Origin of the sequence: Arsukibacterium indicum, from assembly GCF_019100565.1 — a bacterium.
GTDB classification, from domain to species: domain Bacteria; phylum Pseudomonadota; class Gammaproteobacteria; order Enterobacterales; family Alteromonadaceae; genus Alishewanella; species Alishewanella indicum.
In genome coordinates this window covers 1-57,671 of the sequence record NZ_JAHRID010000006.1, presented here as the reverse complement: position 1 = coordinate 57,671, position 57,671 = coordinate 1, and the positions used below count along the sequence as shown (strand labels likewise).

Sequence of the window (57,671 nt, the reverse complement as noted above, 5' to 3'; positions counted from 1 at the left end):
TACCAACCACCGCCTGGCGATATTTCCACCACGGTGCTTGTTGGTGTTACTTCAAAAAACTGCAGCGTTTGCACCGGATTGCGGTATTGATCCCGGCTTTTATTTTGCTCACTGCGGATATGGTGATCCGCTGCTTGCTGCAGGGCTTCGGTAGTGCTGTCTGCCAGGAGTGGCAGCGACAAGAGTATTGCTGATAACGTTATAACTTTGCTAAGTGTTTTCATCTTCAGGCTCTCTTTGTTAAAAGTGGCGCTAGTTTAGCAAAGCGGTTGCGGAATTGCAGTGTTTATCGGCAGGGTTTATCAGGCGCATTTAGATGGCCAGACTGCCAAATTTCAATCAACAATTGGCGGGGCCTATGTTAGAATGCCTGCCTTTTTCAGCAAGCTTTATCGGGTTATCGCTATGAACAGCAATGAGGGCAACACTGTGGCGAACGCTGCGCCATCGGCCTTGGACAATATCAGAGTGGTTTTAGTAGGTACTACCCATACCGGTAATATTGGTTCGGTTGCCCGGGCAATGAAAACCATGGGCTTGTCTAAATTGTGTCTGGTAGCACCAAAAACGGCGCCAGACGGCCAGGCTTACGCACTGGCTGCAGGGGCCAGCGAAATTCTGGCCGCTGCCACCACCTTTGATAATCTGGCTGAAGCCGTGGCAGATTGTGCCCTGGTTGTTGGCAGCAGTGCCCGCTCCCGCACCCTAAGCTGGCCTATGCTTGAACCACGACAGTGTGCTGAGCTGGCAATTGCACAAAATAATAAACCGGTAGCGGTGGTGTTTGGGCGTGAGTCAAGCGGTTTAAGTAATGAAGAGCTGCAGCTGTGCAACTATCATGTTTGTATTGCCGCCAACCCTGAGTACAGCTCGCTGAATCTGGCGATGGCTGTGCAAATCGTCTGCTATGAGTTGCGGATGGCGTTTCTTGCCGCGGCTCCGGTTGCAGCTGAACCCGAGCTTGAAAACTATCCAACTTCAGCGCAAATGGAAAACTTTTATCAGCATCTGGAAGCCGCCCTGCAACACACCGGTTTTATTATTAAACAGCACCCGGGTGTGGTAATGACAAAGTTAAAGCGCTTATTTAACCGCGCCCGGCCAGAGGAAGCTGAGTACAATATTTTGCGTGGCATTTTAACGTCAATGCAACGCCTGGAAAAAACTGATAGCAATACTCACAAGGAGTAAGGCGATGTTTGCCGGTATCAAAGAAGATATAAAAAGCGTATTTGAGCGCGACCCCGCGGCGCGAAGCACCTTTGAAGTGCTGACCAACTATCCTGGCCTGCATGCTATCTGGTGGCACCGGCTGAACCACAAATTATGGCGCGCTAATGTTAAATGGCTGGCCCGCTTTTTAAGCACTATTGCCCGTTGGCTTACCGGGGTTGAAATACATCCGGGTGCTAAAATTGGCCGCCGTTTTTTTATTGACCATGGCATGGGGGTGGTGATAGGTGAAACGGCCGAGATTGGCGATGACTGCACTCTGTATCATGGCGTTACCCTCGGCGGCACAAGCTGGAACCCGGGCAAACGCCATCCGACCCTCGCAAACGGTGTGGTTATCGGTGCCGGCGCCAAAGTACTGGGGCCGCTTCAGGTCGGTGAAAATGCCCGTATCGGCTCTAATGCTGTGGTTGTAAAGGATGTACCGGCAGGGGCCACGGTGGTAGGTATTCCCGGACGGGTAGTGGCTAAGGTTGCAGCGGAGGTAAGTGAACAGCGGCAGCATCTGGCAAAAAAATTTGGCTTTGATGCCTATGCAGTATCAGCTGACAACCCCGATCCGGTCGCCAGTGCCATTGGTACTTTGCTCGACCATATTCATCTGCTGGATAATAAAGTGGCCGAGTTATGCAGTAGCGTTAACAGTCTGGGGGGCAATGTTTGTGCTGAAATGCCCGAACTGGATTTACCGGAAGAAGACTTTAAGCGGGCCGAACAGCAGGCAGCAGACCAGCGACGCAAAGAAGTTGAAGCGTTTGACCCGGGTATCTGACCTGAAACAGCCGCTTAATACCTGACTAATGTACCGGGATAAATACTTGACTAAAACAGTCAGGATTGTACAATAGCCGGCATGAAGTCAGGGAGCCTGTTATGAGATTAACCTCGAAAGGTCGCTATGCTGTTACTGCCATGCTTGATGTGGCGCTGCACGCCGGGCAGGGTCCGGTGCCGCTGGCCGATATTTCTGAGCGGCAGGGTATTTCGTTATCTTATCTTGAACAATTATTTGCCCGCTTGCGTAAACAAGGATTAGTCAGCAGTGTGCGGGGCCCGGGTGGTGGTTACCAGCTTGGGCTGGCACCTGAAGCTATTTCAATTTCAGCGGTGATTGCTGCGGTTGACGAGTCGGTAGATGCCACACGCTGTCAGGGCAAATCAGATTGTCAGAGTGGCGCCAAGTGTCTTACTCACACACTGTGGCATGATCTAAGTGATCGGATAGAAGACTTTTTAACCAATATCAGCCTGGCGGCACTGGTCAGCCAGCAAGATGTGCAGAGTATTGCACAGCGGCAAAACAGCCGTAATGTTAAGAATCCTGCAACTGATATCAAAGTCAGTTGCCAGTTGTAAACGCGTTTTGGAGCCAACAATGAAGCTACCTATTTATCTGGATTATGCGGCTACCACCCCGGTTGACCCGCGTGTGGCCGAAAAAATGATGCAATATCTGACAATGGACGGCGAGTTTGGTAATCCTGCGTCCCGTTCGCACCGTTTCGGCTGGCAGGCGGAAGAATCTGTGGAAATTGCCCGCAGCCAGATAGCAGAACTGGTTAATGCTGATCCGCGGGAAATTGTGTTTACCTCTGGTGCTACCGAATCAAATAACCTGGCCATTAAAGGTGCGGCCCAGTTCTATAAGAAAAAGGGCAAGCATTTAATTACCGCCAAAACCGAACATAAAGCAGTACTGGACACCATGCGCCAGCTGGAGCGTGAGGGTTTTGAGGTAACTTACCTGGATGTAGAAAGTAATGGCCTGGTTGATCTGGCTAAGCTGGAAGCTGCAATGCGCCCTGACACATCAGTTGTCAGCATTATGTTTGTAAATAACGAGATTGGTGTTATTCAGGATATCGCGGCTATCGGTGAGTTGTGTCGCAGCAAAGGTATTGTGTTCCATGTCGACGCCGCGCAGGCCACCGGTAAAGTCGATATCGACCTGCAAAGCCTGAAGGTTGATTTAATGTCATTTTCCGGCCACAAAACCTATGGTCCGAAAGGCATTGGTGCGTTATATGTGCGTCGTAAACCACGTATTCGTTTAGAAGCCCAAACCCATGGTGGTGGCCATGAGCGCGGTATGCGTTCAGGTACGCTGGCGCCGCATCAGATTGCGGCAATGGGCGAAGCGTTTCGGCTGGCCAAAGAAGAAATGGCAGCTGAGCGCGAGCGGATCACCACTTTGCGTGACCGTTTATGGAACGGTATAAAAGATATTGAACAGGTTTATTTAAATGGTGGTGATGCGCCACGCGTGCCGGGCATTACCAACATCAGCTTTAATTTCGTGGAAGGCGAGTCGTTAATCATGGCATTAAAAGACATCGCCGTGTCTTCAGGTTCAGCCTGTACTTCAGCCAGCCTGGAACCATCCTATGTCCTGCGGGCGCTTGGTTTAAACGATGAGCTGGCACATAGTTCTATTCGTTTCAGTATCGGTCGTTTTACCACTGAAGCGCAAATTGACCACACGATTAAAATTGTCCATCAGGCGATTGATAAATTACGTGAAATGTCGCCGTTATGGGATATGTTCAAAGACGGTATTGATTTAAACACAGTGGCATGGGTTGCGCATTAAGCGCACTCCGGTCCAACGAGGTAACAGATCATGGCTTACAGCAATAAAGTAATCGATCATTATGAAAATCCACGTAACGTGGGTTCTTTCGCCAAAGATGACCCAAGCATTGCCACCGGTATGGTGGGTGCGCCGGCCTGTGGTGACGTGATGAAGCTGCAAATCAAAGTGAATGAGCAGGGCATCATTGAAGATGCTAAGTTTAAAACCTATGGTTGTGGCAGTGCTATCGCCTCCAGTTCACTGGTAACCGAGTGGGTTAAAGGCAAAAGTCTGGACGAAGCCCAGCAAATTAAAAATACCGACATCGCCCATGAGCTGGCGCTGCCTCCGGTGAAAATTCACTGCTCAATTCTGGCGGAAGATGCAATTAAAGCGGCAATAGCCGATTACAAGCAAAAACGCGGAGGTTAATGCGGTATGGCAATATCGATGACCACAGCGGCAGCTGAAAGAGTACGTAACTTTCTGCAGAATCGCGGCAAGGGCCTGGGCTTGCGGGTAGGTGTTAAAACTACCGGTTGTTCCGGCCTGGCCTATGTGCTGGAGTTTGTCGATGAGCTGAACGATGATGATCAGGTATTTGAAGAGCATGGTCTGAAACTGATCGTTGACGGCAAAAGCCTGGTGTATATCGACGGCACCCAGCTGGATTTTGTTAAAGAAGGCCTGAACGAAGGTTTTCAGTTTAAAAACCCCAACGTTAACGGCGAATGTGGCTGCGGCGAAAGCTTTACCGTTTAAATTATCCGATTGCTGTAAGGCCGATACCAGATGAATTATTTTCAGTTGTTTGATTTACCGGCATCCTTCGAGCTGGATTTAACTGAATTAGGCTCACGTTATCTGGCATTGCAACGCAAATTTCACCCCGACAATTATGCGGCCGCTTCAAATCGTGACCGCTTAATGTCGGTCCAGCAAACCGCAAACATTAACGATGCTTACCACAGTTTGAAGCAGCCGTTGCTGCGGGCCGAACATTTGCTGGCGCTGCGTGGTCTAAAAATCAGCCACGAACAGCGCAGCTTTACCGATCCGGTGTTTTTAATGCAGCAGATGGAGCTGCGTGAGCAGCTGGAAGAAATCAGTAGCAGTGATAACCCTGATGACGCAATTATGGCAGTCGAGCAACAATTGCAGCAACAACGCAAGGTATTGTTAAAACAACTGGCAGCAGCGCTTGAGGCCAATACGGCCGAGCAGAATCAGCAGGCTGCCGAACTGGTGCGTAAACTCAAATTTTTCTTTAAACTTCAGCACGAGCTGGAGTTAATTGAACAGCAAATACAAGACTAATTAAGCTATGGCGTTATTACAGATTGCAGAGCCGGGCCAGAGTGCTGCGCCCCATCATCATAAACTGGCAGCCGGTATCGATTTAGGTACTACTAACTCACTGGTTGCGGCCGTGCGCAGTGGCCAGGCCGGTACACTCTCTAATGCTGCCGGCGTTGATATGATCCCGTCAGTAGTGCGTTACGGTCCGGAAAGAACCGACGTTGGACAAGCTGCTGTCACTGCTGCAGCGGCAGACGCCAGCAATACCATATTTTCAATTAAGCGCCTGATGGGTAAAGGCTATGCTGAAACTCAGCCGTTAGCTGAGTTATTGCCATATCAGCTGGTTGATCAAGGCGGTCTGGCTGCTGTGGCAACCCGTGAGGGCGTGAAAAATCCGGTTGAGGTTTCTGCTGAAATACTTGCTACGCTGGCCGACACCGCCAGTCAGGTATTAGGCGGTGAGCTAAACGGTGTGGTGATTACCGTGCCGGCCTATTTTGATGATGCTCAGCGTCAGGCTACTAAAGACGCAGCTAAGCTGGCCGGACTAAATGTTCTGCGGTTATTAAATGAACCCACCGCGGCGGCACTGGCTTATGGCCTGGATTCTGGTCAGGAAGGGGTGATTGCCGTTTACGACTTAGGCGGCGGTACTTTTGATATCTCAATTTTACGGTTAAAACGCGGCGTGTTTGAAGTATTAGCCACCGGCGGTGACTCAGCACTGGGTGGTGATGATTTCGATCAGCTTATTGTTGGCTGGTTGCAGCAGCAAACAGGGCAGCAGAAGCTAAGCCATACTGGCCGGCGGCAGTATCTTACTGTAGCCCGCAAGCTTAAAGAACAACTAACAGACAACGAAAGTGCAGATTATGGTTTCACTGCGGATGAACAAGCACATAGCGGTAGCCTTACCCGTGCCGAGTTTGACAAATTGTGCTCAGCCCTGGTGAAAAAAACCATCCGCAGTTGCCGGCAGGTGCTTCGCGACGCCGATTTAACACCGGATGAGGTGGCAAAAGTAGTGATGGTTGGCGGCTCTACCCGGGTGCCGCTGGTGCGCCAGTTAGTTGGTGAGTTTTTTGCGACAGAGCCGTTAACATCAATTGATCCCGATAAAGTGGTGGCACTCGGGGCCGCTATTCAGGCCAATGTATTGGTGGGCAATAAAGCCGAGCATGAAACCCTGCTGCTTGATGTGATTCCATTGTCGCTGGGCCTGGAAACCATGGGCGGTCTGACTGAAAAAGTCATTCCGAGGAATACGGTTATTCCGGTGGCCCGTGCTCAGGAGTTTACTACTTTTAAAGACGGTCAGACCGCCATGGCTATTCATGTGCTGCAGGGCGAGCGCGAGCTGGTTGAAGACTGTCGCTCGCTGGCCCGTTTTGAGCTGCGCGGTATTCCGCCAATGCCCGCTGGCGGCGCTCATATCAAGGTGACATTTCAGGTCGACGCCGATGGTCTGCTTAGTGTCAGTGCGGAAGAAAAATCAACTGGTGTTGCTGCCGGCATTCAGGTTAAGCCATCCTATGGTTTAACTGACGATCAGGTGGCCGCAATGATCAGCGGCTCGATGCAGCATGCCCGCCAGGATATGCAACAACGTTTACTGCGTGAGCAGCAGGTGGAAGCGGATCGGGTGCTGGAAGCGGTTGGCGCAGCACTGACCCAGGACGGCGTGCTGCTGGAGCCAGATGAGCTTGCCGAAATAAAGTCAGCACTGACAACCTTAGCGCAAGTGCGCCAGCAAGAAGATACGGCAGCCATTAAGGCTGCCATTGAACATACCAATACTTTAACAGATGACTTTGCTGCCAGGCGCATGGATAAATCAATCCGGCAGGCTTTGCAGGGCCATAAAGTCGACGAGGTTTAGCCATGCCAAAGATAGTTTTTTTACCGCACGCAGAATTGTGCCCTGATGGTGCTGCTCTGGAAGCCAATACCGGTGAGACCGTGCTGGATGTGGCATTAAAAAATGGTATTGCGATTGAGCATGCCTGTGAAAAATCCTGTGCCTGCACTACCTGTCATGTCATCGTTCGCGAAGGCTTTTTCTCATTGAATGAAAGTGACGAGCTGGAAGACGACATGCTGGATAAAGCCTGGGGGCTGGAGCCGGAATCCCGTTTAGGTTGTCAGGCCCGGATAGCCGACGAAGATTTGGTGGTCGAGATCCCCAAATATACCGTCAATATGGTTAGCGAAGGTCACTAGTCTGGAATAACTGCCACTGTAGGTTTTTTCCGGCAATTAGCGTATAATTTGCCGCCTTAAAATTTTAACCCTTTAATGACAGGAGCCTGACATGGCCTTAGAACGTACTTTTTCAATCATTAAACCCGATGCAGTAGCAAAGAACCTGATCGGCGCTATTTACCACCGCTTCGAATCTGCTGGCCTTAAGATTGTAGCGTCTAAAATGCTACACTTAAGCCAGGAACAAGCTGAAGGTTTCTACGGCGAGCACAAAGAGCGTCCGTTCTTCAAAGCGCTGGTTAGCTTTATGACGTCTGGCCCGGTAATGGTTCAGGTATTAGAGGGTGAAGACGCAGTGCGTAAAAACCGCGAAATTATGGGTGCGACTAACCCGAAAGATGCCTTAGCTGGTACTTTGCGTGCAGATTATGCCGACAGCATTGATGAAAACGCAGTACACGGCTCTGATGCAGCAGCATCTGCAGCCCGTGAAATTGCATTTTTCTTTACTGAAGCTGAGCTTTGCAGCCGTACCCGTTAATTTCGGTTAAGGCTTTATAAAAGGGGCGTTAGCCCCTTTTCTGCCTTATGAAGAGACAGATTTAAATAGTAAAAGTGTGTTATTGATAGGTGTCAGCAGGAGTCATCAGGGTATGAACAAGCCGGTAAACCAGGTAAATTTGTTAGATTTTACCCGTGCTCAAATGCAGGAGTTTTTTGTCTCCCTGGGTGAAAAACCATTCCGGGCCGATCAGGTAATGAAGTGGATTTACCATTTCTGTGTCGATGACTTCGACAAAATGACCAATATCAATAAAACATTACGAGATAAGTTAAAAACGCTGGCGGTAATTGCTGCACCTGAAGTGGTAACAAGGCAGGACAGCAGTGATGGCACCATTAAATTTGTGATGGGCCTGGCTGGTGGTCAGGAAGTGGAAACGGTCTGGATCCCGGAGAAAGACCGCCGCACTTTGTGTGTATCATCGCAGGTTGGTTGCGCGCTGGACTGTACCTTCTGCTCGACTGCTCAGCAGGGCTTTAACCGCAATCTCAGTGTCAGTGAAATTATTGGTCAGGTATGGCGGGTAGCACAGATTATTGGCAGCTATGGTGATACCGGTGAAAAACCCGTAACTAATGTGGTGATGATGGGGATGGGTGAGCCGCTGTTAAACCTCAATAACGTAGTACCGGCAATGGAGCTGATGTTAGAGGATTACGGTTTTGGCTTATCGAAACGCCGGGTAACCCTGAGTACCTCAGGTGTGGTGCCGGCGCTCGATCTTTTACGCGAGCGGATTGATGTCGCTTTGGCCATCTCGTTACATGCGCCAAACAATGCTTTGCGGGATGAACTGGTACCTGTAAACAAAAAATACCCGATGGAGCAGTTTTTAGCTGCATCTCGTCGTTATGTTGAGAACTCAAAGGCCAATGACAAGGTCACAGTTGAGTATGTTATGCTCGATGGCATCAATGACAGCATGGAGCAGGCACATGAATTAGCGCAGGCATTGCAAGATACGCCGGCAAAGATTAATCTGATCCCCTTTAATCCGTATCCGGGTTCGCCTTATAAACGGTCCAGCAATTCGCGGATTGATCGTTTTAACAAGGTGTTACAACAGCATGGTTTTACTGTTATGGTACGGAAAACCCGGGGCGATGATATCGATGCCGCCTGCGGCCAGTTGGTAGGCGATGTGATTGATCGAACCAAGAGACTGATAAAGAAGCAGCAGAAAGGCCAGCCTATTCTGGTTAAAACGCTGCCGTAACCCAAGGGATGACCAGTGGTAATGCAGAAATTTTCGCTAGGGCTTGCACTGTGTGTGTCGTTAACCCTGACGGCATGCGTATCAGAAAGCAGTTATGTTGGCTCTGACCGTCAGGTTGGTGAACGCAGTCTTGATAACAGCGAGGCCGCCCGCACCCGAATTTCTCTGGGTTTAAATTATTTACGACGTGGCGATACCACTCAGGCTAAATATAATTTAGAGCGGGCAAAGGCTTTTGCCCCCGATTTACCCGAGGTTTATAACGCGCTGGCATTTTATTATCAGAGTGTTGGCGAGCATGCCCAGGCTGAAGCGGCATATCAGCAGGCGCTTGATAAAGACAGTAATAATGCCGATGCGTATAACAACTACGGCGCCTTCTTGTGTCAGATAGGTAAATATAACGAAGCTGAACAGCTGTTATTAAAAGCAATCTCCAGGCCGGGTTACATCCGCGTGGCAGAAAGTTATGAAAACCTTGCATTGTGTCAGTTGGACCAACAAGGGTTTAGCAAAGCAAAAACTTTTCTCGAATCTTCAGTATCACATAACGGTACCCGCATCAGTTCGCTGATTAATCTGGCCGCACTTAACTATGCAATGGGCGACAACGTTGAGGCGAAAACCGCACTACAACGGATCCAGCGCCTGGGCCGGGTTTCCGCCCGAAGCACTCTGCTGAACTATCTGGTTGCAGAAAAACAGGGCGATGTCAGCACGATGAAACATGCTGAACAGCTATTGCTAACATTATACATTGATACCCCGGAAGCCAGATTGCTGTTGCAACAGCGCTTGCTGGAAAGTGAATTTGAACAGTTACGAGAGCAATACAAATTAAGCCTGATGGCCAATATTGTGCTGCCTGAAGGCACGTTAACCGACGTGGTGCCAACCGGCCCGGTTGCTAATCCCAGATTAAAAGTCGTCAGACGCAAGAGCCCCGGTCAGTCAACGCTTGAAGACGACCCTGTTGAGCAGCCGGTAAAAACAGCTACAGAGACCGCGCGTACAACAACCGCTGCTAGCTCAGTTGCCAGTCAGGCTATTGCCGGAGTCCTGGTAACCAGTCCATTACCCGCAGCAGACGATGCTGTTGCAACCGCACAGACAGCACAGCAAATTGCGGATGAGCAAGCAGCGACTAATGCCAGCAAACTGGCGCAACAACAAGCTGCAGAGCAACAGGCCCTGGCCGAGGCAGAAACGGCCAGACAGCTCACAGCCCGGCAGTTAGCTGAGCAGCAGGCAACAGAAAAACTGGCAGCAGAAAAACTGGCAGCAGAAAAACTAGCCGCAGAAAAACAAGTTGCTGATCAACTCGCCGCCAGCCAACTGGCAGAGCAGCAAGCCGCTGAGCCAGTGGCTGCTGAAGAGCCAGTTGCAGATATGGCGTCACAGCCAGCAACCAGACAACAGGCTGCAGACACTGAACCGCCGCAAACGACTTTTGAACAGACCGCAGACACTGAATCAGCACAAACCAGTGGGCAACGGTCTGAGCAGAACAACGACAGTCAGCTGGTATTAGCTGCCACCCCACCGCTAAGTCTGCCGGTAGAAACGGTTTTAGCTGAATCGGCTATAGCCAGTGCAGAAGCAACGGTCGACTCGCCGGCTAACGTTGACAACACTGTGTCAGACGATGTTACAGATAGTATTGCGCAAGCGGAAACAGAAAGTGCACAGCCATCAGCTGTCAGTGCAGCAACCGAGCCGCCGGCTGAATTTCATATTGTGCAGGAAGGTGAATCACTGTATGCCATCTCTGTGGCACATAATATCAGGCTGGCCAGACTTATGGAGTGGAACCAGCTGACACCTGAATCAGTAATTAAAACCGGTCAGCGGATTTGGCTGGCAGAAGTAGGCGATGAGCAGTTGCAGCAACAGCAAACTGTCGCCAGACTGACTGAGTTTAATGAACCACTGGAGGCCACCGAGCCTTATCATCAGGTTGCTGCCGGGGAAACGATGTTTGGTATTTCATATCGTTACAATATCAGGTTGGAGCGTTTTATGGCCTGGAACGACTTAACTGAGCAAAGTAAGTTGCAGGTTGGTCAGCAGGTTCTGGTTATTGACCCGGCCCGCATTGAACCATGAGCACAACGACCAACTCAACTTCAGCCGAATTGACTGCCGGACAGTTATTACAGCAGGCCAGAGAGCAACGCAAACTCACCGTTGCTGATGTGGCATTGCAACTGAATTTACGGGTTAATCTGGTACAGCAAATTGAAACTGATGAGCTTGACAGTTCAATGCTGGTCACCTTTATCCGTGGTTACCTGCGGGCGTATGCCAGGTTGGTTAAATTACCTGAACAACAGGTTCTGCAAGCGTTTGAGCGACAAAATGGTTGTGTCGCCGGCCCGGCGAAGCCGATGCGGACTTTTTCAAACCGGACAGGGCATCAGGCAACCGAAAATCGTTTTATGTGGCTAACCTATGCCATCACTTTTATATTAGTACTGATGCTGGTGTTATGGTGGTGGCAAACCGCCAGCCCCAGCGCCGACAGTTTGCTGCAAAAACAACCTGCAGCTGATGCCACTGATCAGGCTTTAGTAGCTGAAGATTTGGATAACAATTCGCTCACGAATAATGTAGTAAATGTAAATGGGGCTGACAGCAGCACAATGCCAGGCAGCATGGCCGACCCGGTTAAAGCGGACGGTGCGCCGGCAATTGTCAGCGAGCCAGAGAACGTTATTGCTGAAACAATGCCTGAGCTGAAAAGCCAGCCGGTTGCAGAGCCAGTTGATTCAGACGTGCAGGACGTCATTATCATGAATTTTCAGGATAACTGCTGGATAGATGTGCTGGACGCCGAAGGTAACCGTATTGCTTATGGTACAAAGGATGCGGGATATCAGATGACGGTAACTGGTAAGGCCCCGTTTGTAGTAACCCTGGGTAATCCCAGTGTTGTGCGCATAACACTTAATAACCAACCTTTTGATATGTCATCACTGCCTGAAGGCAGAGTGGCGAAATTTACCCTTGCGGAACCCGACTAATCATGTTTGCTGATAATCCAATTACCCGGCGGCCGAGTACCCAAATTCACGTAGGTAGTGTTGCCATAGGTGGTGACGCGCCTATTGCTGTGCAATCCATGACTAATACCCTGACAACCGATGTTGCTGCTACCCTGGCACAAATAAAAGCGATAGCAGATGCCGGCGCTGATCTGGTGCGGGTATCAGTGCCTACCATGGAAGCAGCAGAAGCCTTTAAGCTGATAAAACAGCAGGCGACGATCCCGTTGGTTGCAGATATCCATTTTGATTACCGAATTGCCTTAAAAGTCGCAGAATATGGTGCCGATTGTTTGCGGATAAACCCGGGCAACATTGGCCGTGAGGATCGGATCCGGGCGGTGGTAGAAAGTGCCCGCGATCATAATATTCCGATCAGAATTGGGGTAAATGGTGGCTCACTGGAAGCTGATATTCAGGAAAAGTATACTGAGCCGACTCCGGAGGCGCTGGTAGAGTCGGCAATGCGGCATGTTGATATTCTGGACCGGCTGAACTTTGATCAGTTTAAAGTCAGTGTTAAAGCCTCAGATGTGTTTCTGGCCGTAGGCGCCTACCGGCTGCTGGCCAAACAAATTAAGCAACCACTGCATCTGGGTATTACAGAAGCAGGGGGAGCTCGGGCTGGTGCAGTTAAATCGGCTATCGGTTTAGGAATGCTGCTGGCAGAAGGCATTGGTGATACCTTGCGAATTTCACTGGCAGCCGATCCGGTAGAAGAAGTCAAAGTCGCCTTTGATATTTTAAAATCCCTGCGTATTCGTCAACGCGGTATAAACTTTATTGCTTGTCCCAGCTGCTCGCGGCAGGAGTTCGATGTCATAAAAACGATGAACGAGCTGGAGCAGCGGCTGGAAGATATTGTCGAGCCATTAACAGTGTCAGTTATTGGTTGTGTGGTGAATGGTCCGGGTGAAGCACTGATTTCCGATTTAGGTGTTGCGGGTGCTAACCGCAAAAGCGGCTTTTATCTAAATGGTCAGCGCCAGAAACTACGACTGGACAATAACAACATTGCCGAACAGTTAGAGCAGCAGGTACGTCAGTATCTGGTGGCACGTGAACAACTTATTGGTATAAAACAACTGGATTAGTACGGCGGCGGTTTGGTGTTTTTAAAGACACCTTTTATAATCGGCCGGTTTTTAGCATGGTAGTGAGAGTTTAATTTTGGCAAAAAATATACAGGCAATACGTGGCATGAACGATTGCCTGCCTCAGGATACGCCACTGTGGCAGCATCTTGAGCAGGTGTTGCGCAGTACGGTGGCCCGCTATGGCTACAGCGAAATTCGCTTTCCTATCGTTGAAATGACTGAGCTGTTTAAACGCTCAATCGGTGAAGTTACCGATATTGTTGAAAAAGAAATGTATACCTTTGCCGATCGTAATGGTGACAGTCTGACACTGAGGCCGGAGGGTACGGCCTGCTGCGTCAGGGCCGGCAATGAACATGGTTTGCTGTACAATCAGGAGCAGCGGCTGTGGTATATGGGGCCAATGTTTCGGCACGAGCGGCCGCAAAAGGGCCGTTATCGACAGTTTCATCAGTTTGGCTTAGAAGTATTTGGCATTGCCAGCAGTGATATTGATGCTGAAGTTATTATGCTTACCGCGAGCTTGTGGCAGCAACTGGGGTTGGCGCCTTATGTAAGTTTGCAACTAAACTCACTGGGTTCAAATGAAGCAAGAGCAATTTATCGGGACGCGTTAATTGCTTATCTGGAACAGCATAAATCACAGCTGGATGAAGACAGCCTGCGCCGTATGCACAGCAACCCTTTACGGGTGCTGGATAGTAAAAACCCGGCACTGGCAGAAGTGTTAGCCGGTGCGCCACAATTAACGGATTATCTGGATGCTGATTCAGCTGAGCATTTTAGCCAGTTAAAACGCCGGCTTGATGCAGCAGGTATTGCTTACACCGTTAACCCGACGCTGGTGCGAGGCCTTGATTACTACAATAAAACGGTATTTGAATGGGTTACCACTGAGCTGGGCGCGCAGGGAACGGTATGCGCCGGTGGTCGTTATGATGGTTTGGTAGAGCAACTTGGCGGTAAGGCAACACCGGCAGTGGGTTTTGCCCTTGGCATGGAGCGGCTGGTGTTATTGTTGCAAACCCTGCAACTGGTAACGCTGCCACAGGCAACGGCAGATATTTATCTGATGCCAATGGGGGAAGCGGCGGAACTTGCTGCTATTGCTATTGCCGAACAGCTGCGTAGCGAGTTAGCGTCAAAACGTGTTATCTTGCACTGCGGCGGTGGCAACCTGAAAAAACAAATGAAAAAGGCCGATAAATCAGGTGCAGAACTGGGGTTAATTCTCGGAGCAGATGAACTTGCGCGCGGCGAAATAACCCTGAAGTGGCTGCGACAGGAAAAACCTCAACAAACATTGACACTGGCGGCGTTAGCGCAGCAACTGGCTGCAGCGCTTTAGTAAAACTGAGTTTTAATAAAGTAAACAGTATTGGCATTGAAATGGCCAACCGGCCTTATTCGGCGGGTACTTACCAGATAAGCAGGATATTACGGAGTAGTAACATTGGAAATATACAGCAGCGAAGAGCAACAGGTTGAAGCCATTAAACGCTTTTGGAATAACTACGGAAAAGCAATTTTGGCAGGTGTAACCATTGGCCTGGCCGGCCTGTACGGCTGGCGTTATTTCCAGGCTGAGCAACGCGAGCAGGCTGAGCAGGTATCAGCTCAGTACAGTCAGTTGCTGGAACAACAAGCTGAAGGCAGCGACTGGTTAGCCAGTGCGCAGGGGTTTATCGATGCACAGAGTGATACCAGCTATGCAGTATTTGCAGCATTACTGGCGGCACGTGAGGCAATTGACAGCCAGCAGCTTGCAGTTGCGGCAGAGCACTTAAGCTGGGTTACGAATAACGCGAAAGAAGCGCCGGTGCAGGCTATTGCCCAGTTACGTCTGGCGCGGGTTCAACGTGAGCAGGGTAACTACGCAGACGCGCTGGCCACATTGCAAAAGCCGGTTCCGGCTAGTTTTGCAGGCCAGCAGGCTGAATTAAAAGGCGATGTTCTGCAGTTAACCGGTGAGTTAGCGAAGGCTAAAACGGCGTATCAGGAAGCGTTGGCCAGCAGTGAGCAAAGCCGGCCATTGTTACAGGTAAAACTGGATGAATTGGCTCACATTACAGCTGGTTAACAAGGGGTAGGCGTGAAATTATTTGCAAAGTTTACGGTAGCCCTGTTAGTGGCTCTGACCCTTAGTGCCTGTTCCAGTAAAGAAAAACTGGTTCTGCCTGATGTTCAAAACAGCATTAACCCTGAGAAAGTCTGGCAAAGCAAGGTTGGTAAAGGTGTTGCCCATTACGAGTCAGGTTTAACTCCTGCTATCGTCGGTGACAAAGTGTATGCTGCCAGCCGTGACGGTATAGTTGTTGCTAAAAACCTGAGCAATGGCCGGACAATCTGGAGTTTTGATTTACGCAGTGAGGGAAAATCTTCACTCCTGGCCCGTTTTAGTGGTGATACCGCCCGGATAGCCGGTGGTGTAACGTTTAACGATAATAAGTTGTACCTGGGAACAGAAGATGGCGACGTGTTTGCCCTCAATGCGGAAAATGGTCAGTTATTATGGCGGGTACCGGTAAAAGGTGAAGTTATTGCAAGTCCGGCAACTGGCGATGGTCTGGTCGTGGTAGTTACCACTGCTGGTACCGTGATTGCGCTTGACCCACAGAGCGGTGAGCAACGCTGGACTTTTGAAGATGAGCAGCCAGCATTGACTATTCGTGGTGTCAGCGAGCCGGTAATTGAAGCAGGTGGTGTCATTTACGGTAGTGGTACTGGCCGGGTTGGGGTACTGATTGCTGAGCGCGGTTATCAGGCCTGGGAAGAAGTGATTGCTACGCCGCAAGGCAGTACCGACTTATCCCGGCTGGTTGATGTTGATGCCAAACCTATTGTTGTTGCCGGCACCTTATATACCATTGCCTATAATGGCGAGTTGGTTGCTATGGAACTGCGCAGTGGCCGCCAGATCTGGAAACGTGATTATGCCAGCTTTCGCAATATGGCTATCGCCGGCAATGTACTGTACCTGGTTGACTCGACCGGTGGCATTTATGCGGTTGACCGTCGTAACGGCAGTGAGATCTGGGGTCAGCAAGGTTTACAGCGGCATTTTTTAACCGGGCCTACCGTTTATAAAGATTACCTGGTGGTAGGTGACAACAAAGGTAACCTGCACTGGCTTAACCGGGAAACCGGCGAATTTGTTGCCCGGCAGAGTTTGGACAGCTCTGGTTTTTATCGCCAGGCTGTGGCCAACGAAGACTATATATTAGTGACAAGCCGCAATGGTGAGCTAGTCTTATTACAAGTACCCTAACCGGTACTCCAGGCATATAACTGAAGGAACAGGCCTGATTGGGCCTGTTTTCTTATTTCTGAGGTTGACTGAATGTTACCTGTAGTAGCCCTGGTGGGGCGCGCCAATGTTGGCAAATCCACACTGTTTAATCGTTTAACCCGCACCCGGGATGCGCTGGTTGCAGACTTTCCTGGCTTAACCCGGGATCGCAAGTATGGCTCGGTTAATTTCGAAGGCCTGGAGTTTATTGTGGTTGATACAGGGGGTATTGACGGCAATGAGCAGGGTATTGAAGTGGAAATGGCTGAACAATCGTTAAAAGCCATTGATGAAGCCGATGTTGTCCTGTTTATGGTTGATGCCCGGGCGGGTGCAACCGTTGGCGACAGCGCCATTGCTGATCATATCCGCCGGGTTGAGAAACCGGTGTTTCTGGTTGCCAATAAAACCGATGGCCTCGACGCAGATACGGCTATCGCCGATTTCTACAGCCTGGGCGTAGGCGAGGTGTATCCAATCGCTGCAGCTCATGGCCGTGGCGTGTCATCATTACTTAACCACGCCTTATTGCCATTTCTGGCTGACAGTATCAAACAAGGCGATGCCAATGAAGCAGAGGCAGAAGCTGGCCCGGCGCTGGAAACCCTGACCGAAGAGCAGGCTGATGCAGAAGCGGCCCGCTTGCGCAGCGAGCACATAAAGCTGGCGATTGTTGGCCGGCCGAATGTTGGTAAATCTACCCTGACTAACCGTATTTTAGGGGAAGAGCGGGTAGTGGTTTTCGATATGCCTGGCACCACCCGTGACTCGGTATTTATTCCGATGCAGCGTAACGAGCGCAATTACACCTTAATTGATACAGCAGGGGTGCGGCGTCGCGGCAAGATTGATGACATGGTGGAAAAGTTCTCAGTTATTAAAACTTTGCAGGCTATTGAAGAAGCCAATGTGGTATTACTGGTGCTGGACGCGCGCCAGGGCATTTCCGATCAGGACTTAAGCATTCTGGGGTTTGCCTTAAATGCAGGTCGCTCGTTAGTTATTGCCGTTAATAAATGGGATGGCCTGAACGACAGCATTAAAGATGAAGTGAAGCGTGAACTGGACCGCCGTTTAGGTTTTATCGATTTTGCCCGCTTACATTTTATTTCGGCCCTGCATGGCTCGGGTGTGGGTAATTTGTTCGAGTCGGTAGAAGAAGCGTTCGACTCAGCCACCAAAAGGGTTAGTACCTCGCTGCTTACCCGCATTATGAAAATGGCGCAGGAAGATCACCAGCCCCCAATGGTGCACGGCCGGCGGGTAAAACTGAAGTATGCTCATGCCGGTGGATATAACCCGCCGATTATTGTTATTCATGGTAACCAGGTAAAAGATTTACCTGATTCCTACAAACGCTATTTAATGAATTACTATCGTAAAGCGCTGCAAATGATGGGCACGCCGGTGCGGGTTGAGTTCCGTGAAGGGGAGAACCCCTTTACCCCAACTAAAAAGAACACCGAAACTGCGCTGCAAAAATACAAGCGCGAGCGTTTAATGAAAGCCCGCCAGAAAGTGGCCAAAAAAGATTAACAGCAAGGACTGACTGATGAAATTTCGTTTTCCGGTAATTGTAATTGATGAAGATTTCCGTTCAGAAAATATTTCCGGCTCAGGTATTCGTGATTTAGCCCAGGCTATCGGCAGCCATGGCTTTGAAGTGGTGGGCTACACCAGTTATGTTGATTTAACAGCCTTTGCCCAACAGGCCAGTCGTGCATCGTGCTTTATTTTATCAATAGACGATGAAGAGTTTGGCAGTGGCAGCGATGCCGATGTTAATACTGCACTGACCGAGCTTCGGGCCTTTGTTAAAGAAGTGCGTAAGCGTAACGCCGATATACCAATATTTTTGTACGGTGAAACCCGCACCAGCCGCCATATTCCAAACGATGTACTGCGCGAGTTGCATGGTTTTATCCATATGTTTGAAGATACGCCCGAGTTTGTGGCCCGGCATATTATCCGTGAAGCGCAAAAATACCTGGATGCGTTGGCACCACCGTTTTTTAATGCCTTAATGGATTACGCCTCAGACGGCTCATACTCCTGGCACTGCCCGGGCCATTCAGGTGGGGTGGCTTTTTTAAAAAGCCCGGTTGGCCAGATGTTTCATCAGTTTTTTGGTGAAAACATGCTGCGGGCCGATGTCTGTAATTCGGTAGACGAGCTGGGCCAGTTGCTGGACCACACCGGGCCAGTGGCGCAAAGCGAGCAGAACGCTGCCCGTATTTTTAATGCAGACCATTTATTTTTTGTAACCAATGGTACCTCTACCTCCAATAAAATGGTCTGGCACTCTGTCGTTGCACCCGGTGACATTGTGGTGGTAGACCGTAACTGCCATAAGTCGATTCTGCATTCGATTATTATGACCGGTGCTATTCCGGTATTTTTAATGCCAACGCGTAACCATTACGGCATTATTGGCCCCATTCCAAAAGCGGAGTTTTCCCCTGAGGCCATTGCCAAAAAAATTGAGGCCAACCCGTTTGCCCGCAATGCTAAGAATAAAAAACCACGTATTTTAACCATTACCCAAAGTACCTACGACGGTATTTTGTATAACGTGGAAGAGATTAAGCAGCAGTTAGGCTCAACCATCGATACCCTGCACTTTGATGAGGCCTGGCTGCCTCACGCCAGCTTCCATGATTTTTATAAGAATATGCACGCCATCGGCAAAGATCGGCCACGCTCAGACGAAACCCTGGTATTTGCCACTCAGTCTACCCATAAGTTGCTGGCAGGCTTGTCTCAGGCGTCGCAAATTCTGGTGCAAAACGCCACTAACCGTAATTTAGATACCCACCGCTTTAACGAATCGTATTTAATGCACAGTTCAACCAGCCCGCAGTACGCCATTATCGCCAGTTGCGACGTGGCAGCTGCGATGATGGAAGCCCCGGGGGGGACCTCGCTGGTAGAGGAAAGCTTGCTGGAAGCGATTGATTTTCGTCGCGCAATGCGCAAAGTCGATGCCGAGTTTGGCGATGACGACTGGTGGTTTAAGGTCTGGGGCCCTGAGCATTTGCCGGAAGAGGGCATTGGCGAGCGCGATAACTGGGTACTGCACGCCACTGACAGCTGGCATGGGTTCGGGCCGATAGAGTCGGGCTTTAACATTCTGGATCCGATTAAAGCTACCATTATTACGCCGGGCCTGAACATGCTGGGTCAGTTTGACGAGCAGGGCATTCCGGCCACTATTGTCAGCAAGTACCTGGCTGAGCACGGTATCATTATTGAAAAAACCGGGCTGTATTCGTTCTTTATTATGTTTACCATCGGCATTACCAAAGGCCGCTGGAATTCTATGGTCACCGAGTTACAGCAGTTTAAAGACGATTATGATCAAAACCTGCCAATGTGGCGGGTTATGCCAGAGTTTGTCGCCAAGCACCCACGGTATGAGAAGGTGGGTTTGCGCGACTTATGTCAGCAAATTCACAATATTTACCGGCAGTTTGATGTGGCAAAAGTCACCACTGAAATGTATCTGTCGACCATTGAAACCGCTATGACCCCGGCCGATGCCTGGGCTAAAATGGCCCACCGTGAAATTGAGCGGGTATCTATTGATGACATCGCCGGCCGGGTAACTGCCATGCTGGTAACCCCTTACCCACCAGGCATTCCGCTAATGGTGCCGGGTGAGCGTTTTAATGCCACAATCGTTAACTATCTAAAGTTTACCCGCGCCTTTAATGGCCAGTTCCCAGGCTTTGAAACCGACGTGCATGGTTTAGTTCGGGAAACAGTGGCAGGTGAAAGTCAGTATTTTATTGATGTAGTAAAAGAATAACTTCATCCGCAAACCGGGATTGAATAGTTTTTACTATCCAATCCCGGTTTTACTGCTGTAATAGATCATATTTGCTAACAGTTTCCCGCTGTCTTTTTACCCAGCCTTTGCTATGGTGAAAGCTTACCGGCAGCGTGGGAGCAGATTAATGAAAACTTGGCAAAAGGGATTGTTTGCAGCAGGCGTATTTGGCCTGGCTATTGGAGCATTTATTGCGATACAGGCGACCGCTACCCCGCCATTGCAAAAGGATAAATCAGGATCACAGGCACCACTGGTTGTTACCCAACAGTTACAGGCCCAACCGCATCGGTTTGAGCTGCAACTGTGGGCAGAAGTAAAGCCCAAAGAAAAAACAACCTTAACGCCTGAAGTGTCAGGACGGGTTATCGCCTTGGATCCAGACTTTATTGCCGGCGGGGTGATTACTAAAGGTACGGTACTGGTACAACTGGATGATTCAGATTATCAGGTTGCCCTGCTCAGTGCTCAGGCTGCCGTAGCCAGTGCTGAATCGGTACTTTCACAGGAGCAGGCCCAGGCCCGGGTAGCAGAGCAGGAGTTGCGGCATTTATCCCGTGATCAAATTACCGCTTTGGCATTACGTCAACCTCAGCTGCTAAGCGCAGAAGCCGCGTTAAAATCTGCTAAGGCATCACTGCAGAAAGCAAAACGTGATTTAGAAAGAACCCGGATTACCGCGCCTTATGATGCCCTGGTCGTCAATCGTAATATTGGTTTGGGGCAGGTGGTAAGTACGGGCACAGCGTTGGGCGAACTCTACAGTGTGGAGCAGGCAGAGCTTTATGTTCCTGTTGCCAGTTTTGACCTGGCTTATTTACCGACAGAGCGCGCAGGTATTCCGGCGCAGTTAAGAACTGAACAGGTGAGCCGCGAAGCGAAGGTAGTGCGTGATTTGGGATTGGTGGACAGCCAGACCCGAATGAGCCATCTGGTGGTGCAACTTGACGACCCCTATGCCGTGCGCAGCCAGCAACCGGTTATCCGGTTCGGTCAATATGTGGAGGTGCGTCTGGCCGGGCGGGTTGAAGAAAAGCTTTACACCATTCCGCAAGACGCATTATCTGATGGCAAAGTCTGGCTGTTACAACCGGATATGACGATGGCCCGGCAACAGGTTGACGTTGTAAGGCAAAGCGGTAAATTTGCTTATGTAAAATCGGGTTTAACTGATGGTCAGCAGCTTATCTTAACGGTACCCAATTTCCCACAGCCGGGTATGGTGGTGCGCACTGCACCAAGCGACAGCGAGCTGGTAAAAACGGAGTAAATCATGCCTTATAATCCTGATAAAGGCATTATTGCCTGGTTTGCCCGTAACAGTGTCGCGGCTAATTTGCTGATGGTGTTTATTGTTGTGATGGGGCTGGTTACCTATGCCACCATGCAACGGCAAATGTTTCCATCTGTAGAAGTTAATTATATTCATGTCAATGCCACTTTTCGTGGCGCTGCACCTCAGGAAATTGAAGAAGGTATCCTGATTAAAGTTGAAGAAGCCCTGACTGATATCGAGGGTATTAAGCGTTATCGCAGTAATGCCTGGCGTGGTGGTGGCCGGGTGAGTATTGAGCTGGTACCGGGCACCGATATTTCGTCCCGCCTGGATCAGGTAAAACTGAAAATGGATGCCATCAGTACCTTTCCCAGCGCGATGGAGCCTTTAACGATTTATCAGGTAGAGTGGCGCCAGGATGCGGTTAACCTGGTGCTGACCGGCACTGAAGATCAGCTGGCGTTGAAAGCGATGGGGCGGCAAATAAAGAACGAGTTGTTGCAACTGGACAATATCAGTTTCGTTGATTTTGATGCAATGCCGGCCTGGGAAATTGGTATTGAGATTGAACCTTCAACCCTTGAGCGTTACAACATCAGTTTGCAGGATATCAGCCGGGCGATAGCCCAGCATTCTGACAATGTATCTGCCGGCATGATCCGCTCTGACGCCGGTATGATCACAATTCGCTCTGAACAGCGTGCCTATCGGGCGGATGAGTTTGCTGTGTTGCCGATTATATCGGGGCCGCAGGGCGAACAAATCCGGCTGGGGGATATTGCTAATATCTATGACGGTTTTGAAGAGCGTATTAACTATATGCGTTACGACGGTAAACCGGCAGCATTTATGGCAGTGAAAGCCTCAGCAACGCAGTCGTTGCCTGATGTTGCTGCCAGCGTGCAACAATATGTGGAGTTTAAAAATAAGCAGTTACAAGGGGATTATCAGCTGCACAGCCTGGTGGATATGACGTACTACCTGAACGGTCGCCTCAATATGATGTGGAGTAATTTGCTGCAAGGCGCGGTGCTGGTATTTTTAATGCTGATGCTGTTTTTACGCTTCAAAGTCGCCTTCTGGGTGATGCTCGGTTTACCCATTGCCTTTCTGGGGGCTATCTGGCTGATGCCTTTCGCTGGCGTTACCATCAATATTATCAGTTTATTTGCGTTTATTATGGTGCTGGGTATTGTCGTTGACGACGCTATCGTTATCGGCGAAAGCGCTTATCATGAAACGGAGCTGCATGGGCATAGCGTTGACAATATTATCCGCGGCGCGCAGCGGGTAGCCACCCCGGCAACCTTTGGTGTATTAACCACTATGGCAGTATTCGCACCCTTTATGTTGGGCAACAGTATAGAGGCTAATGAATTCAAAGTTATTTCTATTGTAGTGGTGTGTTGTCTGTTTTTCAGCCTGATTGAATCAAAACTGATATTACCAGCCCATTTAGCCCATACTAAATTAAAACCGGTGCCGGAAAATGGCTGGCGTATGCGGTTTAACAAGGGCTTTCAGGGCTTTATTGAAAGACGCTATCAACCGTTTTTGCAAACTTGCATGGCCCATCGTTACGCCACGTTGGGAGTGTTTTTTGGCATCCTGCTCAGTGGCTTTGGCTTAATTTCTGCCAATCATATCCGAACGGTAATGACCCCGCCGGTACCGCATGATTATCCGGAAATTCGTTTTGAAATGCATCAGAATGCGTCAGAGCAGCAAAGCCTGGCGATTTTGCAGCAGCTTGAGCAACTTGTTTATCAACAAGAAGCGTTGGTGCTAGAGCAAACCGGCGAGCCGATGATCAAACATGTGATGGCCTGGCTGAATAATCAGACCAGTGGCACCGTGCTAGTTACCCTGGTTGATGAAGAAGAAAGGCCAATTAAAGCGTTTGAGCTCGGACGCCGCTGGCGCGAAAGCTTACCTGAACTGGCCGGGGTACGAACGATTCAGGTCAGAGACGATTTATTCAGTGGCGGCGAGCAACGGGAACTGGGTTATCGCTTGTTTGGTACCGATATTGATCAGCTGAATGCGGCCGGCCATGCGTTAATCAGCGAATTGAGCAATATACCCGGTGTGTATGACTTAGGCTCCAGTATCGATTCAGGCAGCAAAGAGTTAAATCTTGAGTTAAAGCCGCTGGCCCATCAGCTGGGTTTAACGCCTACCTGGCTGGCGCAGCAGGTGGGTTACAGTTTTTATGGTATCGAAGCACAGCGAATGATCCGCGATGGTGATGAAGTGCGGGTAATGGTGCGCTATCCGAAAGAGGATAGGCAGCAGGTGGCATCGCTTAAGCACACCCGCCTGAAACTGCCAAGCGGTGACTTTGTGATGCTCGGTGACGTGGCTGATATTACCGAGTCACCCGGAATTTCGCGGATTAACCGCGAGGCAGGTTTCAGAAATGTGCGGATTGAAGCCAGTGTGGATCAACAACAGGTAACTACGTCTGAGGTGGTGAAGCTGGTAAGAACCGATATTATGCCGGATTTACTGGAGCGATTTCCCGGGGTTAAATCGGAACTGGGTGGCCAGATAGAAGAACAGCAAAAACAACGCAACCAAATGTTGTTATATATGGTAGCCGGCTTGCTGTTAGTTTATATCCTGTTAGCGATTCCGCTGAAAAGCTATAGTCAGCCGGTGATCATTATGTCAGTGATCCCATTCGGTATGACAGGGGCATTATGGGCACACTTCTTCCTTGGCTTTGACCTGTCGCTGTTCTCTTTCTTCGGCATGATTGCCGCAGCCGGGGTAGTGATTAACGACAGTTTAGTATTTACCGACTATGTTAATCAGGCCCGCGACCGAGGTTTATCATTAAGAGAAAGTATTATCTCTGCCGGCAGTATGCGCTTTCGGGCTATCTTGTTAACGTCATTAACCACGTTCTTTGGCCTGGTGCCAATAATGTTTGAAACCAGCCTGCAAGCACAGTTTGTTATTCCTATGGCAATATCACTGAGTTTTGCGGTGTTGTTTGCCACTTTAATTACTTTGATTCTGGTACCTTGCTTCTATCTGATCCTGGAAGATCTTAAAAACCTGTTCCGGCGTCGCAAGCAAAAAGTTTCATTAAAACAGCCTTCAGAAGCAAGCGATGTAGGGTAATACCCCAGCTCAGGCTTTGTGGTCCGGTGACTGCAAAGCCTGAACTGTCCCGTAGGTAGCGAGCTATTGCCGAACCGAGGCAAACTGGGCTGAATTACTAAATATTACCCTTGCTTCCAGGTTGCCTGAATTGTCTTTACCGTTGCTGATAAAAGAATGGGCATTAATCTCTGCGGTAAAGTCGCTAATACTCTTTACAACATTTTGCAGGCTGGCTGAGTCTGTCACGGTAAAGGTTGCGGCACAAATCTCATCAGAACATGCAATATCATGATTAATTAAGCCGTCGACAGTCGCATATAACTGAATAAGTGCGCTTTGATGTTCCGCTTGCTTATTTAATGCGTCATTATTCTGATTTCGCTCTATTAACTGAAGCAGTTGCGCAAAGTTATTGCTGATCAGGGCTTTTGATAAAGTATCGCCATTTAACTCTGTGTCACTAACAACAAAAACGTTACGAATATCTACGTCACTTCTAAGCGTACACTCAGATGATGAATTCTGTTCTTCACAAAGACCTGTCGCTTGCTCAGTAATGGTTGTGTTTGCCGTTTGGCGACCTGGCGTAGGCTGAACTGCAGTTGTTTGAGGCGTTGTAGCGGGGCTGGTTAATCTATCTGCTGAGCTTAGTGGTGTATCTGACTCAAGTTGTGTAGTTGGGAGCCGATCTTCTGATGAAGAGAATCCACCCAGACTAAAAAAGCCGATAGTAGCAACGCCTGCGACTATCAGTAATACCGGCCAATATTTCATAATATGTCCCTAAAAAGTTAGTTACACTGACAATATCAGATAGAAACATTTATGTGAATGCTTAGTTGCCTCAAACTCAGCCACATATAGAGCTGGTTAAGATATAGACAGATGGCAATGCGTGTTATACATTTAGGTAAATTTTGTCAAATTTGGGTTTGGTAGTTGTGTCGTTACCAGGTCAGCAAATGTGATAGACCGCTGAACCTGCTTGCCGGAATTTGTGTGTTTACTAATGGAGCTAGTGATGAAAGCATTTTTTGCCTTACTGTTTCTTACAATACAGTTCTACTCGGCAGCTGACGAATTTATTTACGACTCTTCAATAAGCCCAAAAGTTAACCGCATCTACTGGCAACCTGGTCAAACCCAGAGTGCTATTGCTTATGCCAGGTTTGAGCAGTTTTACCGGTTACGTGATTTTATCGATCTGACGCTGCTGACCGCATCCAGAATGCCAGCAGAAGGCATTGATCTTACTCAAGCGGACAAACTGTATTTAATGGTCGCAAGAGGAGAGCCATTGTTAGAGGTTTATCTTAACAGTACCCAGTTGGTGTTTAATGGCTATATCTATCAGGTAGACCCAGAACTGCTAAAAGACTTTACCCGGCATAATCAGCGCAGGATTAACCGCGGTGATCTGGTGCCAAACACAGTGTTTTTACCGGGTTAGGAGCCTTTGGTTAGAGCGACCTGATTAAGCAATTCCCGCTCTATGGCAAACACATGTTCATCATGTTCATTCATATCCCGCAGGGCCTGCGCCAGTTTTAGCAAGTATTCACTATTAGGGCCACTTGGCCCCTGGCTTTGAGCAATATGGGCCGCGATAGCCTCGTCACTATCCGGGCCCAGATACGCCTCATTATCAGCGCTGGCTAAATACACCAAGCCTTCCGTCTCGCCGGGTTCGTCCAGCCAATGCAGCTGGGTAAATACCCGCAGGTAGCCGTTTTTCTCGCGATGATCCAGATGCTCAAAGGTATCCGGCGTTACCTGATAGGCCATCCCAGCACAACGCTTGCCCGGTGCTTCTATCAGCGTTAATACCCGCCCCGGTGCCTCTGGCGTGCCGCGATGGTCATGCGAGCCCTGCCAGAAGCGGCGCTGCCAGCCATAAATACAGGCGGGTTTACGCTGGAGATAAGGAAAGTCGGCTTTATAAATTAACGAGCCATAACCAAATAGCCAGACAGACTCAAGGTGATCCAGTGGCTGACGTTGTTTATTCAGGTCAATGGTGTTGTGTGACATAACTCTCCACTTAGCCATAGTCCGCTTCAAAAGGGTTTTGGGTATTGCTCAGCATGGTAGCAATATTCTGGATGTTAATGCAGGATAAATGTATTTTGGCACTGTACTGACATTACCCCTGCAAAAAAATAATCGAAATGCTCAATCTATCGGTTGGTTTAAAAAGCATTTGAAATTTTTTGGTCATTTTCATGCGAAGTTCTATTTCAGATGATTTTGTGGCAGTTGTGGTTGGCCTAACACGGCAACGATCAGGATAAAGTCGCGTTCTTTAGTGAAGTACGCTATGTGTTTGCCAACAGGAAAATAGAAGCCGTTAAGGTAGATGTCGTCACAACTCCGGCCTAATCCGGGGTTATCGGCTAACATTTGCAAGCCCGCGAGCAGACTTGTTTTGTATTTTTGCCACTGCGTTTCAGAAAAGTTTTCGATGGTATAGTTTTTAATATTAAGCAAATGGGCTTGCGCTAAGTTACTCAGCTGATAACGTTTATTCTGCATAGCAGTTACTAGAGCGCTTTAAGAAAGGTTTCGCCATCAACTGTATTTCCTTGGGCTAAGTCTTCTTTCGCAGTGTTAAAACAGTGTTTAAGGTACTCAGCTTTCATCACCTCAAGTGCTTCGTAGTCGTGGATAGACATAACGACAACAGCATCTTTGCTGTTTTTGCTGATCTTAATTGGTGCACGCTGAGCGTTCAGTAGTAACTCACCGAAGTTTCGTTTGGCATCATTGGCGGTTAATGTCTGCATGATTAGGCTCCATATTTGGCAATAGATGCAAAGTATAGCCAATAATGCTAAACGGGCAAAGTAATTAAATCGTGCGATTTGTGCCAATACTAAACGGACATATATTTTATTGGCCGTTAGGTCCCTGTAAGCTTTTTCACTTCGGCATCAAAACCACCCTCTGCCAGTTTAATTGCTACCTTATCCCCGGCTTTTAGCTGGATGCTGGTTTAAAGCGCATCTATAGATCTTAGGTCCGGTATCGGAAAGCGAGATTGAGAATTTATCCTGCAACTTTTTAAGTTCAATTCGGGTTTTGTGAATTAATTGTTTATTTTAAGTGTGAATCTAGGTAGTCATACGATTGACCAGCAAAACAAACAAGGACTGTAATATGCCAAAAATCTACGAGTATCTGGGAATCATACTTTTCTTTTACAGCAACGAACACGAGCCAATTCACATTCACGGCAAGTTTCAGGGGGCGGAGTCAAAAGCTGAAATTCATATGTTAAATGGCCGTATCCACAGAATTGTGATTAAAGACAAAGGCGCTGGCCTGGAAAACAAAAAACGCAAAGAATTTGAGGAGTTTGTGCATGCTTATGCTGACGACATAGTAAATAAATGGGTAGACTATTTCGTTAAGAAAAAGCACATTAGTCCGCAACTTATTACGCAAAAGGTGAAAAATGTCCGCACTATCGGTAGTTAATGTTAAGCATATAACAGGACATATTCTGGACATCACGTTTAGCGATGGCTACAACGCTGTTGTCGACTTTGCTCCCTTTATATTCTCTGTCGGCCATCCGGATTATGAGCAGTATAAAAAGCTGGATAACTTTCTAGCTTACAAGTTAGATGATGGCAACCTGAACTGGGATGACTACACCATGATTTTTCCGGTTGAAGATCTATACCACAATCGCCTTATCAAACGCCCGGCATAACGGGCGCTATAGAATTGAGGTTTTTTAACGTGATGAAGTTATCAATCACGTTGCTCTTGTTTATTGCATGCAGTGCTAATGCAACCACCTACAACTACCTGGGCTGCAACTGGTTTATTCCGACAAGCTACACCCAGATTGCAGATAATAACTACCGGAGAACTACTGGCCTGGAGGACATTAATGTTCCGTTTAGTTCGGTGCTTTTTTCAGAGGCTGAGTCCGACCACGAGTTGCAAAATTATATTGAGATGAATCAGTTGCAGGATACCGAGGTGGTGGTAGTTGCCCATCCTGGGCATGGCAAGCAGAGCTATAGAACTTACTATTACAAACGTCACAACAGGCTGGGTTTTACCATCACTACCAATAGATTTGAAATTACCCAGGAGGGGTTAGCTGTTTCGATGTTTTCAGTACCCGACGCTGAGGGTTTGCATATCACCAGTGCTTGTGTACCACCAACGGTAATGGAGCAACATTACGAGGTGCTGGCAAAGCTTGAATAGGGTATTGAGTCGTTTTTAAGCTCAGATCATGGCTTAAAGGTGCTGGTGCCAAAGACGTATTGAACCGAGCTTGTTATTAAAGAGATAAAAAGGGTGCCTGTATCTTTTTCTGAAATTCCTTACGGTCTAAAAGTTTGGCCTGCCCAGAGTCGATTTGGTTAATTCTACAAACAATCTCCCGGTTCCAAGCCTCTTCTGCAGCTTCGTCTACAGGAGCGTCAAGGCTTTGTATAAGCTCATATGCCAACTCGGCACGCTCTGGCCCAGAAAGCGTCAAGAGTTCACAGCGGAGCCTTGCGAGTGTGGCAGTAGACATGTTGCCTCCGTGGGTGATGTGATACATGAATTGTAGTCTCATACACTACGCCTAACAAGGCATGGATGCTGCTAGGAATATCGGCATATCACTCTGTAAATCAACTGTTGCCAAAATCCGTCTAGTGGTTAGGCCTAACCCCCAGAAACCTCACTCACCACCGCACTAAAGCTCCCCTCTGCCAGCTGCGTTGTCACGCTATCACCGGCTTTTAAATCCTTAGTGCTGGTCAGCACCTGCTGTTCGGCGTTAAAGCTGATGCTATATCCGCGCGCTAATGTGGCCAGTGGGCTTACGGTGTTTAGCTGGTTACTTAAGCGGCCGAGGGTTTGTTGCTGCTGCTTTAGTTGTTGGCTGATGCCGCGCTGCAGCCGTTGTTGTAACTGTTGCAATTGTTCGTGCTGCTGCTTAATGGCTTTAGCCGGTGATAAATGCTGCAGGCTTTGCTGTAAATACTGCTGCTGGCGTTTGGCATTAGCAAGCTGCTGGGTAATGGTGCGGTTTAAGCGCAGTTGCAGCTCGTCTAAGCGTTGTTGCTGTTGTTGTAAGCGCCGTTTCGGGTGCAGCGCTAGCAGGCGTTGTTCCAGTTGCTTCAGGTCTGGCTTTAAATGGTTAAGCTTGCTGCGCTGCGCTTGCACCAGAGCGCTGTGCAGCCGGCGCAGCCGCTCGAGTAAATGGCTTTGATCGGGCGATACCAGCTCTGCTGCGGCCGAGGGGGTAGGGGCGCGCACATCGGCGACAAAGTCGGTTAGCGCGAAATCAATTTCATGGCCGACGGCACTGACAATCGGAATTGGACAGGCAGCTACGGCGCGGGCCAGTTGCTCGTCGTTAAAGCACCATAAATCTTCCAGTGAACCGCCGCCGCGGCCAATAATCAATACATCCACTTCATTACGCCGAATGGCAGTGCTAAGCATTTGTTTAAGCTGGCCGGCAGCTTGCTCACCCTGCACTAAGCAGGGGTAAATAATCACTTCAATACCCGGTGCGCGGCGTTGCAATACGCTGACTATATCGCGAATGGCGGCACCGGTTGGTGAGGTAATAACGCCTACCCGGTTAATGTGCGCAGGCAGCGGCTGTTTGCGCGCTTCATCAAACAGGCCCTCGGCCTGCAAGCGATTTTTTAACTGCTCGTATTGCTGTTTTAACAGGCCATCGCCGGCCGGTTCAATCATTTCAGCGAGCAGCTGATACTCGCCGCGTGGCTCGTATACGCTAATGCGGGCCCGGATTAGTATCTGCTGGCCATTTTGCGGTTTTACCGTGGCATTGCGGTTAGCCTGTTTAAACATCGCTACTTTTACCTGCGCCGCCTGATCTTTTAATGAAAAATACCAGTGGCCCGATGCCGCCTGCACAAAATTAGACACTTCGCCCACCAGCCATAAGCGCTGAAACTGCAGCTCCAGAATAAGCCTGACTTCGCTGTTTAAACGGGAAACGGTATAAATATCGGGGTTTTGCATTTGTGGCCCAGGGTTAGCTGTTCTGAGGCTAGTTTACGCCAAGGCCTGCTGTTAACACAAAAAGAAAAAACTGATTGTTCTGTCGCCATAAATCCTTTAAAATTGCGCCGCAACATTCCCTATCTTTTCATCCTTCACAGCGAGATTGTTGCAATGCTCAGGATCAAGAAAGAAGCCCTTACCTTTGACGACGTGTTATTGGTTCCGGCGCACTCTACCGTACTACCCCATACTGCAGATTTACGCACTCAACTGACCAAAAGCATCACGCTGAATATTCCTATGGTATCGGCCTCTATGGATACGGTAACCGAAGCCCGCTTAGCAATAGCGCTGGCGCAGGAAGGTGGTCTGGGTTTTATTCACAAGAATATGACTATTGAAGAGCAGGCCGCAAATGTCCGTAAGGTGAAAAAGTACGAAAGCGGTGTGGTCTCTGACCCGGTTACCGCCTCAGCTGATATGACAGTGCGTGAAGTGCAGGCTTTAGCGCAGCAGCATGGTTTTTCCGGCTTTCCGGTACTCGACAAAGAGCAGAACCTGGTCGGTATAGTTACCGGCCGCGATATGAGCTTTGAAGCCGATTTACAGGCCAGCGTGCAGGCGGTAATGACCCCACGTGAGCGGCTGGTTACTGTCAACGAAAACGCCCCGCGCGAACAAGCCTTTAAGTTAATGCACCAGCATCGGATTGAAAAAGTGCTGGTTGTCGATGACAACTACAAACTAAAGGGCCTTATTACGGTGCGCGATTATTATAAAGCCGCCAGTAAACCCAATGCCTGTAAAGATGAATTAGGTCGCCTGCGGGTTGGTGCTGCAGTAGGCGTAGGCCCGGGCACTGACGAGCGGATTGCCGCTTTGGTTGAAGCCGGTGTCGATATTCTGTTAATTGATACCTCACATGGCCACTCACAAGGGGTTATTGAGCGGGTAAAACAAACCCGTGCTCAGTACCCGGATTTACAAATTGTCGCCGGTAATGTTGCCACCGCTGAAGGTGCTAAAGCCTTAGCTGAAGCCGGTGCCAATGCCGTGAAAGTAGGCATAGGTCCAGGCTCGATTTGTACCACCCGGATTGTTACCGGTTGTGGTGTACCGCAAATTACCGCTATTTCCGATGCAGTAGAAGGCATAAAGGGCACTGATGTTTGTATTATTGCTGATGGCGGTATCCGTTTCTCCGGTGATGTTGCCAAAGCCTTAGTGGCCGGCGCGCACTGCGTGATGGTCGGCTCGATGTTTGCCGGTACTGAAGAAGCGCCGGGTGAAGTCGAGCTGTATCAGGGGCGTTACTATAAGTCGTACCGGGGCATGGGCTCACTGGGCGCAATGGCGCAGCGTAATGGTTCATCAGATCGGTATTTTCAGGGCAGCAATAATGCCGAAAAACTGGTACCGGAAGGCATTGAAGGCCGCGTAGCTTACAAAGGCCCGATTGAAAACATTATTCACCAGCAAATGGGTGGCCTGCGCTCTGCTATGGGTTTAACCGGTAGCCCGGATATGCTGACCCTGCGTACCAAGCCTGAGTTTGTTAAGGTTACCGCTGCCGGTATGGGCGAGTCGCACGTGCATGATGTGCAAATCACCAAGGAAGCGCCTAACTACCGGTTAGGCTGACAACATTCGGTTTTTGCGGCGGGCCTGGCCCGCCGCCTTATTTTTCAAAGGTTGTTATGAGCAAGAACATTCACCACCATCGTATTTTAATTCTGGATTTTGGTTCGCAGTACACTCAGCTTATCGCCCGTCGCGTGCGGGAAATAGGCGTGTATTGTGAATTGTGGGCCTGGGATGTCAGCGACGAGCAAATTCGTGAGTTTAACCCTACTGGCATAATATTATCGGGCGGTCCGGAAAGTGTTACCGAAGCGGGTTCGCCGCGAGCGCCGGAGTATGTGTTTAATGCTGGTGTGCCGGTGCTGGGCATTTGCTACGGTATGCAAACCATGGCCGAGCAATTAGGTGGTAAGGTGCAGGGTTCTGACTTACGTGAGTTCGGTTACGCTCAGGTGGAAGTGATAGCGGCCAACGACTTTTTTGCCAAAATTGAAGACCATATCGGTGGCAACGGCAATGCCCTGCTGGATGTCTGGATGAGCCACGGTGATAAAGTAATCAGCATACCGCCTGGCTTTGTAACCTGTGCTCAGACTACAACTTGTCCGCATGCTGGCATGGTTGATGAAGCGCGCCAGTTCTATGGTGTGCAATTTCACCCTGAAGTTACTCACACCCGCCAGGGCCTGCGAATGCTGGAGCATTTCGTGGTGAACATTTGCGGCTGTGACAAACTATGGACACCGGCCACTATTATTGAAGATGCCGTAGCCCGCTTAAAGCAGCAAATTGGTGATGACAGAGTCATTCTGGGCTTGTCCGGCGGCGTCGACAGTTCAGTGACCGCGATGTTGCTGCATCGGGCTATTGGCACAAATCTGACCTGTGTCTTTGTCGACAACGGCTTATTGCGGTTAAACGAAGGCAAGCAGGTAATGGATATGTTTGGTGACCACTTTGGCCTGAACATTATTAAAATTGACGCCGAACAGCGGTTCCTTGATGCCTTAGCCGGTGAAAACGATCCTGAGGCCAAGCGTAAAATTATCGGCCGGGTGTTTGTTGAGGTATTCGACGAAGAGTCGCAAAAGCTGGAAAATGCTAAGTGGCTGGCTCAGGGCACCATTTACCCTGACGTGATTGAATCGGCTGGCTCGGCTACCGGCAAAGCCCATGTGATTAAATCGCATCATAACGTTGGTGGTTTGCCGGCGCATATGAAACTGGGCTTAGTGGAGCCACTGCGTGAACTGTTTAAAGATGAGGTACGCAAAGTAGGTCTGGAACTAGGCTTACCTTATGACATGCTGTACCGTCATCCGTTCCCGGGACCAGGTTTGGGTGTGCGGGTACTGGGTGAAATAAAGAAAGAATACTGCGATTTACTGCGCCGTGCTGATGCTATCTTTATTGAAGAGCTGCATAAAGCCGATTTATACAATAAGGTCAGCCAGGCTTTTGCAGTATTTCTACCGGTAAAATCGGTTGGGGTAATGGGTGATGCCCGTAAATACGACTGGGTTATTTCACTTCGGGCAGTAGAAACCATCGACTTTATGACTGCGCACTGGGCGCATTTGCCGTATGACATGCTGGGTAAGGTATCGAACCGGATCATCAATGAAATAAATGGCATCTCCCGCGTGGTATATGACATATCTGGAAAACCACCGGCGACAATAGAGTGGGAGTAATTTAGTTAACTTTAATGTTAATTAATTTTTAAAAGGCGCCTTGGCGCCTTTTTTGTTTATCGTGGTATGCTGCTGTTTTAATCTTGGGCGCAGCTGGCGCTTTTTGGGTTTAGCTATACGGAGTTAACAGGATGACATATCGCTATATTCTTGTCTGTTTGCTGGCAGTGGTGCTGGCTGGTTGTGCCGCAAAACCCGAACCTGCTGGCAATGCTCCGGCTACTGACACTGTTTCGCACAGTAGCAAGCAGGCAGAACAGCCTGGCGCTGCCGAAAACGAGCCTACGATAGCTGAACAATTAAGCGCCGGCCAGTCAACCAGCATTGAAACCTCGCAGGGTACGCTGACGCTTGAACCTACCGTGGTGGATATGGAACCGGCAGCGGAGGATAATGTTACAGACGGTGAAGCAGCACCACTTTATTACGACCCTTTGGAAGGCTGGAACCGTGCCGTATTTCGTTTTAATCATGTTTCTTACACCTATGCCCTGATTCCAATAGCTAAAGGCTATGAGAAAGTGCTGCCATCAGCGGTGCGGGATAAGGTCGGTAATGCCTTTGCTAATATCCGTGAGCCACTTAATCTGGTTAATAACGCTCTGGCGGGGAATTTTAAGGGAGCCGGCACTAACCTTGGGCGTTTTGTCATTAACTCGACGATTGGCATTTTTGGTTTGTTCGACCCGGCGACCGCCTGGTTTGATATGGCTGCGTCAAAACAAAGTATTGCTGATACGCTAAGCCACTACCAGGTGGGCAACGGCCCTTATCTTGTACTGCCTATACTGGGACAAAGCGATGTGCGTGGTGCGACTTCAGTGCTGGGTGAAGCCTTTATTCATCCGCTGAACCATCTGGTCGATACCCCGGAGTTATATTATCTGCAGGGGGTAAATGTGATTAACAGTTTTTCTGATCGGGCAGACTTATATCAGACCCTATATAAACAGGCCGACGACCCATACCTCTATTTTCGAAATCAGCATCTGCAAGGGCTGAAAAGGGACGAAGCTTATGTCAAACCAGAATAAACAAAATGGGCTTGTCAGCTGGCTGGCTCACAGCATTGTCCGCTTACGTTGGGCCATTATCATGGTATTTATCGGGCTGATTGCACTGGCAACCACGTTTTTAAGTCAATTCCGGATTGATGCCTCAGCCGACACCCTGCTGGTAAAGAATAATGCGCTATATATTGAAAGCCAGCTGGCAAATCAGCGTTTCTCACCGGATGAGTTTATTCTGGTTGCCTATCAGCCTGAAGATGGCGAGCTGTTTTCAGAGCAAACTTTTGCTGATATCGCGGCGCTAAGTGCTGATTACGCTACCCTGGAGCGGGTAAGCTCGGTTACTTCTATGTTGACGGTGCCATTGCTGGCTGATGCCAGTGCTTTTACCGCTGGCGCTGACGTGGCAAGCCTGACCTGGCAACAACAGCGATATTCGCCAGCGCAGATGCGCCGGCTGCTTACTGATCATCCCATTTTTACCGACTTACTGCTAAACAAAGCACAAACGGCGGCGGGTATTCAGATTGTTTTTAAAGCCGATCCAGAGTTAACGGAGCTTGACCGCCAGATCCTTAGCATTCAGCAGCATACATTAAGCCGCGAGCTGACAGCCACTGAGCAAAATGAGCTGGCACAGTTACAGCAGGCCGCAGATCCGCTACGCCAGCGTTTAATGAAGCAACGCCAGCAGGAAATAGACCAGATTGAACAGTTTAACCGGCAGGTTAGCGAGCGCGCTGCAACCTATGTCGGAGGTGCCTATGTTGTTGGCCAGCATCTGGTTGATATGATTAAAAGTGATTTAACCAGCTTTGGCCTGGCCATTGCACTGATTATTGCCGTGCTGTTACTGCTTATATACCGAAGCTGGCGTGGGGTATTTTTTCCGTTACTCAGTTGTAACGTCAGCGTGCTGCTGACCTGTGGCCTGTTTGGCTTACTGGATATCCGCACCACGGTTATTTCAGCAAACTTTATTGCACTGCAATTAATTCTGACCTTAGCGGTGATGATCCACTTGCTTGGTGCATACCGCGAAATTGCTCACGATAAACCAGACTATACTCAGCAACAGCGAGTTATTGGCATGTTAGCGCAAAAAATCTCTCCGTGTTTTTATGCCACCCTGACCACATCGGTTGGCTTTGGCTCGCTTATTTTCAGTGGTATTCAGCCAGTGGTCGATTTCGGTTTTATGATGCTGATAGCCATGCTGATTACTATGAGCGTCAGCTTGTTATTGTTTCCGGCTTTACTGAGCATGTTAAAAGCCCGTCCGGAATCGGCAGACTTTGGCTGGTTAGCCAGCGCGTTGCAACAGGCTGCTGGTATGGTAAAACGCCGCCCTTACCCCGTGATTCTGCTGATAGTGGTAATGTTCGGCGCGTTGGCAACCGGCATTAGCCGGCTGAACGTGGAAAACAGTTTTATCAACTACTTCGCCAAAGACACTCAGGTGCACCGTGAGCTGGCGTTCATTGATCAGCAATTTGGCGGCTCTACACCACTGGATATCGTCATAACCCTGGACCCGACCCAGGCCAAACCGGATTTAGTGATTGCCGCCGATCAGCTTAATCAGTTACACCTGGCCCATGCCGCTGTTAACGCCTTTGAAGCCAGCGGCAGCGTGACCTCACTGATTAACTTTACTACGCTCGCCAGGCAGTTAAATGATAACAAGCCGCTGACAGAATATGAGCTGGATACCATATATGAGATGCTGAGCAGCAAAGTTACCGATCAGCTGGTCGGTGCCTATCTGGCGGACTCGCCCAGCCAGGTGCGGATTGCCACCCGAATTCAGGATACAACAGCTGATTTAAACCGCGAGCAGTTAATGCAGCAACTGCATCAGGATTTGCAAACAGTGGGCCTGGCAGAGCAAGACTATAAGTTGACCAACTTATTTGTGCTTTATCAGGATATTCTATCGCGACTGTTTGACTCACAGGTCACCACTTTAGGGCTGGTTTATCTGGCGCTGGGGATAATGCTACTGGCCATTTTCCGCTCAGTTAAAATTGCCTTAATTGCGCTTATTCCCAATATACTGACCACTTTGGGTATTCTGGGGCTAATAGGCTGGCTGAATATTCCTCTGGATTTAATGACAATTACGATTGCTGCGATTGCCATGGGGATTGCGGTGGACGATACCATCCATTTTATTCATAACTACCTGCAGCAGCCGGCCGGCGATGCCCTTGCTGCAACGTTCGGTCATACCGGTATGGCCATTGTGTTTACCTCTGTCATTATTGCCGCCGGTTTTGCGGTGTTTGGCTTTTCTGACTTTTTGCCCAGTGTCTATTTTGGTATTTTGACTGCGGCGGCAATGCTGATGGCACTGCTAACCGACTTAACCATATTACCGGCATTGCTAAGTCGGTTTGTCAAAAACAGCGGTCAAAGGCAGCGGCAACAAACTGCACCGGTTGCTGGCGGGCAAAGTTAACCTGCCCGCGGTGCAAGATGCTTGTAGCAAAACGGTTAGCTGGTTATGCTGTGGCTATTACTATTTAACGAAGTGCAAAGCAGGCTCGTGCCGTTATGAGGTTAAGAGAAACGCTGGTTGCCTACATGTTGCCGTTGCTGGTACTTCCAGTATTATTGTTCGGTTATCTGGCGTATCAGTACAGTCAACGCTATATGCAGCAACAAACCTATTATCAGGTGCGCAGCGCGTTGGCTGGCCAACAGCAGCAATTACATGACTTTCTGAACACCCAGCAAACGCAGCTGCAAATGCTGGCGTTAAACCCGGACTTACAACAATACCTGCAAACCCGTGACAGCGAACTGCTTGGACCGTTGCTAAAACAATGGCAGCGATTCAGCGCAGAACAGCCGAGCGTTGAAGCTATAAAGCTGGTGCAACTTAACGGCGAATATGTGCTGCATTTACCCGAAATTACCGAGCCGGTTGCAGTGCCAAACCGATTTCGCAATCAATACTTTTCGCCATTACAGGCAATGATCGATGAACAGGGCTACTTTCTCGCGCCGATGGCTGATAGTCAGCAGCGAAAACTGTACTTTGCCCGAAAACTTTATGTCAGCTCTTTTTCTGAATCCCGCCGTTTGTGGGGATATCTGGTTGTCATGGTCAGCCCGGGTTTACTGGATTCGATAGTTAACTCGCCCTTTACCAGTAACAGTATCAACCTGATGATCAGCAAAACGGCGACCATTGCTTATGCCGCAGATCCGGTGCTTATTAACAGCGCCTTCGCGCCAACAAACTTCCGGCAAATTCAACGCAGTATTGCTGCCGACAGCCTGCAAACCGTATTGTTGCTGGGCCAGTACCGGGAGTTGCTGGGGGCCCCCTTACCAGGCAATTATCAGCTGCTGTACGGGCTGGATCCGACACAGCTTTATAGCGAGCAACGTTGGCTGTCACGGGTATTGCTGCTATTAATGGTACTGATTTGCCTGTTGTTGCCACTCTTGGTGTATTGGTTGTTGATCAAGCATATTTTTAATCCGGTTAAGCAACTTACTGCGGCGAAAACAGCGGTAGGGCGTGGTGATTTATCGGTGCTGCTGGAAGTAAAAAAGCAGGACGAGCTGGGTGACATGTTTGCTGCTTTTAACGTTATGGTGCGCCAGTTGCGGGTATATCGTGAACGCGAGCGGGCCTACAAGCAACAACTGGAAGATAAGGTACTGCGCCGTACTCAGGATTTAGCCAGAGCCAATGATGACCTTGCGGCTGCGAATCAGGAGTTAATCCTGGCTAGGGAAACAGCGGAGCAGGCCAACCGGCTGAAGAGTGTGTTTCTGGCCAATATGAGCCATGAAATCCGCACACCCTTAACGGCCATAATTGGTTTCAGTGAACAGGCATTGCAAGAGAACGAGCCCGATAAACGGCAGGACTACTTAAAACGGGTATTGAAAAGCGGTGACCATCTGCTGGGTCTGATTAACGATATTCTGGACTTATCAAAAATTGAGGCCGATAAACTTGAGTTAAACCGTGAGCAGTTTGATTGCCTGGCGGCAATTGATGATATTTATCAACTGGCATGTGAACAGGCACAATCGAAAGGGTTAAGCTGCCAGTTAAAATGGCAGTTCCCACTACCAAAAATGCTTTATAGTGATAGTTTGCGGTTTCGGCAGGTGCTGCTGAATCTGAGCAGTAATGCGGTTAAATTCACTCAAAAAGGCAAGGTAGTATTTCAGGTTAGCTATGACCAACTGGCAAAGCAGCTATCGATAAAAGTGAAAGACACGGGCATCGGCATGAGCAACGATGAACTGGCCCGTATTTTCCGGCCTTTTGTGCAGGCTGATGCCACCGTTACCCGGCATTTTGGTGGCACCGGCTTGGGGTTGGTGATTTCGAAAAAATTAATGGAACAAATGGACGGTGATATTCAGGTTGAAAGCGTGAAAGGTATCGGCAGCTGTTTTGAAGTTATTTTGAATTGTCAGCAGCAGGATATCAGCCTGGTAGATTGCTATCAGCCACAGCAAAAGCCGGTAGACAGTATCAGCCCGCTGCCGGCTGACAGTTCAGTAAAAGTACTGGTGGCAGAAGATAATCCTGACAATCAGCTATTACTTAAATTATTACTGGAAAAAAGTAATGCCAGCGTGCAGGTGGTAGATAATGGCCACAAAGCAGTGGAAATGGTATTGCATGACGACTTTGATCTGGTTTTTATGGATATGCAAATGCCGCTGATGGGAGGAGAGGAGGCCACCCGGCTTATTCGTGATGCCGGAATAGAAGTCCCCATTATTGCCGTTACAGCCAATGTAATGAGTGAAGATGTTGAACGTTATCGCCAGGCCGGCTGTCAGGCGTTGCTTGGTAAACCTGTGGTCCGAAGTGAGTTTCTGGCAATACTCAGCCGGTTTGCCAAGGTACGCAAAGACAACGAACAGGACTGGCTGCAGCGGTTAGAACAAGACCCGCAAATGCAGGCCCTGAAACGACAGTTTGCCCGGCAGTTGCCTGAGTTGCTGGCCGAGTTGCAAAGGCTTTATCAAGCCAAAGACTGGCCTGGATTACGGTTTGCTGCCCACAGCCTGAAGGGCAGTGCCGGCAGTATGGGCTACCCTCAGGCAACGAGGCTGGCGGGTGAAATAGAACAGGCGGTGACGGCGCAGCCAACTGCAATTACTGCCTTGCTGGTTGAATTGGAACAAAATATTAGCCAGGCTCAATTTAGTAGTCAGGATGAGTAGTTATTGCGGGCAGGAGACGACATGAGTGCACAGCGGGCTTTACTGATTATTCTGGATGAAAAAATCCGCTCTGACAGGTTGGTGTTGCCAACCTTACCCGACATTGCACTCAGAGTGCGTGAACGGGCCGACGATCCACAAATCAGTTTACAGCAAATGGCCGATGTCATTAGCCAGGACCCGGCGTTGTCAGCCCGGATGATTAAAGTGGCAAATAGCGCCTTTATGGGGCGGTCAATTCAGGTTAACAGCTTAAATCAGGCGGTAACCCGGATTGGTCTGAGTCAGATTAAAAATATTGCGATTGCCATGGCGATGGAGCAATTGTTTGTCTCTCAACACAAGCAGGTACAGCAGCAACTGGACAGATTGTGGCGTGATAGTGTGCAAACGGCCAGTGTCGCAGTCGCTTGCCTGCAGTTCTACAAGGCCCGGCACCGCAACTGTAAACTTAGTAGCGATGTTATGGCGCTGGCGGCGCTGGTACACAATATTGGCGCACTACCGGTACTGATTGAAGCGGAGCGTCATCCGGAAGTATTTGGTCATCCGGCATTTATGCAGGTGCTGATCGACAAGATTGCCGCCACCGTGGGCCTGAAAATTATTAAAAGCTGGGGGTTTGGCGACGAATTTTTGCCGGTAGTGCAGCATTGGCGTACTGCGCGCAGTGAACCTGAGCCAGGCTACACCGATTTTGTCCGGCTGGCAGCAATTAACCGAAATTACTACCTGCCGGAGCTGGCCCAGACATTATTAGCCGAATATGTCAGTCGCGAACTGGTGCCGGTGCCTGAATTTATGCAGCAACGCGAGATTGCCGACACTTACCAGGATGTGCGGTCACTGTTCAACTAACAGTATTCCCGGTTAATTCAAAGCAGCTTAGCGCTCGTCGCTGGCCTGTTGTATTTGATTTGCAATGGCCAGCAATGCCCGGTTAAGGCTATTGCTCATCAGTAACAGATCGGCATCGAGGCGCAGGCTTAAATCTTCCCAGCCCAGTTCTTCATTCTGGCCGGTCAGCAATTCGTGGTACTTAATGCCTTTTATGCTGCTGTCATCACTAACGTGCAGGCTTATCCCCTCGGCTTGCTGTAAGCCAATTTTGGTTACCAGTTTGTCCTGTAAATGGCTTTGCACTTCATCAGCGCTCAACAGGTGATTCGTAAATTTTACTTTGGCGCCTTCTTCATCCGGCGCCTTTAATTCTGCGTCGTTGCCCAGCACAAAGCTTTCAGGCAGCGCCTGATTTTGTAACCATAATTGCAGGTGAGAATTCAGCTTGTGGTTGTCCAGCCAAGGCAGGGCCGGCAATGATCCCAGCGCCTTGCGCAGCAATGCCAGAATATCTTCTGCTTTGCCAGCTCCACCGGTGTTAATAACCAGCCAGTTATGTTCTGCGTCATAATAACCATGAGTCAGAGTTGAGCGGCTGAACGCGCGGGGTAGTAAGGTCTGGATCAGTTCTTCTTTTAAGCTTTGTTTTTCTTTGCGGCTTAACGGCCGGCCCTGCTCAGCTGCCATGGCATCAATTTTTGGCTGCAGCTCTTCATTAATTACCGCAGCAGGCAGCACCTTCTCCTGCCGTTTAACCGCAAATAACCAGCCCTGAGCCATAGGGTGACAATATTGCTTGATGCTTTGATGCAGCGGGAAGCTAAAGCCGGTTCTGACCGCTTCCTGACCGGTGCAAGGGGCAAATTTAAATTCAGCCAGCGCGGCTTCCAGTTGTTGCGGATCAGTGCTTAATGGCGCACTTAATTTGTAAACCCGGATATTTTTAAACCACATATCAAACCTGTCCTTCTTTTAACAAGCTGGCGAGTATAACGCGGATCAGCTATCGAGTTTCAGGTTTTTTGGAAAGCGGATATGGTAGTGCAGGCCCTGGCCTGGCTCACTGCTGACAGTAATGCTGCCGCCCAGTGTCTGGCGAACCAGGTTGTAAGTGATATGGGTGCCAAGACCACTGCCACCCTGTTCTCGTTTAGTGGTGAAAAACGGATGAAACAGCTTTTCCAGTTGCTCTGGCGGCAGGCCCTTGCCGTTATCGCTAAAGCGAATATCAACGTTTTCGTCTTCATCCAGCACGGTGATCCGGATCAGGCCCTCTTTGATATCTTCAAAGCCGTGGATCAGAGAGTTCATCAGCAAATTGGTGAAAATCTGCGAAATAGCACCAGCCGGGCAGCGCAGGATAATGTTGTCCGGGCAATTCACTTCAATCTGGTGCTGAGTTTTCTTAAAGTTGGGCTGCAATGAGCGGATCACCTCATTAATGTATTCAGCCAGGTTGATGGTACGAATTGCCTCACTAGCCTGATCGACCGCTATTTGTTTGAAACTGGCAATTAACTCAGAGGCTCGGCTTAAGTTTGACTGCAGTAAATCTGTGCCTTGCAGCGCTTCAGTGATAAAGGCTTCCAGTGTCTTAGAGGTTAAGGATTTGTCGTTAAACGCCAGTTGTAAGCTGGTTAGCTTTTCAGTCAGAAAGCTGGTGGCGGTGACGCCAATGCCGACCGGAGTATTCACCTCATGGGTAATACCGGCGACGAGACCACCCAAAGCGGCCATTTTTTCTGACTGTACCAGCCGGTCCTGCGCCTGATTTAAATGCTCTACCATCTGTTCCAGCTCGGTTTGTTTGCTGCGAAGCGCATCTTCGGTATGGCGGCGGCGCTCGATTTCTTCGCGCAGGCTTTGTTGTTTCAGTTCAAGTTCCTGCTTTTGCTGTTGCAAATCCATCATTGCCTGACTCAGCCCCGATGTTTTTCGGGCGACTTCCTGCTCCAGTATCAGGTTCTGCTGATCCAGTTTTTCATTCGAAGTAAGCAGTTGCTTCTGGGTATTACCAAGCTGGGCTTTATAATCCTGGACCCGGTTAATCAGCCGGTTGTAGGCATCGGCCATTAAGGTCAGTTCTGACGACTGGCTTTTATCAATTTCGACCCGGGCACCGTCAAGCTGGTCCAGCTCTAAATCTTCAATTTGCCGGCTTAAATCGGCCAGTGGCTCGGTAAGTTGTTTCCGAAAGGCCATTAAAAACAAAATAATCAGGAAAGTGGTTTTCAGCATGGCATTGCCAATCAGAAAATAGATGCCGACTTTAATCCGGTCGATAACCACAGCGCGACTGGAAAATAAGGTGACGTCGCCAACCTGCGTGGCCCGGCCAGAGAATTCAAAGATAAGGGGAAAGGTGTAACCAAATATCCCTGATTGTTGCTCGGTTAAACGCACGCCTTCGCGCACTAACTGGCTGCTAAAGCGCTCTTTAACATCAATATAACGGCCAAGCTGGGTAATAACAGCGCCGCTGTCGTCCCGTACCACTATGCCTTCAACTGCCGGAATAGATAGCAAACCGTCAGCAATGATCAAAGCCTGAGGCGTATTCAACTCCCATATTGCCCGGGTTAAGCTGCCGGAAAAGGTTTGCTGCAGAGTCTCTAAGTCACTGTTTATAAGATTTTTAGTATTGTAATACTCTGCCACGATCTGCGCGAGAGTGACGATTAAGGTCAGAATGAAATAGACTGACAATACTTTGGTAAGCAGATTGCGGGACAGGCTTTTTTGCTGCATGCAATAACCTTTTTTCACCGGATTATTATTGTACTTAGTCTGACCTACCATAACGAATTAAACAGCTTTTTAAAATAGCTGATGCTAAATATCTGTAATAGCGCTGCAAGGCTTGTTATATATCATTAACCTGCGCGCTAGTCAGACACGCTAATTATTGCCCGGATATTGCTTTATGCCAGCCATCTGTATATATTTTTTAACCAATATATACATAAATACTTTTTAACACAGGCAGTACTGATGGCTTTAACCGCTTTAATTTGTGATGACTCTCTTTTAGCCCGCAACCAAATGAAGAAATCCCTGCCCGCTGAATTCGATGCTGCCATTGTTACGGCAACCAATGGCCTGGAGGCATTAACGGTATTACGCAGTCAGGAAGTTGGCGTAGTATTTCTGGATCTGACTATGCCAGAGCTGGATGGGGTAGGTGTGCTTGAAGCGATTAAAGCTGAAAAAATGGATGTTTTTGTGATTGTGGTCTCGGCAGATATTCAGCCGGAAATGCAAAAACGGGTAATGGATCTCGGTGCATTGGCTTTTATTCAGAAGCCGGTCAATACCGATAAACTCAGCGCAGTGATGCGACAATATGGTTTGATATGACGGATTTGAGTTTTACTGAAGAGCAGCGGGATTGTCTGCAGGAATTAATCAACGTCGCAATGGGCCTGGCCAGTGATAAATTGGCACGGTTTCTAAATACCTTTGTGCATTTGCAGGTGCCGGCAATTGGCCTGGTAAATGCGGCAGAAATACCTGAGCAGTTCCGGGGCCAGTACCAGGGGCTTCACAGTTCAATGATTAGCCTCGGTTTTTTTGGTGATGGTGGTTTACGTGGCGAAACCATTTTGCTCTATCAGCTGGAAAACGCCGGAAAAATAGCGGCATTACTCGGCTACGATGATGACGCGACCAGTGAGGCAGAAATGCTGACCGATATCAGCTCTATTCTGACCACAACTTTTTTAAATGGCCTGGCAGAACAGCTCGATAACAGTTTTTCTTACGCGGCGCCGCGCGTTATTTCGTCCCGCGATAATGATTTTATCAGCAAGCTTGAACAAACCGCATTTCACTGGCAACTGGCACTGAAAGTTGATATCCGGTACGAGCTAACCGACTACAGTTTCGATTGTAATATGATTTTGCTGATCCCGGGCGAGGCGGTACTAAAGCTGAAAACCATTCTGGATAATGTGCTGGCGGACTTCTGATGAATATTGACTGGTTGTCCGGTCCGTTACTGCAGCAACTGAACAGCGGCGTGATTCTGCTGAACAAGCAGTTGCAGATCATTTATATCAATCCTTACATTTGCCGCCGGGCTGATATTCAACTGGAAACTGTGCAGGGCAAAGATATATTCAGTGTTTTTACTGATGCCCCCCAAGCCTGGCTAAGCCGCAAGCTTAACAGTGTGCTGAGCTTGCAAAGCCCGGCATTCAGCTCCTGGGAACAACGCCAGTATCTTTTTAAACTACCGCACTTAAGACCAGTAAGCAGCGCCAATCAGTATATGGCGCAAAACTGCAATATGTTGCCGCTGACCGACCCTGCAACCGGTGAGCAATATGTTTGTCTGTTAATTGAAGATGCGACCGATGCTTATGTTTATCAAAGCCAGTTACAACAAAGCAATTTGCAGTTACAACAGGTAAACCGGCTGGATGGTCTGACAGGTGTCCTGAACCGGAACTACTGGCAGCAGCAACTCGAAGTTGAAGTGCAGCGTGCCGGCCGCTACCAGCACCCGTTGTCGTTGTTGTTTTTTGATTTAGATAAATTTAAGCGATTAAACGATGATTATGGCCATCAGGCAGGTGATGTTGTGCTGATCGAAGTGGCCAGACTTATTGGCAGCCTGTTACGGGAAACCGACTTATTCGGCCGCTACGGCGGGGAAGAGTTTGCGATTATTTTGCCCGATACGCCACTTGAGGGCGCCATTGAGGTAGCTAAACGGATTTGCCGGCGGGTTGCTGAAAGTCCGGTTGTGTTCCAGCAGCAACGATTAATGACCAGCGTCAGTGTCGGGGTTAGTCAGTTTAATACAGCGATTACGGCGGACGAATTGATTCAGCAAGCCGATTTGGCCCTGTATCAGGCGAAACGAAATGGCCGCAACCAGGTAGTGACCTATCACCCCGGGCTGATTGATTCCCTTAAAAAGGTAAAGTCGTAGTCACAGCAATTTTTTGTTTGACAGACGTCTACAAGTCTGTGCATAGTGCATCTGATGAAAATAAAAACAGCAGACCTCACCACGATTATTATTACCACCAGCCCTTCGGGGTAGGAGGTCGGCGGTGTGTTGTCTGTAAAAAGGCCCGTGACCTCAAACGTCACGGGCCTTTTTTTTAAAACAATTAAGGGTACTTACCCAGCCTTGGTCGGCAATAACAACATAACGAATAATTTGATGCGCAAGGAGTAAATAATGAGAGTGCTAAAATTTGGCGGCTCGTCGCTGGCGTCATTGCCGCGCTTTGCCGAAGTTGCGCAAATTGTGCAGCGTCAGGCCGCAGCCGGCCCGGTGTGCCTGGTATTATCGGCACCGCAGGGTGTGACCAATATGCTGGTAGAGTTAACCGACCTCGCTTATCTGGGTTCAGACTATCAGAGTGTACTAGCGGCACTGACAGAGCGTTACCAGCAGTTACTGCATGAGGCGACCAGCTTATCGGCAGCGCAGGTGAGTCAGGTTGAAGCGTTATGGCAGCAGCAGCTGGCCGGGCTGGCGTTGCATTTACAGGGCATAAGTTTGCTGCGGCATTGTCCTGACCATATTAAGGCCCAAATCCTTGGGCTGGGCGAGCAGTTCAGTGTGGCATTAATGACCGCTCTGCTGGTTGCCGCAGACGTCAATGCGGTTGCGTTGGATGCCGTAACATTGATTAAAAGTCAGGGCGACTACCTCAATGCCAGTGCTGATATTGCCGGCTCAGAGCATACCTTGCAGCAGGCTATTGCCAAGCAAAGCGCAGCGGTCTATGTCATAGCCGGTTTCGTTTCCAGTAACAGTCAGGGGGAACCTGCTCTGTTGGGCCGCAACGGTTCAGATTACTCGGCAGCAATTGTGGCCGCCAGTATCCGTGCTGCTGCCTGTGAGATCTGGACAGATGTCGATGGTGTGTATAGTGCCGACCCAAGACAGGTAAAACAAACCCGGCTGATTGATCGTTTATCGTACGATGAAGCGATGGAGTTATCTTATTTTGGTGCCAAGGTACTGCACCCGAAAACCATTGGTCCGCTGGCGCGCTATCAAATCCCCTGTTACATCAAAAATACCTTAAATCCGGCGGCGCCTGGCACCTGCATTGATGTTGCCGGTGATGGTGAGGCGCTGGTTAAAGGCATTTCCAGTCTGGAACATCTGGCGCTGTTTACCGTATCAGGCCCGGGATTAAAAGGCGTGGTGGGCATGGCCAGCCGGGTATTTGCCTCAATGGCCCGCTCGCAAATTTCAGTAAGTTTAATTACCCAGTCATCGTCAGAGTTCAGTATCAGTTTTTGCGTATCGCAGTTGCATTTAAACCGGGCGCAAAAAGCGCTGGAGCAGGAGTTTGAGCTGGAACTGCAAACCGGCTTACTACGACCGGTCAGTATTCTGGCTGACATGGCAATTGTCAGTCTGGTCGGTGATGGTATGCGCCAGCACCGCGGCGTGGCAGCAAAGTTTTTTGCCTCTTTAGCGCAGGCCCGGGTTAATGTGGTAGCGATAGCGCAGGATAGCAGCGAGCGCTCAATATCTGCAGTGGTTGAGCAGGCAGTTTGTAAAGATGCGGTGCGGGTATGTCACGAGAACTTCTTCAGCCATATTCCCAGTATCGATATTTTTCTGGTCGGTTGCGGGGTGGTGGGTGCTGAGCTACTGGCGCAAATTGAACGCCAGCAAAGTTTTTTACAACAGCGTCAGGTAAAGCTAACCGTGTATGGTATCGCCAATTCGCGGCAGTTGTTGCTGGCAAAAGAGGGGGTGGACCTTAGCAGCTGGCAGGCTGAACTTCAGCAACAAAATCAAGCCCCGGCAAGCTTTTCACTAGCGGCGCTATCGGATTTTGTCCGCCAGCAGCACCTGACCAATCCGGTGCTGGTTGATTGCACCAGCGCAGAGGCCATAGCCAGTCAGTATGCAGATTTTCTGGCGGCAGGTTTTCATGTAGTAACACCAAACAAAAAAGCCAATACAGCAAGCCTTGCTTATTACCGGCAATTGCGCCAGGTGGCACAGCAACAACGGCGGCGCTTTTTATATGAAACTACGGTGGGCGCAGGCTTACCGGTAATTGATACCTTGCAGGGCCTGCTGAATGCCGGCGATGAATTACTGGCGTTTGAAGGCATATTATCCGGCTCGTTGTCCTATATTTTCGGCGAGCTGGAAAGTGGCGCCGCTTTGTCTGAAGTAACAGCAAAAGCCAAAGCTATGGGGTTTACTGAGCCTGATCCCCGTGATGATTTATCTGGCACTGACGTTGCCCGTAAACTGCTGATAATGGCCCGTGAAGCTGGTATGCCGCTAGAGCTCAGTGATGTCAGTATTGAACCGGTATTGCCTGCCGATTTTGACAGCAGCGGCAGTACCGATGATTTTATGGCACGCTTACCGGCATTAGATGAGGCGTTCAGAGCAAAGGTAAAAGCGGCAACAGTTGAAGGCAAAGTGCTGCGTTATATTGGCGAAATTCGCGATGGCAAATGTCAGGTGGCCATTAAGGCGCTCAGTCAGGATCACCCACTGGCCAAAGTAAAAGACGGCGAGAATGCTTTAGCTATTCATAGCCGTTATTATCAGCCTATTCCTTTTGTGCTGCGTGGCTATGGTGCCGGCGCTGCCGTTACTTCTGCCGGCGTATTCAGCGATATTATGCGCACTTTAAGCTGGCAGCAGCAGGTGTAACAACGATGACAAATTCAACCATACACCGATATTTTGCGCCGGCCTCTACCGGTAATTTCTCCGTCGGCTTTGACTTGCTGGGGGCGGCGTTCGAGCCGCTCTCAGGTACGGAACACTTTGGTGATGTGCTGGAAATTCTGGCAGAGCAGAGCGAGCTTAGTCTGGAAATCAGCGGTCGTTATCGCCATCAGCTTCCTGAGGATAGCAGGAACAATTTAGTATTGAGCTGCTTTCACGCGTTTGAAAAGGCCATCGGTAAGCGATTACCGCGCCTGGCATTACATTTACAGAAAAACCTGCCGGTTGGCAGTGGCCTGGGTTCGAGTGCCTGTTCGATTGTGGTGGCGTGTTATGCCTTTAACGACTATTTTGGTCAGCCGTTGTCTCAGTTGCAATTGCTTAAGTTAATGGCAGAGGCTGAAGGTGGGGTAAGCGGCAGTGTCCATTATGATAATGTAGCGCCCAGTTTACTGGGTGGCTTACAACTGATGTTGCCCGGCAGTGATAAGTTAAGCAGGACAATGCCCTGGTTCAGTCACTGGCGGGTGGTACTAAGCTACCCCGGTACTGTGCTGTCGACCCGCGCTGCCAGGGAGGTATTACCCAGGCAGTTAAACCTTAGCACCAGTATTGAGTTTGCCGGTATGCTCAGTCGTTTCGTCAGTGCATTGTACTGTCAGGATGAAGCGGAAGCAGTCGCTGCATTACAGGATTTGGTCGCCGAGCCGGCGCGTACCCCGCTTATTCCCGAATTGCCGGCGCTTCGTCGTGATTTAATGGCGCAAGGCGTGCTGCATCTGGGTATTTCCGGGGCTGGCCCCACGTTATTTGCATTATGCCCTGACGACGATACTGCCACCCTGGCGGCGGATTATTTACAGCAGCATTATGCTAAAAATGCCGACGCGAGCACCCGGATTTGCCAACTTTCTGCTGCTGGCGCCAGAGCGCTGCCGCAGCAACCAGCCGACTTTGGCTAAAGGAAATAAACATGCAACTTACAAATTTAAAAGTCGCGACCGAACAGGTTAGTTTTTTACAGGCGGTACGCCAGGGGCTGGGTCAGCAACAGGGATTATTCTTCCCGACTCACTGGCCAAAGCTGGATATTGAACAGTTACTGGCGATGCCATTAGTTGAGCGAAGCAGCAAAATATTAGCCGCACTGATTGGAGCGGAGCTGCCAGAAAGTGAAATACTGGCAATGGTTGACCGTGCCTTTACCTTTCCTGCACCTTTGGTGCCGGTAACGGAGCAGGTAAGTGCACTGGAACTGTTTCACGGGCCAACTCTGGCGTTTAAAGACTTTGGTGGCCGGTTTATGGCCCAGGCGCTGGCAAAAGCCCAGCCAGAACCCACCACTATTGTCACGGCGACTTCAGGCGATACCGGTGCCGCAGTTGCCCATGCTTTTTACCGTCAGAGCGGCGTAAATGTGGTGATTCTGTTCCCTAAAGGCAAAATAAGCAGCTTGCAGGAAAAGCTGTTTACCACTCTTGGCGACAACATTACCACGCTGGCTGTTGATGGTGACTTTGACCAGTGTCAGGCGCTGGTTAAGCAAACCTTTGATAATCAGGCACTGGTAAAAGAGTTTAATATTACCTCGGCTAACTCAATCAATATCAGCCGGTTGTTCGCGCAGGTATGTTACTACTTTGAGGCTGTTGCGCAGGTACCGGCAGCGAAGCGTGAGCAGATCGTGATTGCAGTGCCCAGTGGCAACTTTGGTAATTTATGTGCAGGTTTAATTGCCAAAGCACTGGGTTTGCCAATCAAGCGGATGATTGCCGCTACCAACAGTAACGATACTGTGCCAAGGTACTGGCAGAGCCAGCAATGGCAACCGAAACAGACAGTGGCAACCTTGTCCAACGCCATGGATGTCAGTGCACCGAACAACTGGCCGCGGGTTGAAGCCTTGCTGGCGCAGGGCATGATTAACCGATCCGATATTGAAGCTGTCGCGGTGGACGAAGATGATACTCAGCTGGGGGTGCGGCAGTTATGGCAGTTGGGTTATTTAAGTGAACCACATGCCGCCGTCGCCTACAAAGCCCTGAAACGCAGTCTGGCAGCTGATGAGTTTGGTATCTTTTTTGGCACAGCGCACCCGGCTAAATTTAAAGAGCAGGTAGAAAATATCCTGGGTAGCCCGATAGCGTTACCTCCGGCACTTGCCGCCTGTGCAGCCGAGTCTGGACTTAGCATTGATATTGCGCCAGACTTTGCTGCTGTTGAGCAGGTGATCAGGACATTAAAACAACCATGACGGACTGGCAGCAACTATTAGGTGAACAAAAGCAGCAGCCGTATTTTACGGCGCTGCTGGATGAGGTAGCGGCCGCGCGCAGTGCCGGCACGGTGATATATCCACCACAGGCCGATGTGTTCAATGCTTTTAAACTGACTGAGCTTGCCAGCCTGAAAGTAGTAGTATTAGGGCAGGACCCTTACCATGGGCCAAACCAGGCGCATGGTCTGGCTTTTTCAGTGCGGGATGGGGTAAAAGTGCCACCCTCACTGGCCAATATTTACAAAGAGCTGGCGCTGGAATACCCTGATTTCAGTGTGCCGGGCCATGGCAATTTGCAAAGCTGGGCAGAGCAGGGCGTATTGCTGCTAAACACGGTACTCACCGTTATTGCTAACCAGCCTAACTCGCATCGCAAGTTGGGTTGGGAACAGTTTACCGATCAGGTGATCAGCAGCATCAGCCAGCACTGCCACGGCATTGTGTTTTTGCTATGGGGCAGCCATGCCCAGAAAAAGGCCCGCCTGATTGACGGTGAACAGCACCATATTCTGAGTGCGCCGCACCCGTCACCATTGTCAGCGCACAGAGGCTTTTTAGGTTGTGGCCATTTTCTGCATACCAATAGCCTGTTGCAAGATAGCAACCGGCCTGCCATTAACTGGCATTCAGTCTGCCGTTAAAACAGCAACGCCCAATCAGTGATTGGGCGTTGGCGTTATAACTCGATATCGGCCAGCTCTGGCTCTATGGTCCAGTCTATGTCGCATAGCTCTTTTTTCAGACGATGGCGCTCTTTTAACTCTTCAATTTCGCGCCATTTACGCTTAACAGCTTTAGGTTTTGCTGCCGGGCGTTCCAACATGTTCAGTAATTCTTCGAAGCTTTCCATAATACGGCCTCTGCTGATGTTGTTGTTATTTTCAACGAAAGTTCTACCACACTTTGTTGTAAAATAAAATAGTTAAGTGACAACAGCGTTACAGCGATGGTAAAAATTTCAGAAAAAAGCGTACTTGGCTTATGATGTTTGTACGTGAAATAACAGGAACTGGCATGAAAAAAGTTGCTATTGTTACCGGTGGTAGCAAGGGTATTGGTTTTGCCACCGTTGAAAAATTATTAACTGAACAATATCAGGTATTTAATCTGGATATTGTGCCGGGTGAACTGGGTGACTACCGCCAGTGTGATGTCAGCCGGGTGGCGGCGGTTAACGAGGTTATACAGAAGATTATCAGCGAAACCCGCCGGGTTGATGTGTTGGTATCCAATGCCGGACGTCATCTTAGTGCTGATATCGAAGCCACTGACGAAACCACGCTGGATAGCTTGTTTGCCCTGAATGTTAAAGGCGCTTACGCCGCAATTCAGGCGGTGTTGCCGCAAATGCGCAGCCAACACAGTGGTGCCATAGTGCTGATTGCTTCCGATCAGGCGCTGATAGCCAAGAAAAACTCTTTTGCCTACAACCTGACCAAACATGCCTTGGCATCTATGGCGAAAACCACCGCGCTGGATTATGCCCGTTTTAATATCAGGGCCAACGCGGTATGCCCGGGCACCATTGAAACCCCGTTATTTCATCAGGCCATTGATCGCTACTGCGCTAATAGTGGCGCTGATAAAGCGGCTGTGGTGGCTGAGGAAGCCGGCGAGCAACCACTTGGCCGCTTAGGACAGCCAGAAGAAGTGGCCGCGCTGGTGGCCTTTCTGGCGAGCGATAACGCCCGTTTTATAACTGGCAGCCTGCAAGTGATTGACGGCGGGTACACCTGTCAGTGAGCAAACAGTGATGAGCAGCACAGACGTACTGGATATTGTCGATCCACACATACATCTGTGGCAACTAAGTAGAGGCCAGTATCATTGGCTTAAAAGCGACAATCCGCCACACTGGCCAGATAAAGCACTGTTGCAGCAGGATTACTCAGTTTCTCAGCTGAAGCTGGAGCCGCCATTTCGTCTGGCCGGGCTGGTGCATATTGAGGCCGGCTTTGATAACAATGCGCCAGAGCGTGAGTTAGCCTGGTTGGCAGAGCAAAAGGTAACAGTGCCGCACCGAGCAGTGGCGTTTCTGGATTGCAGCCTGCCAATTGACCAAATCAGGCAAAAGCTGCAGGCGCTGCTGCCATATCAGCCGGCGGGAGTGCGGCATATTTTTGAAGGCGACGATGAGCACTGGCTGCATGCGCCGCAGCTGGCGCAGATCGCAGGTGCGTTAGCAGAGCATCAGTTGGTGCTGGAGCTGCAGTGCAGCCTGGCCAACGCGAAAAATGTGGTCAGAATTCAACAGCTGGCACAGCAGTTTCCTGAGTTAAAGCTGGTGCTTAACCATGCCGGTTTAGCCCGGCCAGAGCAGTTTTCGGCCTGGCAAAAGGCGGTGCAAACGCTGGCAGGCCGGGCAAACGTAGCAATGAAATTATCAGGTTTTGAAATGCTGACGGCCGGGCGCAACAGTCAGCCGGATCTGGCCTGGCAGCAGCAGGTATTCGCTGCCGTACTCAGCGAGTGGCCGCTCGAGCGGCTGATGCTGGCCAGCAATTTTCCGTTATGTTTGTGGCAGGGTAGTTATCAGCAGCTGTGGCAGCGTTATTATCAGTTACTGACCAACTTAGGGCTGAGCAGCACTGGCTGGCAGCAATTAAGTGCCGGCACAGCCAGAGTGTGGTATGGGTTTACCGGCAGAACTCGGTGAGGATGAACTTGATACTATTCGCCACAGTTGAATGTACAATTACCCATTAGGTGGCGAGCGTTTTCGGGCAGAAATAGAGCGCGCACTGGGTGTGCGCTTAGGTAAATGCAAGCCAGGCAGGCCAGCAACGAAGCGAAGCGGGTCGGAGCTTAATTAGCTCCGACCCCTTTTTCATGAATGGAAAATCAGGGACAAAGATGAAAATGTTTTGAGAAAAGGTTCTGATTCTTATTGCATGGAAGAGTAAGCATGAAAAAAAATACATTAACCATAATAATGACCTTAGTTAACATCATTAGTTTTTGGATTGGCTTCAAAGTGTGGGAGCTTGGTAATATTTACCTAGTAGCAGTCGTTATTGTCATCTGGTTGATTGTTGTATCAACGTTAATACGCATCAAGCCACTCTAACAAAAATCGCAAAGGAAAAAAGGGCAGTAGCTAATTAACTACTGTCCCTTTCTGTCAGTAACACGCTGGGCCAGCGGGTGTTTAAAAAAGTCGGCAGTAATATCACCCGCTTTATTTACAGTCCAGATGGCCAGCTGTTAGCAGAAGGCACCACCAAGCAATAAATTTACTTTCAGGGCCAGGTAGTGGGTTATATTTTAAATAACCAGCTGTATTATGTGCATAACGACCACTTAGGCCGGCCAGAGGTGATAACCAACCAAAGCAAAGGCGTAGTTTGGCGGGCAAAGCTGGAAGCGTTTGACCGCTCTGTACTTACTACCAGCATTGGCGAGTTTAATATAGGCTTCCCTGGCCAGTACTGGGACAGTGAAAAACTCAGCTGGTATAACTACTTCCGGGATTATGATGCAACAACAGGCCGATACCTGCAGAGCGACCCGATAGGCTTAGCGGGTGGGTTAAATACTTATGGGTATGTTGGAGGGAATCCGGTAAATTTTGTAGATGAGCACGGCCTTTATCGTAAACATATCAAATTTGCTTGCTTTGGAGTGACTATTGGTGCATTTGCCTTAGATATGGGAGGGGTAAGAAGCGCTGTGGTAGGCGCAACTAAAGAAAATCCTTACCAAAAGCAGGCAGATAAACTGAATACTCAGCTTGATACGTGGGAAGCTGAAGCAAAACAGTGCAGTGATACAACTCAAAAAAATAAATATCGCGAAGCAATAAGGGCGGTAGAGTCAACAAGGAATGATATGGCAAGGCAAGCTGCAGAATGGAATATCAACAATAGCTTTGGTGGCACGGCAGGTGTAGCTGGTTTGGCTTTAGTAGTAGCGGGGGCGGCCTGTGGCTCACTTTAACAAAGGCAATAAAAAGCCAACCTCATGGCCTGTCAGGCTGCTCGGCTATTGCCTATCCATTTGCTTTTTTAGCCTGGCATTGTTGCACTTTAGCCCTGGTAGCCGCTTTGCAGTGCAAAGCTGGTTGATTGGACTGGATGCTGAGTTTCAGCAAAGCTTGTATGAAATTTCTGGTGGTCGCTATTTTATTCATAACTATGAAGATAGCTTAACGTTACACGTCAGCATGGTGCATAAACTACCAACTCGTTATGTTCGGGACATCATATTTTGGTCGCAATTAAAACCGGAAATGTCATTTGCAGCAGAGCCCCTGCAACAAAATGAATATGGTGTAGAGTTTTTATTTTTCGAAAATGACCCCGGACGCTATGAACTGGATATGTCGATACCTGAAAAAGAACAAATTTGCCTGAGAGGTTTAGCTGTGTGGCGATTTGAATACCATGATATTCCGCCTCTGCCAGCTTATGCTGCGGTTCACTATGAATATACATTAAGTGTTTCTACTGACGATACTGAGCGTTGGAAGCGCCTTGAAATTCCTTGCACTTAAATTTTTAAAGCCGAGATATGAGGGCGCGACTCCGAAAGAACTACGGAGTCGCTTCTTGATTCTTGCAGCGCGACCACTTAGCCCCACCAGAGGTGATAACCAACCAAAGCAAAGCGGTGGTATGGCGGGCTAAGTTGGAGGCGTTTGACCGTACGGTACTGTCAACGACTATCGGTGACTTTAACATAGGGTTGACTGCGGGCTTCCTGCCCTACGCCCTGTCGGGCCATGCTGCGCATGTTCACAAAACGGCAGGAGAGCCGTTTTGCACAGCTGATAAGCTGCCGAAGGTGAACACCAGGGAGGGTGTGAATGAAAACGTTCCGGACGATTTTGTCCAGGCCAATACTGGGACAGTGAAAAACTAAGCTGGTATAACACCTTCCGGGATTATGATGCGACTACAGGGCGTTACTTGCAGAGCGACCCGATTGGTTTAGCGGGTGGGTTTAATACCTATGGGTACGTGTTTAGTAATCCAATTCGTCTTGTGGATAGTTTAGGTCTTAGCCCAGAGGATGTTTCTGCAATTATCAATCAATTTAATTCTACAGTTAACAACATGACAGCGTCTGGAAAAAGGATATCTCCAGGATTTTTGAACAACATGCAACGCTCTTTGCATGATGTTACTGGGGGCATGCTTGGTGAGAGATGTAAAAGTTGTGGAGAGCAATCAACGCAGCTTCAAAGCGATCTCGACTTCCAAATGTATGATGACCAATGGCGGTTTTCAACCATTCCATCTCCAAATGCTTGGTGTATTGGAGGTCATTGCACTCACTGGGTCACACAGGCTTTATCAAACAATAGCGCCGACCCGGTAATTATCTTAGATCCTTGGAGCAATAAATGGAGTGCTACCTATGGTCAATAAATCTTCTATCAAATTCGTATTTAGACTCCTTTTTTGGATGGCATTTTTTAGTTTTATTGGGGCATTGCTGAGTTCAAAGAGCATAGAAACAGATGAAAATGTCTTACTTGCCTACTCATTGGCAGGTGGCGCAATTGGGGGGGTATTGGCCATTATTTTTAACTCACGAAGCAAGTAAATGTGTTAAGGAACTATCGGGTCGTGTCTTGCATATTGCTACGCGACCACTTAGGCCGGCCAGAAGTGATTACCAACCAAAGCAAAGCGGTGGTATGGCGGGCGAAGCTGGAAGCGTTTGACCGTTCGGTATTAACTACCAGTATTGGCGACTTTAACATCGGCTTGACTCCGGGCTTCCTGCCCTACGCCCTTTCGGGTCATGCTGCGCATGCATGTTCACAAAACGGCAGGAGAGCCGTTTTGCACAGCTGATAAGCTGCCGAAGGTGAACAACCAGGGAGGGTGTGAATGAAATCGTTCCGGACGATTTTGTCCAGGTCAGTACTGGGACAGTGAAAAACTAAGTTGGTATAACTACTTCCGGGATTATGATGCAACAACCGGCAGGTACCTGCAGAGCGATCCGATTGGCTTAGCGGGTGGGCTTAATACCTATGGGTATGTTGGGGGTAATCCCTTAAAATATATAGACCCTGAAGGATTAGCTTGTTTTGATTTTGATAAGTTTGCTAAACAGGTTGAAGATAATCGCTCCAGCACAGCCAATAACCTCGCTGCGCTAGGGGCAGCTTTCACTGTTGGAACCATGCCAAAAACACCTGCCGAGTTGAGAGGGTTCGGAGTTTCTAAGGATAAACTTAACCAAAATACTAGCCAGTTAAGTAGATGGAATGGAAGATTGAATCGCAATACTAACTATTCTGGTAGAGGTCTTAGAGATTTTGGGCGAACAATGAAAGGCATGTCGTTAGGCGCTGCAGCTACAGGTGGTTTGATTGTTGATGGATTTTACAACTGGGCGGTTATTATAGAAGCGGCTTGGGATGCAACATCAGCAGAGGGAAAAGGCAATTGTGGATGCAACAATAATGAATAATATAGAGCATCAAGTTCGGGAAAAATCTCTTTGTAGACTTGCTGAAATTTTCAATGTTGGTATTTCGGAATTGAGCGACGAGATCGATCTTACAACCACCTTTAAAGCGAGCACTGTAAAATTTTGGAAGAGGAACCACTTCGATATGATTTTGTAGTGGTCAAGTAAAATTGGCCACGGTTTTATAGTAAAGCCAGTATCTTTTCTCTGACTCATTTGGTGTTAAACC

54 protein-coding genes and 2 pseudogenes (1 of these 56 running past the window's edge) are annotated in these 57,671 nt (G+C 49.1%); 46 read left to right on the top strand and 10 right to left on the bottom strand.

The features are described from left to right. A protein-coding gene (locus tag KQY15_RS13095; protein ID WP_217669873.1) for a class I SAM-dependent methyltransferase crosses the window boundary here: on the bottom strand, window positions 1-224 show its 5' end (the start). It extends 601 nt beyond the left edge of the window; only the first 224 of its 825 coding nucleotides appear in the window; it begins with the start codon at window positions 222-224; its stop codon lies off the left edge, out of view. Between the two features lie 181 nt (window positions 225-405). On the opposite strand from KQY15_RS13095, the gene trmJ reads away from it, so the two are divergent. The 21 genes from trmJ (at window position 406) to KQY15_RS12990 (ending at window position 24,754) form a co-directional block, all read left to right on the top strand. Beyond that, window positions 406-1,191 carry a tRNA (cytosine(32)/uridine(32)-2'-O)-methyltransferase TrmJ gene (gene trmJ / locus KQY15_RS13090; protein ID WP_217670219.1) on the top strand — a complete coding sequence of 262 codons (786 nt, stop codon included), beginning with the start codon at window positions 406-408 and terminating at the stop codon, window positions 1,189-1,191. A gap of 4 nt (window positions 1,192-1,195) precedes the next feature. After that, window positions 1,196-2,005 (top strand): serine O-acetyltransferase, encoded by an 810-nt coding sequence (cysE, locus tag KQY15_RS13085; RefSeq protein WP_217669871.1) that lies wholly within the window; start codon window positions 1,196-1,198, stop codon window positions 2,003-2,005. A gap of 101 nt (window positions 2,006-2,106) precedes the next feature. After that, a complete protein-coding gene (iscR, locus tag KQY15_RS13080) occupies window positions 2,107-2,589 on the top strand; it encodes a Fe-S cluster assembly transcriptional regulator IscR (protein ID WP_217669869.1) in 483 nt (160 codons plus the stop codon). 19 nt (window positions 2,590-2,608) lie between these two features. Next, window positions 2,609-3,823: an IscS subfamily cysteine desulfurase gene (locus KQY15_RS13075; RefSeq protein ID WP_217669867.1), complete on the top strand. Its 1,215-nt coding sequence runs from the start codon at window positions 2,609-2,611 to the stop codon at window positions 3,821-3,823. Between the two features lie 30 nt (window positions 3,824-3,853). Next, the gene (iscU, locus tag KQY15_RS13070; RefSeq protein ID WP_019675682.1) at window positions 3,854-4,237 is read left to right on the top strand and encodes a Fe-S cluster assembly scaffold IscU; all 384 of its coding nucleotides are present in this window, start codon (window positions 3,854-3,856) and stop codon (window positions 4,235-4,237) included. A gap of 6 nt (window positions 4,238-4,243) precedes the next feature. After that, a complete protein-coding gene (gene iscA, locus KQY15_RS13065; RefSeq protein ID WP_217669865.1) occupies window positions 4,244-4,567 on the top strand; it encodes an iron-sulfur cluster assembly protein IscA in 324 nt (107 codons plus the stop codon). A gap of 30 nt (window positions 4,568-4,597) precedes the next feature. Then, on the top strand, window positions 4,598-5,122 hold the full coding sequence (hscB, locus tag KQY15_RS13060; RefSeq protein WP_217669863.1) for a co-chaperone HscB: 525 nt from the start codon (window positions 4,598-4,600) through the stop codon (window positions 5,120-5,122). 7 nt (window positions 5,123-5,129) lie between these two features. Beyond that, window positions 5,130-6,986 (top strand): Fe-S protein assembly chaperone HscA, encoded by a 1,857-nt coding sequence (gene hscA / locus KQY15_RS13055; RefSeq protein WP_217669861.1) that lies wholly within the window; start codon window positions 5,130-5,132, stop codon window positions 6,984-6,986. A 2-nt stretch (window positions 6,987-6,988) separates the two neighbouring features. Continuing rightward, window positions 6,989-7,327, top strand: a complete 339-nt coding sequence (gene fdx, locus KQY15_RS13050; RefSeq protein ID WP_217669859.1) for an ISC system 2Fe-2S type ferredoxin — start codon at window positions 6,989-6,991, stop codon at window positions 7,325-7,327. Between the two features lie 91 nt (window positions 7,328-7,418). Beyond that, window positions 7,419-7,850, top strand: a complete 432-nt coding sequence (gene ndk, locus KQY15_RS13045; protein ID WP_213996416.1) for a nucleoside-diphosphate kinase — start codon at window positions 7,419-7,421, stop codon at window positions 7,848-7,850. A 112-nt stretch (window positions 7,851-7,962) separates the two neighbouring features. Then, window positions 7,963-9,090 (top strand): dual-specificity RNA methyltransferase RlmN, encoded by a 1,128-nt coding sequence (rlmN, locus tag KQY15_RS13040; protein ID WP_217669857.1) that lies wholly within the window; start codon window positions 7,963-7,965, stop codon window positions 9,088-9,090. Between the two features lie 21 nt (window positions 9,091-9,111). Next, window positions 9,112-11,196 carry a type IV pilus biogenesis/stability protein PilW gene (pilW, locus tag KQY15_RS13035; RefSeq protein ID WP_254795703.1) on the top strand — a complete coding sequence of 695 codons (2,085 nt, stop codon included), beginning with the start codon at window positions 9,112-9,114 and terminating at the stop codon, window positions 11,194-11,196. Next, window positions 11,193-12,113 (top strand): RodZ domain-containing protein, encoded by a 921-nt coding sequence (locus tag KQY15_RS13030; protein WP_217669853.1) that lies wholly within the window; start codon window positions 11,193-11,195, stop codon window positions 12,111-12,113. The genes pilW and KQY15_RS13030 overlap by 4 nt, the downstream gene beginning before the upstream one ends. Before the next feature lie 2 nt (window positions 12,114-12,115). Further along, entirely contained in the window at window positions 12,116-13,228 is a 1,113-nt protein-coding gene (gene ispG / locus KQY15_RS13025) for a flavodoxin-dependent (E)-4-hydroxy-3-methylbut-2-enyl-diphosphate synthase (protein WP_217669851.1), read from the top strand. A 76-nt stretch (window positions 13,229-13,304) separates the two neighbouring features. Next, the gene (gene hisS, locus KQY15_RS13020; protein WP_217669849.1) at window positions 13,305-14,579 is read left to right on the top strand and encodes a histidine--tRNA ligase; all 1,275 of its coding nucleotides are present in this window, start codon (window positions 13,305-13,307) and stop codon (window positions 14,577-14,579) included. Between the two features lie 105 nt (window positions 14,580-14,684). Continuing rightward, window positions 14,685-15,311 carry a YfgM family protein gene (locus KQY15_RS13015; RefSeq protein ID WP_217669847.1) on the top strand — a complete coding sequence of 209 codons (627 nt, stop codon included), beginning with the start codon at window positions 14,685-14,687 and terminating at the stop codon, window positions 15,309-15,311. A 12-nt stretch (window positions 15,312-15,323) separates the two neighbouring features. Continuing rightward, window positions 15,324-16,499 (top strand): outer membrane protein assembly factor BamB, encoded by a 1,176-nt coding sequence (gene bamB, locus KQY15_RS13010; protein WP_217669845.1) that lies wholly within the window; start codon window positions 15,324-15,326, stop codon window positions 16,497-16,499. Between the two features lie 72 nt (window positions 16,500-16,571). After that, window positions 16,572-18,056 carry a ribosome biogenesis GTPase Der gene (gene der, locus KQY15_RS13005; RefSeq protein WP_217669843.1) on the top strand — a complete coding sequence of 495 codons (1,485 nt, stop codon included), beginning with the start codon at window positions 16,572-16,574 and terminating at the stop codon, window positions 18,054-18,056. A gap of 16 nt (window positions 18,057-18,072) precedes the next feature. Then, window positions 18,073-20,328 carry an arginine/lysine/ornithine decarboxylase gene (locus KQY15_RS13000; RefSeq protein WP_217669841.1) on the top strand — a complete coding sequence of 752 codons (2,256 nt, stop codon included), beginning with the start codon at window positions 18,073-18,075 and terminating at the stop codon, window positions 20,326-20,328. A gap of 148 nt (window positions 20,329-20,476) precedes the next feature. Further along, a complete protein-coding gene (locus KQY15_RS12995; protein WP_217669839.1) occupies window positions 20,477-21,619 on the top strand; it encodes an efflux RND transporter periplasmic adaptor subunit in 1,143 nt (380 codons plus the stop codon). A 3-nt stretch (window positions 21,620-21,622) separates the two neighbouring features. Then, window positions 21,623-24,754 carry an efflux RND transporter permease subunit gene (locus KQY15_RS12990; RefSeq protein WP_217669837.1) on the top strand — a complete coding sequence of 1,044 codons (3,132 nt, stop codon included), beginning with the start codon at window positions 21,623-21,625 and terminating at the stop codon, window positions 24,752-24,754. 63 nt (window positions 24,755-24,817) lie between these two features. Here the strand turns inward: KQY15_RS12990 and KQY15_RS12985 are convergent, their stop codons facing one another. Further along, entirely contained in the window at window positions 24,818-25,510 is a 693-nt protein-coding gene (locus KQY15_RS12985; protein WP_217669835.1) for a hypothetical protein, read from the bottom strand. A 247-nt stretch (window positions 25,511-25,757) separates the two neighbouring features. On the opposite strand from KQY15_RS12985, the gene KQY15_RS12980 reads away from it, so the two are divergent. Further along, window positions 25,758-26,186 (top strand): hypothetical protein, encoded by a 429-nt coding sequence (locus tag KQY15_RS12980; protein WP_217669833.1) that lies wholly within the window; start codon window positions 25,758-25,760, stop codon window positions 26,184-26,186. Here KQY15_RS12980 and KQY15_RS12975 read toward each other — a convergent pair. From KQY15_RS12975 to KQY15_RS12965, 3 genes are all read right to left on the bottom strand, one after another. Beyond that, the gene (locus tag KQY15_RS12975; protein ID WP_217669831.1) at window positions 26,183-26,767 is read right to left on the bottom strand and encodes a gamma-glutamylcyclotransferase; all 585 of its coding nucleotides are present in this window, start codon (window positions 26,765-26,767) and stop codon (window positions 26,183-26,185) included. The genes KQY15_RS12980 and KQY15_RS12975 overlap by 4 nt on opposite strands. A gap of 201 nt (window positions 26,768-26,968) precedes the next feature. Continuing rightward, window positions 26,969-27,268 (bottom strand): type II toxin-antitoxin system RelE/ParE family toxin, encoded by a 300-nt coding sequence (locus KQY15_RS12970; RefSeq protein WP_254795702.1) that lies wholly within the window; start codon window positions 27,266-27,268, stop codon window positions 26,969-26,971. A gap of 8 nt (window positions 27,269-27,276) precedes the next feature. Beyond that, on the bottom strand, window positions 27,277-27,519 hold the full coding sequence (locus KQY15_RS12965; RefSeq protein ID WP_217669829.1) for a type II toxin-antitoxin system Phd/YefM family antitoxin: 243 nt from the start codon (window positions 27,517-27,519) through the stop codon (window positions 27,277-27,279). 373 nt (window positions 27,520-27,892) lie between these two features. On the opposite strand from KQY15_RS12965, the gene KQY15_RS12960 reads away from it, so the two are divergent. From KQY15_RS12960 to KQY15_RS12950, 3 genes are read left to right on the top strand one after another with little or no spacing between them, the layout of a single operon-like run. Then, complete coding sequence (locus KQY15_RS12960) at window positions 27,893-28,213, top strand: DUF4160 domain-containing protein (RefSeq protein WP_217669827.1); 321 nt, start codon at window positions 27,893-27,895, stop codon at window positions 28,211-28,213. Continuing rightward, window positions 28,191-28,451 (top strand): DUF2442 domain-containing protein, encoded by a 261-nt coding sequence (locus KQY15_RS12955; protein WP_217669825.1) that lies wholly within the window; start codon window positions 28,191-28,193, stop codon window positions 28,449-28,451. Before KQY15_RS12960 ends, KQY15_RS12955 begins: the two co-directional genes overlap by 23 nt. Window positions 28,452-28,483: 32 nt before the next feature. Next, window positions 28,484-28,960: a hypothetical protein gene (locus KQY15_RS12950; protein ID WP_217669823.1), complete on the top strand. Its 477-nt coding sequence runs from the start codon at window positions 28,484-28,486 to the stop codon at window positions 28,958-28,960. A 76-nt stretch (window positions 28,961-29,036) separates the two neighbouring features. On the opposite strand, the gene KQY15_RS12945 is transcribed toward KQY15_RS12950, so the two are convergent. Together KQY15_RS12945 and xseA are read right to left on the bottom strand one after the other, a co-directional pair. Beyond that, window positions 29,037-29,276: an addiction module protein gene (locus tag KQY15_RS12945; RefSeq protein WP_217669821.1), complete on the bottom strand. Its 240-nt coding sequence runs from the start codon at window positions 29,274-29,276 to the stop codon at window positions 29,037-29,039. Between the two features lie 134 nt (window positions 29,277-29,410). After that, on the bottom strand, window positions 29,411-30,748 hold the full coding sequence (gene xseA, locus KQY15_RS12940) for an exodeoxyribonuclease VII large subunit (protein ID WP_217669820.1): 1,338 nt from the start codon (window positions 30,746-30,748) through the stop codon (window positions 29,411-29,413). A gap of 153 nt (window positions 30,749-30,901) precedes the next feature. Here xseA and guaB point away from each other — a divergent pair, with 153 nt between their 5' ends. From guaB to KQY15_RS12910, 6 genes are all read left to right on the top strand, one after another. Then, window positions 30,902-32,371: an IMP dehydrogenase gene (guaB, locus tag KQY15_RS12935; RefSeq protein ID WP_097111960.1), complete on the top strand. Its 1,470-nt coding sequence runs from the start codon at window positions 30,902-30,904 to the stop codon at window positions 32,369-32,371. Between the two features lie 56 nt (window positions 32,372-32,427). Further along, complete coding sequence (guaA, locus tag KQY15_RS12930) at window positions 32,428-34,005, top strand: glutamine-hydrolyzing GMP synthase (RefSeq protein WP_217669818.1); 1,578 nt, start codon at window positions 32,428-32,430, stop codon at window positions 34,003-34,005. A 131-nt stretch (window positions 34,006-34,136) separates the two neighbouring features. Beyond that, window positions 34,137-35,039 carry an MlaA family lipoprotein gene (locus KQY15_RS12925; protein ID WP_217669816.1) on the top strand — a complete coding sequence of 301 codons (903 nt, stop codon included), beginning with the start codon at window positions 34,137-34,139 and terminating at the stop codon, window positions 35,037-35,039. Continuing rightward, window positions 35,023-37,476: an efflux RND transporter permease subunit gene (locus tag KQY15_RS12920; RefSeq protein WP_217669814.1), complete on the top strand. Its 2,454-nt coding sequence runs from the start codon at window positions 35,023-35,025 to the stop codon at window positions 37,474-37,476. The genes KQY15_RS12925 and KQY15_RS12920 overlap by 17 nt, the downstream gene beginning before the upstream one ends. A gap of 95 nt (window positions 37,477-37,571) precedes the next feature. Continuing rightward, window positions 37,572-40,223 (top strand): ATP-binding protein, encoded by a 2,652-nt coding sequence (locus tag KQY15_RS12915; protein ID WP_217669812.1) that lies wholly within the window; start codon window positions 37,572-37,574, stop codon window positions 40,221-40,223. Between the two features lie 21 nt (window positions 40,224-40,244). Continuing rightward, entirely contained in the window at window positions 40,245-41,081 is an 837-nt protein-coding gene (locus tag KQY15_RS12910) for an HDOD domain-containing protein (protein WP_217669810.1), read from the top strand. 27 nt (window positions 41,082-41,108) lie between these two features. Here the strand turns inward: KQY15_RS12910 and KQY15_RS12905 are convergent, their stop codons facing one another. Both KQY15_RS12905 and KQY15_RS12900 read right to left on the bottom strand, forming a co-directional pair. Next, window positions 41,109-42,017, bottom strand: coding sequence for a recombination-associated protein RdgC (locus tag KQY15_RS12905; protein WP_217669808.1), 909 nt, complete (start codon window positions 42,015-42,017; stop codon window positions 41,109-41,111). 45 nt (window positions 42,018-42,062) lie between these two features. Next, window positions 42,063-43,811, bottom strand: coding sequence for a sensor histidine kinase (locus tag KQY15_RS12900; protein WP_217669806.1), 1,749 nt, complete (start codon window positions 43,809-43,811; stop codon window positions 42,063-42,065). A 243-nt stretch (window positions 43,812-44,054) separates the two neighbouring features. Between KQY15_RS12900 and KQY15_RS12895 the strand changes: the two genes are divergently transcribed. From KQY15_RS12895 to ung, 7 genes are all read left to right on the top strand, one after another. Then, on the top strand, window positions 44,055-44,420 hold the full coding sequence (locus tag KQY15_RS12895; RefSeq protein ID WP_217669804.1) for a response regulator: 366 nt from the start codon (window positions 44,055-44,057) through the stop codon (window positions 44,418-44,420). Continuing rightward, a complete protein-coding gene (locus KQY15_RS12890; protein WP_217669802.1) occupies window positions 44,417-45,031 on the top strand; it encodes a chemotaxis protein in 615 nt (204 codons plus the stop codon). The genes KQY15_RS12895 and KQY15_RS12890 overlap by 4 nt, the downstream gene beginning before the upstream one ends. After that, window positions 45,031-45,999 (top strand): sensor domain-containing diguanylate cyclase, encoded by a 969-nt coding sequence (locus KQY15_RS12885; RefSeq protein WP_217669800.1) that lies wholly within the window; start codon window positions 45,031-45,033, stop codon window positions 45,997-45,999. Before KQY15_RS12890 ends, KQY15_RS12885 begins: the two co-directional genes overlap by 1 nt. A 255-nt stretch (window positions 46,000-46,254) precedes the next feature. After that, window positions 46,255-48,720: a bifunctional aspartate kinase/homoserine dehydrogenase I gene (gene thrA / locus KQY15_RS12880; RefSeq protein WP_217669798.1), complete on the top strand. Its 2,466-nt coding sequence runs from the start codon at window positions 46,255-46,257 to the stop codon at window positions 48,718-48,720. A gap of 5 nt (window positions 48,721-48,725) precedes the next feature. After that, window positions 48,726-49,700, top strand: a complete 975-nt coding sequence (thrB, locus tag KQY15_RS12875; protein WP_217669796.1) for a homoserine kinase — start codon at window positions 48,726-48,728, stop codon at window positions 49,698-49,700. An 11-nt stretch (window positions 49,701-49,711) separates the two neighbouring features. Continuing rightward, window positions 49,712-50,992: a threonine synthase gene (gene thrC, locus KQY15_RS12870; RefSeq protein ID WP_217669794.1), complete on the top strand. Its 1,281-nt coding sequence runs from the start codon at window positions 49,712-49,714 to the stop codon at window positions 50,990-50,992. Next, entirely contained in the window at window positions 50,989-51,657 is a 669-nt protein-coding gene (gene ung, locus KQY15_RS12865) for a uracil-DNA glycosylase (RefSeq protein ID WP_217669793.1), read from the top strand. The genes thrC and ung overlap by 4 nt, the downstream gene beginning before the upstream one ends. A gap of 35 nt (window positions 51,658-51,692) precedes the next feature. Here the strand turns inward: ung and KQY15_RS12860 are convergent, their stop codons facing one another. After that, window positions 51,693-51,866 (bottom strand): DUF3545 family protein, encoded by a 174-nt coding sequence (locus tag KQY15_RS12860; RefSeq protein ID WP_019675643.1) that lies wholly within the window; start codon window positions 51,864-51,866, stop codon window positions 51,693-51,695. Window positions 51,867-52,030: 164 nt separating this feature from the next. Here KQY15_RS12860 and KQY15_RS12855 point away from each other — a divergent pair, with 164 nt between their 5' ends. The 8 genes and pseudogenes from KQY15_RS12855 (at window position 52,031) to KQY15_RS12820 (ending at window position 57,442) form a co-directional block, all read left to right on the top strand. Further along, on the top strand, window positions 52,031-52,759 hold the full coding sequence (locus KQY15_RS12855) for an SDR family NAD(P)-dependent oxidoreductase (protein WP_217669791.1): 729 nt from the start codon (window positions 52,031-52,033) through the stop codon (window positions 52,757-52,759). A 10-nt stretch (window positions 52,760-52,769) separates the two neighbouring features. After that, window positions 52,770-53,672, top strand: coding sequence for an amidohydrolase family protein (locus KQY15_RS12850; RefSeq protein WP_217669789.1), 903 nt, complete (start codon window positions 52,770-52,772; stop codon window positions 53,670-53,672). A gap of 596 nt (window positions 53,673-54,268) precedes the next feature. Further along, the gene (locus KQY15_RS12845; RefSeq protein ID WP_308160248.1) at window positions 54,269-54,952 is read left to right on the top strand and encodes an RHS repeat-associated core domain-containing protein; all 684 of its coding nucleotides are present in this window, start codon (window positions 54,269-54,271) and stop codon (window positions 54,950-54,952) included. A gap of 112 nt (window positions 54,953-55,064) precedes the next feature. Beyond that, the gene (locus KQY15_RS12840) at window positions 55,065-55,508 is read left to right on the top strand and encodes a hypothetical protein (RefSeq protein ID WP_217669787.1); all 444 of its coding nucleotides are present in this window, start codon (window positions 55,065-55,067) and stop codon (window positions 55,506-55,508) included. 397 nt (window positions 55,509-55,905) lie between these two features. Next, a pseudogene (locus KQY15_RS19070) lies at window positions 55,906-56,385 on the top strand (RHS repeat-associated core domain-containing protein); the annotation flags it as partial. Between the two features lie 201 nt (window positions 56,386-56,586). Beyond that, complete coding sequence (locus KQY15_RS19065; protein WP_254795701.1) at window positions 56,587-56,817, top strand: hypothetical protein; 231 nt, start codon at window positions 56,587-56,589, stop codon at window positions 56,815-56,817. Window positions 56,818-56,938: 121 nt separating this feature from the next. Beyond that, window positions 56,939-56,989, top strand: a pseudogene (locus KQY15_RS19295) (hypothetical protein); the annotation flags it as partial. Window positions 56,990-57,151: 162 nt separating this feature from the next. Then, on the top strand, window positions 57,152-57,442 hold the full coding sequence (locus KQY15_RS12820) for a hypothetical protein (protein ID WP_217669785.1): 291 nt from the start codon (window positions 57,152-57,154) through the stop codon (window positions 57,440-57,442). Window positions 57,443-57,671: the final 229 nt, after the last annotated feature.

Bases quoted from the DNA above. Each gene is read 5' to 3' on its own strand.
- trmJ (WP_217670219.1), top strand. From the start codon at position 406: ATGAACAGCAATGAGGGCAACACTGTGGCGAACGCTGCGCCATCGGCC.
- cysE (WP_217669871.1), top strand. From the start codon at position 1,196: ATGTTTGCCGGTATCAAAGAAGATATAAAAAGCGTATTTGAGCGCGAC.
- iscR (WP_217669869.1), top strand. From the start codon at position 2,107: ATGAGATTAACCTCGAAAGGTCGCTATGCTGTTACTGCCATGCTTGAT.
- KQY15_RS13075 (WP_217669867.1), top strand. From the start codon at position 2,609: ATGAAGCTACCTATTTATCTGGATTATGCGGCTACCACCCCGGTTGAC.
- iscU (WP_019675682.1), top strand. From the start codon at position 3,854: ATGGCTTACAGCAATAAAGTAATCGATCATTATGAAAATCCACGTAAC.
- iscA (WP_217669865.1), top strand. From the start codon at position 4,244: ATGGCAATATCGATGACCACAGCGGCAGCTGAAAGAGTACGTAACTTT.
- hscB (WP_217669863.1), top strand. From the start codon at position 4,598: ATGAATTATTTTCAGTTGTTTGATTTACCGGCATCCTTCGAGCTGGAT.
- hscA (WP_217669861.1), top strand. From the start codon at position 5,130: ATGGCGTTATTACAGATTGCAGAGCCGGGCCAGAGTGCTGCGCCCCAT.
- fdx (WP_217669859.1), top strand. From the start codon at position 6,989: ATGCCAAAGATAGTTTTTTTACCGCACGCAGAATTGTGCCCTGATGGT.
- ndk (WP_213996416.1), top strand. From the start codon at position 7,419: ATGGCCTTAGAACGTACTTTTTCAATCATTAAACCCGATGCAGTAGCA.
- rlmN (WP_217669857.1), top strand. From the start codon at position 7,963: ATGAACAAGCCGGTAAACCAGGTAAATTTGTTAGATTTTACCCGTGCT.
- pilW (WP_254795703.1), top strand. From the start codon at position 9,112: ATGCAGAAATTTTCGCTAGGGCTTGCACTGTGTGTGTCGTTAACCCTG.
- KQY15_RS13030 (WP_217669853.1), top strand. From the start codon at position 11,193: ATGAGCACAACGACCAACTCAACTTCAGCCGAATTGACTGCCGGACAG.
- ispG (WP_217669851.1), top strand. From the start codon at position 12,116: ATGTTTGCTGATAATCCAATTACCCGGCGGCCGAGTACCCAAATTCAC.
- der (WP_217669843.1), top strand. From the start codon at position 16,572: ATGTTACCTGTAGTAGCCCTGGTGGGGCGCGCCAATGTTGGCAAATCC.
- KQY15_RS13000 (WP_217669841.1), top strand. From the start codon at position 18,073: ATGAAATTTCGTTTTCCGGTAATTGTAATTGATGAAGATTTCCGTTCA.
- KQY15_RS12995 (WP_217669839.1), top strand. From the start codon at position 20,477: ATGAAAACTTGGCAAAAGGGATTGTTTGCAGCAGGCGTATTTGGCCTG.
- KQY15_RS12990 (WP_217669837.1), top strand. From the start codon at position 21,623: ATGCCTTATAATCCTGATAAAGGCATTATTGCCTGGTTTGCCCGTAAC.
- KQY15_RS12985 (WP_217669835.1), bottom strand. From the start codon at position 25,510: ATGAAATATTGGCCGGTATTACTGATAGTCGCAGGCGTTGCTACTATC.
- KQY15_RS12980 (WP_217669833.1), top strand. From the start codon at position 25,758: ATGAAAGCATTTTTTGCCTTACTGTTTCTTACAATACAGTTCTACTCG.
- KQY15_RS12975 (WP_217669831.1), bottom strand. From the start codon at position 26,767: ATGTCACACAACACCATTGACCTGAATAAACAACGTCAGCCACTGGAT.
- KQY15_RS12970 (WP_254795702.1), bottom strand. From the start codon at position 27,268: ATGCAGAATAAACGTTATCAGCTGAGTAACTTAGCGCAAGCCCATTTG.
- KQY15_RS12965 (WP_217669829.1), bottom strand. From the start codon at position 27,519: ATGCAGACATTAACCGCCAATGATGCCAAACGAAACTTCGGTGAGTTA.
- KQY15_RS12960 (WP_217669827.1), top strand. From the start codon at position 27,893: ATGCCAAAAATCTACGAGTATCTGGGAATCATACTTTTCTTTTACAGC.
- KQY15_RS12955 (WP_217669825.1), top strand. From the start codon at position 28,191: ATGTCCGCACTATCGGTAGTTAATGTTAAGCATATAACAGGACATATT.
- KQY15_RS12950 (WP_217669823.1), top strand. From the start codon at position 28,484: ATGAAGTTATCAATCACGTTGCTCTTGTTTATTGCATGCAGTGCTAAT.
- KQY15_RS12945 (WP_217669821.1), bottom strand. From the start codon at position 29,276: ATGTCTACTGCCACACTCGCAAGGCTCCGCTGTGAACTCTTGACGCTT.
- xseA (WP_217669820.1), bottom strand. From the start codon at position 30,748: ATGCAAAACCCCGATATTTATACCGTTTCCCGTTTAAACAGCGAAGTC.
- guaB (WP_097111960.1), top strand. From the start codon at position 30,902: ATGCTCAGGATCAAGAAAGAAGCCCTTACCTTTGACGACGTGTTATTG.
- guaA (WP_217669818.1), top strand. From the start codon at position 32,428: ATGAGCAAGAACATTCACCACCATCGTATTTTAATTCTGGATTTTGGT.
- KQY15_RS12925 (WP_217669816.1), top strand. From the start codon at position 34,137: ATGACATATCGCTATATTCTTGTCTGTTTGCTGGCAGTGGTGCTGGCT.
- KQY15_RS12920 (WP_217669814.1), top strand. From the start codon at position 35,023: ATGTCAAACCAGAATAAACAAAATGGGCTTGTCAGCTGGCTGGCTCAC.
- KQY15_RS12915 (WP_217669812.1), top strand. From the start codon at position 37,572: ATGAGGTTAAGAGAAACGCTGGTTGCCTACATGTTGCCGTTGCTGGTA.
- KQY15_RS12910 (WP_217669810.1), top strand. From the start codon at position 40,245: ATGAGTGCACAGCGGGCTTTACTGATTATTCTGGATGAAAAAATCCGC.
- KQY15_RS12905 (WP_217669808.1), bottom strand. From the start codon at position 42,017: ATGTGGTTTAAAAATATCCGGGTTTACAAATTAAGTGCGCCATTAAGC.
- KQY15_RS12900 (WP_217669806.1), bottom strand. From the start codon at position 43,811: ATGCAGCAAAAAAGCCTGTCCCGCAATCTGCTTACCAAAGTATTGTCA.
- KQY15_RS12895 (WP_217669804.1), top strand. From the start codon at position 44,055: ATGGCTTTAACCGCTTTAATTTGTGATGACTCTCTTTTAGCCCGCAAC.
- KQY15_RS12890 (WP_217669802.1), top strand. From the start codon at position 44,417: ATGACGGATTTGAGTTTTACTGAAGAGCAGCGGGATTGTCTGCAGGAA.
- KQY15_RS12885 (WP_217669800.1), top strand. From the start codon at position 45,031: ATGAATATTGACTGGTTGTCCGGTCCGTTACTGCAGCAACTGAACAGC.
- thrA (WP_217669798.1), top strand. From the start codon at position 46,255: ATGAGAGTGCTAAAATTTGGCGGCTCGTCGCTGGCGTCATTGCCGCGC.
- thrB (WP_217669796.1), top strand. From the start codon at position 48,726: ATGACAAATTCAACCATACACCGATATTTTGCGCCGGCCTCTACCGGT.
- thrC (WP_217669794.1), top strand. From the start codon at position 49,712: ATGCAACTTACAAATTTAAAAGTCGCGACCGAACAGGTTAGTTTTTTA.
- ung (WP_217669793.1), top strand. From the start codon at position 50,989: ATGACGGACTGGCAGCAACTATTAGGTGAACAAAAGCAGCAGCCGTAT.
- KQY15_RS12860 (WP_019675643.1), bottom strand. From the start codon at position 51,866: ATGGAAAGCTTCGAAGAATTACTGAACATGTTGGAACGCCCGGCAGCA.
- KQY15_RS12855 (WP_217669791.1), top strand. From the start codon at position 52,031: ATGAAAAAAGTTGCTATTGTTACCGGTGGTAGCAAGGGTATTGGTTTT.
- KQY15_RS12850 (WP_217669789.1), top strand. From the start codon at position 52,770: ATGAGCAGCACAGACGTACTGGATATTGTCGATCCACACATACATCTG.
- KQY15_RS12820 (WP_217669785.1), top strand. From the start codon at position 57,152: ATGCCAAAAACACCTGCCGAGTTGAGAGGGTTCGGAGTTTCTAAGGAT.